General features: G+C 72.1%; 41 protein-coding genes and 2 pseudogenes (1 of these 43 running past the window's edge). 30 read left to right on the plus strand and 13 right to left on the minus strand.

Features of this window, described 5'->3' with window-relative positions; genetic code table 11:
• The 11 genes from ABZY57_RS08940 to gatB all read left to right on the plus strand — a co-directional run.
• Nucleotides 1-3274: S8 family serine peptidase (locus ABZY57_RS08940; protein ID WP_356509639.1), on the plus strand; the 3274-nt coding region annotated here is incomplete at its 5' end.
• Nucleotides 3275-3390: 116 nt separating this feature from the next.
• Nucleotides 3391-3735 carry a DUF1330 domain-containing protein gene (locus ABZY57_RS08945; RefSeq protein ID WP_356509641.1) on the plus strand — a complete coding sequence of 115 codons (345 nt, stop codon included), beginning with the start codon at nucleotides 3391-3393 and terminating at the stop codon, nucleotides 3733-3735.
• Between the two features lie 234 nt (nucleotides 3736-3969).
• A complete protein-coding gene (locus tag ABZY57_RS08950; RefSeq protein WP_356509643.1) occupies nucleotides 3970-4659 on the plus strand; it encodes an SDR family oxidoreductase in 690 nt (229 codons plus the stop codon).
• On the plus strand, nucleotides 4656-5651 hold the full coding sequence (locus tag ABZY57_RS08955; protein ID WP_356509645.1) for a methionine synthase: 996 nt from the start codon (nucleotides 4656-4658) through the stop codon (nucleotides 5649-5651). The genes ABZY57_RS08950 and ABZY57_RS08955 overlap by 4 nt, the downstream gene beginning before the upstream one ends.
• Nucleotides 5652-5682: 31 nt before the next feature.
• A complete protein-coding gene (gene ligA / locus ABZY57_RS08960; protein ID WP_356509647.1) occupies nucleotides 5683-7893 on the plus strand; it encodes an NAD-dependent DNA ligase LigA in 2211 nt (736 codons plus the stop codon).
• Between the two features lie 560 nt (nucleotides 7894-8453).
• Nucleotides 8454-10484 carry an EAL domain-containing protein gene (locus tag ABZY57_RS08965; protein WP_356509733.1) on the plus strand — a complete coding sequence of 677 codons (2031 nt, stop codon included), beginning with the start codon at nucleotides 8454-8456 and terminating at the stop codon, nucleotides 10482-10484.
• Nucleotides 10485-10489: 5 nt separating this feature from the next.
• Nucleotides 10490-10951: a nucleoside 2-deoxyribosyltransferase domain-containing protein gene (locus tag ABZY57_RS08970; RefSeq protein WP_356509649.1), complete on the plus strand. Its 462-nt coding sequence runs from the start codon at nucleotides 10490-10492 to the stop codon at nucleotides 10949-10951.
• Between the two features lie 322 nt (nucleotides 10952-11273).
• On the plus strand, nucleotides 11274-11570 hold the full coding sequence (gatC, locus tag ABZY57_RS08975; RefSeq protein ID WP_007266718.1) for an Asp-tRNA(Asn)/Glu-tRNA(Gln) amidotransferase subunit GatC: 297 nt from the start codon (nucleotides 11274-11276) through the stop codon (nucleotides 11568-11570).
• Entirely contained in the window at nucleotides 11570-13075 is a 1506-nt protein-coding gene (gene gatA, locus ABZY57_RS08980) for an Asp-tRNA(Asn)/Glu-tRNA(Gln) amidotransferase subunit GatA (protein ID WP_356509735.1), read from the plus strand. Before gatC ends, gatA begins: the two co-directional genes overlap by 1 nt.
• On the plus strand, nucleotides 13072-13323 hold the full coding sequence (locus tag ABZY57_RS08985; RefSeq protein ID WP_356509652.1) for a hypothetical protein: 252 nt from the start codon (nucleotides 13072-13074) through the stop codon (nucleotides 13321-13323). The genes gatA and ABZY57_RS08985 overlap by 4 nt, the downstream gene beginning before the upstream one ends.
• A 15-nt stretch (nucleotides 13324-13338) precedes the next feature.
• The gene (gatB, locus tag ABZY57_RS08990) at nucleotides 13339-14847 is read left to right on the plus strand and encodes an Asp-tRNA(Asn)/Glu-tRNA(Gln) amidotransferase subunit GatB (RefSeq protein WP_356509654.1); all 1509 of its coding nucleotides are present in this window, start codon (nucleotides 13339-13341) and stop codon (nucleotides 14845-14847) included.
• 99 nt (nucleotides 14848-14946) lie between these two features.
• Here gatB and ABZY57_RS08995 read toward each other — a convergent pair whose 3' ends face one another.
• Nucleotides 14947-16827 (minus strand): protein kinase, encoded by a 1881-nt coding sequence (locus ABZY57_RS08995; protein WP_356509656.1) that lies wholly within the window; start codon nucleotides 16825-16827, stop codon nucleotides 14947-14949.
• Nucleotides 16828-16930: 103 nt separating this feature from the next.
• Here ABZY57_RS08995 and ABZY57_RS09000 point away from each other — a divergent pair, with 103 nt between their 5' ends.
• On the plus strand, nucleotides 16931-17095 hold the full coding sequence (locus tag ABZY57_RS09000; protein ID WP_356509658.1) for a hypothetical protein: 165 nt from the start codon (nucleotides 16931-16933) through the stop codon (nucleotides 17093-17095).
• A gap of 141 nt (nucleotides 17096-17236) precedes the next feature.
• Here the strand turns inward: ABZY57_RS09000 and ABZY57_RS09005 are convergent, their stop codons facing one another.
• Nucleotides 17237-17755: a DinB family protein gene (locus tag ABZY57_RS09005; protein WP_356509660.1), complete on the minus strand. Its 519-nt coding sequence runs from the start codon at nucleotides 17753-17755 to the stop codon at nucleotides 17237-17239.
• An 875-nt stretch (nucleotides 17756-18630) separates the two neighbouring features.
• Here ABZY57_RS09005 and ABZY57_RS09010 point away from each other — a divergent pair.
• Nucleotides 18631-19098, plus strand: a complete 468-nt coding sequence (locus ABZY57_RS09010; protein WP_356509662.1) for a hypothetical protein — start codon at nucleotides 18631-18633, stop codon at nucleotides 19096-19098.
• Nucleotides 19099-19860: 762 nt separating this feature from the next.
• On the opposite strand, the gene ABZY57_RS09015 is transcribed toward ABZY57_RS09010, so the two are convergent.
• Nucleotides 19861-20670 carry a GNAT family N-acetyltransferase gene (locus ABZY57_RS09015; RefSeq protein WP_356509736.1) on the minus strand — a complete coding sequence of 270 codons (810 nt, stop codon included), beginning with the start codon at nucleotides 20668-20670 and terminating at the stop codon, nucleotides 19861-19863.
• A gap of 203 nt (nucleotides 20671-20873) precedes the next feature.
• Between ABZY57_RS09015 and ABZY57_RS09020 the strand changes: the two are divergent.
• The 6 genes and pseudogenes from ABZY57_RS09020 to ABZY57_RS09045 all read left to right on the plus strand — a co-directional run.
• A pseudogene (locus ABZY57_RS09020) lies at nucleotides 20874-21164 on the plus strand (signal peptidase I); the annotation flags it as partial.
• 387 nt (nucleotides 21165-21551) lie between these two features.
• On the plus strand, nucleotides 21552-23801 hold the full coding sequence (locus tag ABZY57_RS09025) for an MMPL family transporter (RefSeq protein WP_356509664.1): 2250 nt from the start codon (nucleotides 21552-21554) through the stop codon (nucleotides 23799-23801).
• 39 nt (nucleotides 23802-23840) lie between these two features.
• Nucleotides 23841-24395: a GNAT family protein gene (locus tag ABZY57_RS09030; RefSeq protein WP_356509666.1), complete on the plus strand. Its 555-nt coding sequence runs from the start codon at nucleotides 23841-23843 to the stop codon at nucleotides 24393-24395.
• Between the two features lie 124 nt (nucleotides 24396-24519).
• Nucleotides 24520-25110, plus strand: a complete 591-nt coding sequence (locus ABZY57_RS09035) for a hypothetical protein (protein WP_356509668.1) — start codon at nucleotides 24520-24522, stop codon at nucleotides 25108-25110.
• A gap of 188 nt (nucleotides 25111-25298) precedes the next feature.
• Complete coding sequence (locus ABZY57_RS09040; protein ID WP_356509670.1) at nucleotides 25299-25466, plus strand: hypothetical protein; 168 nt, start codon at nucleotides 25299-25301, stop codon at nucleotides 25464-25466.
• Between the two features lie 81 nt (nucleotides 25467-25547).
• Complete coding sequence (locus tag ABZY57_RS09045) at nucleotides 25548-28598, plus strand: AAA family ATPase (protein WP_356509738.1); 3051 nt, start codon at nucleotides 25548-25550, stop codon at nucleotides 28596-28598.
• Between the two features lie 31 nt (nucleotides 28599-28629).
• On the opposite strand, the gene ABZY57_RS09050 is transcribed toward ABZY57_RS09045, so the two are convergent.
• From ABZY57_RS09050 to ABZY57_RS09065, 4 genes are all read right to left on the minus strand, one after another.
• A protein-coding gene (locus ABZY57_RS09050; protein WP_356509672.1) for an IS5 family transposase occupies nucleotides 28630-29510 on the minus strand; the annotation gives its coding sequence in 2 pieces (ribosomal slippage) (nucleotides 28630-29150 and nucleotides 29150-29510; 882 coding nt in all).
• A gap of 53 nt (nucleotides 29511-29563) precedes the next feature.
• Nucleotides 29564-29737 carry a DUF6191 domain-containing protein gene (locus ABZY57_RS09055; RefSeq protein WP_356509674.1) on the minus strand — a complete coding sequence of 58 codons (174 nt, stop codon included), beginning with the start codon at nucleotides 29735-29737 and terminating at the stop codon, nucleotides 29564-29566.
• Between the two features lie 42 nt (nucleotides 29738-29779).
• The gene (locus ABZY57_RS09060; protein WP_356509740.1) at nucleotides 29780-30988 is read right to left on the minus strand and encodes a PQQ-dependent sugar dehydrogenase; all 1209 of its coding nucleotides are present in this window, start codon (nucleotides 30986-30988) and stop codon (nucleotides 29780-29782) included.
• 239 nt (nucleotides 30989-31227) lie between these two features.
• The gene (locus ABZY57_RS09065) at nucleotides 31228-32229 is read right to left on the minus strand and encodes an aldo/keto reductase (RefSeq protein WP_356509676.1); all 1002 of its coding nucleotides are present in this window, start codon (nucleotides 32227-32229) and stop codon (nucleotides 31228-31230) included.
• An 89-nt stretch (nucleotides 32230-32318) separates the two neighbouring features.
• Here ABZY57_RS09065 and ABZY57_RS09070 point away from each other — a divergent pair, with 89 nt between their 5' ends.
• The 6 genes from ABZY57_RS09070 to serA all read left to right on the plus strand — a co-directional run bounded on the left by ABZY57_RS09070 (nucleotide 32319) and on the right by serA (nucleotide 42134).
• Nucleotides 32319-33275 carry a 2-hydroxyacid dehydrogenase gene (locus ABZY57_RS09070; protein ID WP_356509678.1) on the plus strand — a complete coding sequence of 319 codons (957 nt, stop codon included), beginning with the start codon at nucleotides 32319-32321 and terminating at the stop codon, nucleotides 33273-33275.
• A 357-nt stretch (nucleotides 33276-33632) separates the two neighbouring features.
• A complete protein-coding gene (locus ABZY57_RS09075) occupies nucleotides 33633-36452 on the plus strand; it encodes an EAL domain-containing protein (RefSeq protein ID WP_356509742.1) in 2820 nt (939 codons plus the stop codon).
• A 215-nt stretch (nucleotides 36453-36667) separates the two neighbouring features.
• Nucleotides 36668-38557: an acetolactate synthase large subunit gene (locus tag ABZY57_RS09080; RefSeq protein ID WP_356509680.1), complete on the plus strand. Its 1890-nt coding sequence runs from the start codon at nucleotides 36668-36670 to the stop codon at nucleotides 38555-38557.
• Between the two features lie 32 nt (nucleotides 38558-38589).
• The gene (ilvN, locus tag ABZY57_RS09085; RefSeq protein WP_330332795.1) at nucleotides 38590-39114 is read left to right on the plus strand and encodes an acetolactate synthase small subunit; all 525 of its coding nucleotides are present in this window, start codon (nucleotides 38590-38592) and stop codon (nucleotides 39112-39114) included.
• 143 nt (nucleotides 39115-39257) lie between these two features.
• Nucleotides 39258-40259: a ketol-acid reductoisomerase gene (gene ilvC / locus ABZY57_RS09090; RefSeq protein WP_243337812.1), complete on the plus strand. Its 1002-nt coding sequence runs from the start codon at nucleotides 39258-39260 to the stop codon at nucleotides 40257-40259.
• Between the two features lie 285 nt (nucleotides 40260-40544).
• Complete coding sequence (gene serA / locus ABZY57_RS09095; protein ID WP_356509683.1) at nucleotides 40545-42134, plus strand: phosphoglycerate dehydrogenase; 1590 nt, start codon at nucleotides 40545-40547, stop codon at nucleotides 42132-42134.
• Between the two features lie 76 nt (nucleotides 42135-42210).
• On the opposite strand, the pseudogene ABZY57_RS09100 reads toward serA, so the two are convergent.
• A pseudogene (locus tag ABZY57_RS09100) lies at nucleotides 42211-43627 on the minus strand (MFS transporter).
• A gap of 87 nt (nucleotides 43628-43714) precedes the next feature.
• Between ABZY57_RS09100 and ABZY57_RS09105 the strand changes: the two are divergent.
• Entirely contained in the window at nucleotides 43715-44311 is a 597-nt protein-coding gene (locus tag ABZY57_RS09105; protein ID WP_356509685.1) for a TetR/AcrR family transcriptional regulator, read from the plus strand.
• A gap of 40 nt (nucleotides 44312-44351) precedes the next feature.
• On the opposite strand, the gene ABZY57_RS09110 is transcribed toward ABZY57_RS09105, so the two are convergent.
• Both ABZY57_RS09110 and ABZY57_RS09115 read right to left on the minus strand, forming a co-directional pair.
• Nucleotides 44352-48476 (minus strand): caspase family protein, encoded by a 4125-nt coding sequence (locus ABZY57_RS09110; RefSeq protein WP_356509687.1) that lies wholly within the window; start codon nucleotides 48474-48476, stop codon nucleotides 44352-44354.
• A gap of 54 nt (nucleotides 48477-48530) precedes the next feature.
• The gene (locus tag ABZY57_RS09115) at nucleotides 48531-49847 is read right to left on the minus strand and encodes a helix-turn-helix domain-containing protein (protein ID WP_356509689.1); all 1317 of its coding nucleotides are present in this window, start codon (nucleotides 49845-49847) and stop codon (nucleotides 48531-48533) included.
• Nucleotides 49848-50049: 202 nt separating this feature from the next.
• On the opposite strand from ABZY57_RS09115, the gene ABZY57_RS09120 reads away from it, so the two are divergent.
• Both ABZY57_RS09120 and pruA read left to right on the plus strand, forming a co-directional pair.
• Complete coding sequence (locus ABZY57_RS09120; RefSeq protein WP_356509691.1) at nucleotides 50050-50976, plus strand: proline dehydrogenase family protein; 927 nt, start codon at nucleotides 50050-50052, stop codon at nucleotides 50974-50976.
• 33 nt (nucleotides 50977-51009) lie between these two features.
• A complete protein-coding gene (gene pruA, locus ABZY57_RS09125) occupies nucleotides 51010-52641 on the plus strand; it encodes an L-glutamate gamma-semialdehyde dehydrogenase (protein ID WP_356509693.1) in 1632 nt (543 codons plus the stop codon).
• 103 nt (nucleotides 52642-52744) lie between these two features.
• Here the strand turns inward: pruA and ABZY57_RS09130 are convergent, their stop codons facing one another.
• A complete protein-coding gene (locus tag ABZY57_RS09130) occupies nucleotides 52745-53446 on the minus strand; it encodes a nitroreductase family protein (protein ID WP_356509695.1) in 702 nt (233 codons plus the stop codon).
• Between the two features lie 129 nt (nucleotides 53447-53575).
• Here ABZY57_RS09130 and ABZY57_RS09135 point away from each other — a divergent pair, with 129 nt between their 5' ends.
• Nucleotides 53576-54145 carry a GNAT family N-acetyltransferase gene (locus ABZY57_RS09135; protein ID WP_356509697.1) on the plus strand — a complete coding sequence of 190 codons (570 nt, stop codon included), beginning with the start codon at nucleotides 53576-53578 and terminating at the stop codon, nucleotides 54143-54145.
• Here the strand turns inward: ABZY57_RS09135 and ABZY57_RS09140 are convergent.
• Both ABZY57_RS09140 and ABZY57_RS09145 read right to left on the minus strand, forming a co-directional pair.
• Nucleotides 54142-56172 carry a phosphocholine-specific phospholipase C gene (locus ABZY57_RS09140; protein WP_356509698.1) on the minus strand — a complete coding sequence of 677 codons (2031 nt, stop codon included), beginning with the start codon at nucleotides 56170-56172 and terminating at the stop codon, nucleotides 54142-54144. The two genes, ABZY57_RS09135 and ABZY57_RS09140, sit on opposite strands and share 4 nt — an antisense overlap.
• 119 nt (nucleotides 56173-56291) lie before the next feature.
• The gene (locus ABZY57_RS09145; RefSeq protein ID WP_356509700.1) at nucleotides 56292-57305 is read right to left on the minus strand and encodes an NADP-dependent oxidoreductase; all 1014 of its coding nucleotides are present in this window, start codon (nucleotides 57303-57305) and stop codon (nucleotides 56292-56294) included.
• Nucleotides 57306-57406: 101 nt separating this feature from the next.
• Here ABZY57_RS09145 and ABZY57_RS09150 point away from each other — a divergent pair, with 101 nt between their 5' ends.
• Nucleotides 57407-57671: the beginning of a LysR family transcriptional regulator gene (locus ABZY57_RS09150; protein ID WP_356509702.1), read on the plus strand. 611 nt of this gene lie beyond the right edge of the window; the window shows 265 of its 876 coding nt (coding positions 1-265); its start codon is at nucleotides 57407-57409; the stop codon falls past the right edge of the window.

Here is a 57671-nt window from a genome sequence, read left to right on the forward strand (position 1 = left end):
CTCGTCAGGCACCGCGGCGGGCGCGAAATCCGCCGCCCCAGCCGCGCCGGCCGCCCCGACCACCCGCATCACCCTCGTCACCGGCGACCGCGTCGTCCTCGCCGCCGACGGCAGACCCGTCTCCCTCGAACGAGCCGAGGGCCGCGCGCACATCCCGTTCTCGGTGCGCACCGAGAACGGCCACACCAGCGTCGTGCCGTACGACGCCCAGCCGCTGATCCGCGCCGGGAAGCTCGACCCGCGCCTGTTCGACATCACCGAACTGAGCCGCCCCGAGTACCTCGCACGCCCCTCCGGCCGGCTCCAGCTGATCGTCGGCTACGAGGGCCCCGCCCCTGCCGCCCGGTCCGCCCTGCGGGCCGCCGGCGGCCTCGACGTCACCCGGACCTACCCCACCCTCGACGCCGAGGCCGTCAGCGCGGCCCCCGGGGACGCCGCCGCCCTGTGGGAAGCCCTCACCGACCCCCGGCGGGACGCCGGAGGCCGCGTCGCCGCCCCCGGCATCGCCACGGTCTGGCTCGACGCCGTGCGCACCGCCACCCTGGACAGGAGCACCCGGCAGATCGGCGCCGACCGGGCCTGGGCCGCCGGGTACGACGGCGCCGGCGTGAAGATCGCCGTCCTCGACACCGGCATCGACGCCACCCACGCCGACCTCGCGGGCCAGGTCGTCGCCGAAGAGAACTTCTCCCGCGCCGAGGACGCGGTGGACCGCGTCGGCCACGGCACGCACGTCGCCTCCATCGCCGCCGGTACGGGCGCCCGCTCGGCCGGCGCCTTCAAGGGCGTGGCGCCCGGCGCGAAACTACTGAACGGCAAGGTCCTGGACGACCGCGGCTCCGGCGCCGACTCCGGGATCCTGGCCGGCATGGAATGGGCCGTCGCCCAGGGCGCCGACATCATCAACCTCAGCCTCGGCGCCCCCGACACCCCGCAGCTCGACCCCGTCGAAGCGGCCGTGGACCGGCTCAGCGCAGAGAAGGGCGTGCTGTTCGCCGTCGCCGCCGGCAACAGCGGCCGCCGCGGCCCCGGCTCCGTCCAGTCCCCGGGCAGCGCGAGCGCCGCGCTCACCGTCGGCGCCGTCGACGACGCGGAGGCGCTCGCCCCCTTCTCCAGCACCGGCCCGCGCCTCGGCGACGGCGCGGTCAAGCCGGACGTCACGGCGCCCGGTGTCGACATCACCGCGGCCGCCGCCCCCGGCAGCGTGATCGAGCGCGAGTCCGGCCAGAGCCCGCCCGGCTACCTCACCATCTCCGGCACCTCCATGGCCACCCCGCACGTGGCGGGGGCCGCCGCGCTGCTGAAGCAGCAGCACCCGCACTGGAAGGGCGCCGAGCTCAAGGGCGCGCTGACCGCCTCCGCCAAGGGCGCCGCGTACACCCCGTACCAGCAGGGCACCGGCCGGATCGCCGTCGACGGCGCGCTCGGCCAGAGCGTGGTCGCCCAGGAGCCGGCGCTGACCTTCGACACGCAGCGCTGGCCGCACGCGGACGACACCCCGCAGACCCGGAAGATCACCTACCGCAACCTCGGCGCCGCGCCCGTCACCCTCGACCTCGCCGTCACCGGCAGCGGCCCCGGCGGCGCGCCCGCGCCCGAGGGCTTCTTCACCCTCGGCGCCCGGCAGCTCACCGTGCCGGCGGGCGGCACCGCCGAGACCACGCTGACCGTGGACACCCGCCTCGGCGCAGCCGTGGACGGCACCTACAGCGCGTACACCACCGCGACCGCCACCGGTGGCGGCCAGCAGGTGCGTACGGCCGCCGTCGCCGAACGCGAGGCCGAGTCCTACGACCTGACGCTCCGCCACCTCGGACGCGACGGGAACCCGACCACGGACTACGCCACCACCGTCCAGGGCGTCAGCGGCGGCGCGGCGGCCCGCCGCTTCGAGGCCCACGACCCCTCCGGCACCGTCACCCTGCGCGTCCCCAAGGGCGGCTACCTGCTGGACGCCGCCCTCGTCGTCGACCCGCTCGACCTCACCCGGGGCGCCGACTGGATCGTCCAGCCCCGGCTCGACGTCACGGCCGACACGACGGTCACCCTCGATGCGCGCACCACCCGGCCCGTGGAGATCACGGTCCCCTCGAAGTCGGCGCAGGCCCAGTTCGTGATGCCCACCTACACACTGACCGAGGGCGGGGCCTCGTACGACTTCGGCTTCTGGCTCGACTCGCTCACCGGCTTCCGCACCCGCCACCTCGGCCCGGATCCCGCGGCCGGCACGCTCCGCCAGCAGTGGGACGTGCACTGGACGGACGGCGCCTCGGCGGAGTACCACGCGGTGCTGGGCGGACCCGTACGGAGCCTCGCCACCGGCTACACCCGGCGCCTGACCCACCGCGACCTGGCGGCCCTCGTGGTCGGCCAGGGCGCCTCCGCCCCGGGCAAGGAGGGCGCGGTCGTGGCGATGGGCGGCCTTCCGGGGAGCCGCTCCGGGAGCTCGATGTCCTCCCGGCGGCCGCTGCCGACCACGGCCACGCTCTACGTGTCCACCCTGGACCGGGTGACGTGGGACCTCCTCTTCACCCAGAGCTCCGGCCACGACGACAACGGCTTCCCGCGGGAGGAAGCGGCGTACGAGGCGGAGCGCGGGCGCACCTTCACCGGCGGCCGCACCTACCGCGAGCGGTTCAACACGCCGGTCTTCGGCCCCCGCACCGACGCCGCGTACGGGGTGCTGCGCGACGGCAACGCGATCGGGGGCTCCGTACCGCTGCTGGCGGACGGCGCGAACCACGCGGGCGGGTTCTACGACGCCACCGGCTCCACCGTCCTGCGCCGCGACGGCGTCGAAGCGGGCCGCAGCGACGCCCCGCTGGAGTCGAGCGCCCCCTTCCCGGTCCCGCCGGGCGAGGCCGCCTACGAGCTCACCACGACCACCCGGCTGAGCCCGGAGCTCTCCGCCACCTCCTCCGAGACCACGGCCACCTGGTGGTTCCGCTCCCGGGAGACGGCCGAACCGACCCCGCTGCCGGTCTCGGTGGTCCGCTTCGACGCCCGCCCGGCCCTGGACGGCACCCTGCCGGCGGGCCGCACGGCGAACTTCCCGGTGACCGTCCAGGGCCCGGCGGCCACCGCCCCGGCCTCCCTGCGGGTCCAGGTCTCCTACGACGAGGGCCGCACCTGGCGCCCGCTCCACATCCGGCACGGCCGGGTCGACGTCCGCACCCCCGCGAAGGGCGGCACGGTCTCCCTGCGCGGCACCGTCACGGACCGCTCGGGCAACAGGGCGGAGGTGACCGTCCTGCGCGCCTACCTCGCGGGCTGACACCCCGCCCGGCCGGCCGCCCGCCCGCCGATGACCCCGGAGGTAATCGCCTGCGGGGCCGCCGGCGGGCAGGATCGGACCAACAAGCCGATCCCGCAAGGAAGAAGAGGCCCGAGATGACCGCCTACGCCATCGCCCACATACGCCCCGAGACCATGAACGAGGACATCCTCCGCTACATCGAGGAGATCCAGGCCACCCTGGACCCCTTCGAGGGCCGCTTCCTCGTCCACGGCAGGGAGGTCGAGGTCAAGGAGGGCACCTGGCCCGGCACGATCGTCATGATCGCCTTCCCGGACCTGGAGCAGGCGCGGGGGTGGTACGCGTCGGAGGCCTACCAGGCGCTGATCCCGCTCCGCGCCGATCACATCGCGGGGGACGTCATCCTGGTCGACGGCGTCCCCGCGGACTACGACGCCTCCAAGACGGCGGCATCTCTCCGCGAAGCCGCCGGCCTCTGACGCGGTCCCGGGGCGGGGCGGGTGGTTGCCCCGCCGGGCGGGTCCCCTTCCCACCCCTCCACCGTTCCCCGGGCGCCGCCCCGACCCCTGGGGCCCGGCCCCGAGGGCTCCGCCCCGGATCCGTCGCCCCGAACGCCGGCGGGGCCGAGTCCGCGGCCGCAGCGCCGGAGCCGGAGCCGGAGCCGGAGCCGGGCACGGCGTGGGCGGGGCGGGGTACCTGCGAGCATGGGAGGCATGGCCACTCATCTCATCACCGGTGCCGGCTCCGGCATCGGCAAAGCCGTCGCGGACCGCCTGCACGCCCGCGGCGACGACCTCGTCCTGCTCGCCCGCGACGCCGCCCGTGCCCGGCAGCTCACCGACCGCTACCCCGGATCCCGGGCGCTCGTCGGGGACCTCGCCGACCCCGACCGGCTGTCGTGGGCCTTCTCCAAGCAGGCGATCCCGGAGCGGATCGACTCGCTCCTGCACATCGCCGGCGTCGTGGACCTCGGCCCGGTGGGGGAGCTGCGCCCCAAGACCTGGCACCAGCAGCTCAACGTCAACCTCATCGCCCCCGCCGAGGTCACCCGGCTCCTGCTGCCGACCCTGCGCGCCTCCCACGCCACCGTCGTCTTCGTGAACTCCGGCGCCGGGCTCACCGCCCACGCCGACTGGAGCGCGTACGCCGCCTCCAAGCACGGGCTGAAGGCCCTCGCCGACTCGCTCCGGGCGGAGGAGAAGGAGAACGGCATCCGCGTCACCTCCGTCTACCCCGGCCGTACCGCCACCCCCATGCAGGCCAAGGTCCGCTCCCAGGAGGGCGAGTCCTACGACGCCGCCGACTGGATCGACGCCGAGTCCGTCGCGACCACCATCGTGATGGCCGTCGACCTGCCCCGCGACGCCGTGGTCAGCGACCTCTCCGTCAGGCCCGGCCGATGAGCGCGAGCCGCACCGGCGGAGCCACCGGAGTCGGCTCGTTCCCCGGCGGCGACGCCCGCGAGGCCGCCAAGACCGTCACCGGCTCCTTCGAGGAGTTCCCGTACCTCGCCGAGCTGCCCGCCCGCGGCCCGGGCTCGGACATGATCGGCCGGTCGCTCGGGCTGCTCGTCGACATGTACGCGCACGTCGAGCCCAGCGGCTGGCGGATCAGCGACCGCCCCGGCCGCGACAGCAAGCGCGCCCGCTCCTGGCTCGGCGAAGACCTGGACGCCCTGGAGGAGTTCACCCAGGGCTACCAGGGCCGGCTCAAGGTCCAGGCCGTCGGGCCGTGGACGCTCGCCTCCGCCCTGGAGCTGCACGGCGGCGAGGCCGTCCTCCAGGACCCGGGCGCCTGCCGGGACCTGGCCGGATCGCTCGCGGAGGGCGTGCGCGAGCACCTGGCCGACGTGCGCAAGCGCATCCCCGGCGCCGAGATCGTCCTCCAGTACGACGAGCCCTCCCTCACCGCCGTCCTGCTCGGGCGGGTGCGCTCCGCGAGCGGCTACCGCACGTACCGCGCCGTCGACCGGCAGGTCGTCGAGGGGACGCTGCGCGAGATGTTCGCCGTCCACGACGGGGAGGTGATCGTCCACTCCTGCGCCCCCGAGGTGCCCTTCGGACTGCTGCGCCGCGCCGGGGTCTCGGGCGTGTCGTTCGATTTCTCCTTGCTCACCGAGCGCGAGGACGACGCCATCGGGGAAGCCGTCGAAGCCGGCACGAAACTCTTCGCCGGAGTGGTGCCCGGGACCGACGGCCCGTTGTCGGACCCGGGCGGTAGCGTCATGGGTGTCAGGAAGCTCTGGCGCAGGCTGGGGCTGACCCCGGGGACTCTGGCGGAGTCCGTCGTGGTCACCCCGACGTGCGGTCTGGCGGGCGCTTCGCCCGCCTACGCGCGGGCGGTTCAGGCGCACTGCGTCAGGGCGGCGAGGTCGCTCGCCGACCACCCTGAGTGATGGATCGAGACGGGTCACGGGAGGACACGGCATGGCAGCCGAACAGAAGCAGGGCAGCGAATCGACCGTACCGGCGGAACTGCGCGAGCAGCACGCGCTGATCGCCGAGCAGGTCGAGGAGCACCGCTTCCGGTACTACGTGAACGACCAGCCGGTCGTCAGCGACGCCGAGTTCGACAAGCTGCTGCGCTCGCTGGAGGCACTGGAGGAGCAGTATCCGGAGCTGCGCACGCCCGATTCGCCCACCCAGAAGGTGGCCGGGGCGTACGAGACGGACTTCGCCTCCGTGGTGCACCGCGAGCGGATGCTCTCCCTCGACAACGCCTTCGACGACGAGGAACTGGCGGCCTGGGCCGAGCGCGTGGCCCGGGACGCCAACACCTCCGACTACCACTACCTGTGCGAGCTGAAGGTGGACGGCCTCGCCGTCAACCTCACCTACGAGAACGGCCGCCTGACCCGCGCCGCCACCCGTGGCGACGGCCGCACGGGCGAGGACATCACGCCCAACGTCCGCACCATCGCCGACATCCCCGACCGTCTCAAGGGCGACCGCATCCCGGCCCTGGTCGAGATCCGCGGCGAGGTCTACTTCCCGATGGAGAAGTTCGAGGAGCTCAACGCCCGGCTCGTCGAGGCCGAGGGCAAGCCCTTCGCCAACCCGCGCAACGCCGCGGCCGGTTCGCTGCGCCAGAAGGACCCGAAGGTCACCGCGAGCCGCCCGCTGCACATGGTCGTCCACGGCATCGGCGCCCGCGAGGGCTTCGAGATCGAGCGCCAGTCGCAGGCGTACGAACTGCTGCACGAGTGGGGCATGCCCACCGCCCAGCACAACAAGGTGGTCTCCACGCTCGCCGAGGTCCGGGAGTTCATCGCGGACTTCGGCGAGAACCGGCACTCCGTGGAGCACGAGATCGACGGCGTCGTCGTCAAGCTCGACGAGGTCGCCCTGCAGGGCCGCCTCGGCTCCACCGCGCGCGCCCCGCGCTGGGCCATCGCCTGGAAGTACGCCCCCGAAGAGGTCAACACCAAGCTGATCGACATCAAGGTCGGCGTGGGCCGCACCGGGCGCGTGACCCCGTACGCCCAGGTGGAGCCGGTGACGGTGGCGGGCTCGGAGGTCGAGTTCGCGACCCTGCACAACCAGGAGGTCGTCAAGGCCAAGGGCGTGCTGATCGGGGACACCGTCGTCCTGCGCAAGGCCGGCGACGTCATCCCCGAGATCCTCGGGCCGGTGGTCGACCTGCGGGACGGCAGCGAGCGGGAGTTCGTGATGCCCGCCGAGTGCCCCGAGTGCGGGACGAAGCTGCGGCCGATGAAGGAAGGGGACATCGACGTCCGGTGCCCCAACGCACAGTCCTGCCCGGCCCAGTTGCGCGAGCGCGTCGGCTACCTGGCCGGACGCGACAGTCTGGACATCGAGAACTTCGGCATGGTCGCGGCGGCGGCGCTGACCGGCCCGCTGGAGCCGGCCGTCCCGCCGCTCCTCGACGAGGGCGACCTCTTCGACCTGACCATCGAGCAGCTGCTGCCGATCAAGGCGTACGTCCTCGACCCGGACAGCGGGCTGCCCAAGCGGGACCCGAAGACGGGCGAGGAGAAGATCGTCAGGGTCTTCGCCAACCAGAAGGGCGAGCCGAAGAAGAACGCCCTGGCGATGCTGGAGAACATCGCGGCGGCCAAGAGCCGCCCGCTCGCCCGCATCATCAACGGCCTGTCGATCCGTCACGTCGGCCCGGTCGCGGCCGAGGCCCTCGCCCGCGAGTTCCGGTCGATCGACGCGATCCGGAGCGCAACCGAAGCGGAACTGACGGCCGCGGAAGGCGTCGGCGCCATCATCGCCACCTCCCTCAAGGAGTGGTTCGCCGAACCGTGGCACGAGGAGATCCTGCGCAAGTGGCAGGCGGCCGGCGTCCGGATGGAGGAGGAAGGTTCCGGCGAGGACGAGGGACCGCGCCCGCTGGAGGGGCTGACCGTCGTCGTCACCGGAACTTTGCAGAGCCACACGCGGGACGGCGCGAAGGAGGCCCTGCAGAGCCGCGGCGCCAAGGTGACCGGGTCCGTCTCGAAGAAGACCTCCTTCGTCGTGGTCGGCGACAACCCCGGCTCGAAGTACGACAAGGCAGTGCAGTTGAAGCTCCCCATCCTCGACGACGCCGGGTTCGCCGTCCTCCTGGAGGAAGGCCCGGACGCGGCGCGCGAGGCCGCGCTCCCGGTGGACGGCGCCGCCGAAGCGGAGTAGCGAAGGCGAACGGATGCATGGCGTGCGGCCGTACGAGCGGGCGCGCGCCGGGCGCGGACGGCGGTGGCACCCGGTGCGCCCACGGCCGGTACCCGGCCCATGCGAGGCCGGTACAAGGCTGGTGGCGGGCCCGTGACCTGTCGGATCATCGGACGGGCGGCCGGGGGGTCCTGGTCCAAACTCACCCGTTCGGCGGATACCGTACTGATGAGGATGGCTGGGTCGTATTCGGGCAACCGCCGCCGACCGCTGCCCCTGGGTGCCTCCGGCGTCCTACTGTTGTGGGGTGCGCCTGTCGTGCACGGCTGCTTGACGCGCTTCCAGCCGTGATGGCATGACATCGGGGCCATCGCGTGGCATCGGCATCGCCGGCTGTGAGAGGGACGGGCATGAAACCCACCGAAAGCGCCGACCCGTCACCAGATTTCGGCGGGGAGTTCCCGTCCATGCGGACGGGCCGGCTCGGTGTCCTGGGTTCCAGGACACCGCAATCGCGACCGCTCGACACCGGAGCGGGCACGGGCCGAGCGGGCCTGCGCCTCGCGCTGCCCTTCGGCATCATGGGTCTCGCCGCCGTGGTCCTCGCCGTCGGCGTCATCACCGCCCTGACCAGCCGTCACGCCCTGTTCCCCGGCGGCCCGGTCGGCTGGGCGCTCGCCCTGCTCACCGGCATCATCGTCGGCCACCTCGTCGCCCTCGGACGCGACCGCTGGTGGGGCGGCACCGGATCGGGCGCCGCCCTCACCCTCGGCGTCCTCATCCTCTACGGATGGGTCCCCGCCGGGCTGGTCTCCCTCGCCGTGGTCTCCCTCGTCGGCGCCGCCCGCCGGCACCGCTGGCGCCAGGGCCTGCTGCACGGAGCCACCGACATCCTCGGCATCGGCGCCGGCGCCCTCGTCCTCGCCGCGTTCGGCGAGTCGCCCTCCGTCGAGAACCCGTGGCGGCCCACCGGCTGGGAGCTCGACGCGGTCCCCGAGGTCGTCCTCGTCGCCCTCGCCTACCTGCTCGTCACCCGCGTCCTGCTGTGGCTCGCCCTCGCCCCGACCGGCGGGGGACTGCCCACGGTCGCCCGAACCGCACTGCTGCGCCAGGCCCTGGTCGCCGTCGCACTCCTCGGCATCGCCCCGCTGATCTGCGTGGTCGCCGAATCGCAGCCGGTACTGCTGCCGCTGTTCGCCGTACCGCTGATCGCCCTGGACTCCACGCTGTGGATCGCCCGGGCCCGCGCCGAGGAGCAGCTGCGGGACCCGCTGACCGGACTGCCCAACCGGCAGTGGCTGCTGGAGCGGGCCTGGAGCGCGCTCGACCAGGCCGAACGGACGGGCACCCGCGCGGCGCTGGTGCTGATCGACCTGGACCGCTTCCGCGCGGTCAACGACACCCTCGGCCACCTCGCCGGCGACCGGCTGCTCCTGCAGATCGCGGACCGGCTGCGCCAGGCCCTGCCCCCGGACGCCGAGGCGGCCCGGCTCGGCGGCGACGAGTTCGCCGTCCTGCTGCCCGTCGCCGACTCCACCACCAGCGCCCAGCGGATCGCCCGCAACCTCGTCGCCGAACTCAGCTCCCCCCTCGACCTCGACGGCCTGACCCTGGTGCTGGAAGCCAGCGCCGGCCTCGCCGTCTTCCCCGACCACGCGCTCGACGCGGAGGGACTGCTGCGCCGCGCCGACGTCGCCATGTACCAGGCGAAGCGGGACCGGACCGGAGTCGAGGTCTACGAGTCCAAGCGCGACAGCAACACCCCCGACCGGCTCGGTCTGCTGGGCGACCTGCGCCGGGCGCTGGACGCGGGCGAGGTGGAACTGCACTACCAGCCGAAGGTCCGGTTCGACGGCAAGGTGGCCGGGCTGGAAGCGCTCGTGCGCTGGGTGCACCCCGAACGCGGCCGGGTCCCGCCGGACGAGTTCATCGCGATCGCGGAGACCTCCGGGCTGATGCCCCACCTGACCGAGTACGTACTGGAGACCGCGCTCGCGCAGGTCGCCCGGTGGCGGGCCCAGGGCCTCAAGGTCCCGGTCGCCGTCAACGTCTCGCCGCGCGACGTCCACACCCCCGGCTTCGCGGGCGCCGTGGCCGCGCGCCTCGCCCGGCACGGGGTCCCGGCGAGCGGGCTCCAGCTGGAGATAACGGAACACGTCCTGCTGGAGGACCCGCAGCGGGCCGCCGACACCATGGCCGGCCTGACCGGCCACGGCGTGAAGATGTCCCTCGACGACTTCGGCACGGGCTACTCCTCCCTCGTCCACCTGCGGCGGCTGCCGGTCAGCGAACTGAAGATCGACCGCTCGTTCGTGGCGCGGCTCGCGGTGGACGCCCAGGATGCGGAGATCGTCCGCTGCACGGTGGACCTCGCCCACTCCCTCGGCCTGCTCGTCGTCGCGGAGGGCGTCGAGGACGACGAGACGTGGGAACGACTGCGCGACCTGGGCTGCGACGCCGTCCAGGGCTGGCTGGTCGCCGCCGCGATGCCCCCGCAGGAGGCGACGGCCTGGCTGCTGGCCCGCGGAGAGCGCGGCTGGCGGCGGCCGGCGGACATCACGGCGGAGCTGGCGGCGGAGACCGCCGCCGCGGCGGCGTCCCAGACGCCGTGAGGTACGTGGAGGCACCGGCGCCGTACCGGCCCGCACCCGGGGACCCGCCGTCGGTCTTCCTCGCGGGCGGCATCACGCACTGCCCGTCCTGGCAGCCGGAGGCGGCGCGGGAGCTGGCCGACTTCGTCGTGCTCAACCCGAGGCGGGCGGACTTCGACGTGTCCGACCCTTCGCAGACGGACGTCCAGATCGCCTGGGAGTACGCGCACCTGCTGCGGGCGGACCTGACGCTGTTCTGGTTTCCCGCGTGCGAGGCGTCCCTCACGGTCCAGCCGATCACCCTGTACGAACTCGGCGCGGCCGCCGCGACCCCGGGCCGCCGCCTGGTCGTCGGCGCCGACCCCGGATACCCGCGGCGGGCGGACATCGTCACGCAGCTCGCCCTCTCCAGGCCCGGCCTCCGGGTCCACCGCACCCTGCCCGAAACGGTGACTGCGGCCCGCACCCACCTGACCGCCCCGGCCTGACACCTGCCCTGCGGGGCCGCCCCCTGCCCGCCCCTCCACCGTCCCCGGGCGCTGTCCGGACCCGGTCCTCACACGCCGGACGGGCTGAGATCGTCGCTGCGCGGCATCATCCGGCCTCGCCGGCGTGTGAGGCGCGGGGTCCGGGGCGGAACCGCGGGCAACGGGCGAAGGGCGGGTCGGGGACTTCGCCCCGCGCAGCGGGAAACGGCCCGTGCGGGGGGCTTCGTACCGCCCCGGGGGGAAACCGGGGCGCCGGGCGGGGGCGGGGCCCCATAGGATTGGGGCCGAAACCTACACACCCGAACCCCCAGAGGATCGCTGCATGCCTGGCATCACGCGCGAGGAGGTCGCCCACCTCGCTCGGCTGGCACGTCTGGAGCTGAAGAGCGAAGAGCTCGACCACTTCGCTGGACAGCTCGACGACATCATCGGCGCGGTCGCCCGCGTTTCCGAGGTCGCCGACCAAGACGTCCCGCCGACCTCCCACCCGCTGCCGCTGACGAACGTCATGCGCGCGGACGAGGTCCGTCCGTCGCTCACCCCCGAGCAGGCGCTTTCCGGCGCTCCCGCCCAGGAGCAGCAGCGTTTCAAGGTGCCGCAGATCCTGGGGGAGGACTAATCACCATGGCTGACATCAACATCATCAAGCTCACGGCCGCCCGGACCGCCGAGAAGATCGCCTCCGGCGAGCTCACGGCCGTCGAGGTCACCGAGGCCCACCTGGCCCGCATCGAGGCGACCGACGAGAAGGTCCACGCCTTCCTGCACGTCGACCGCGAGGGCGCGCTGGCCCAGGCGGCCGCCGTCGACGCCAAGCGCGAGCGCGGCGAGGAGCTCGGCCCGCTGGCCGGCGTACCGCTCGCCCTCAAGGACATCTTCACCACCGTCGGGATCCCCACCACCGTCGGATCGAAGATCCTCGAAGGCTGGATCCCGCCGTACGACGCCACCCTGACGCGCAAGCTGAAGGAAGCCGACGTCGTCATCCTCGGCAAGACCAACATGGACGAGTTCGCCATGGGGTCCTCCACCGAGAACAGCGCCTACGGGCCCACCGGCAACCCCTGGGACCTCACCCGGGTCCCCGGCGGCTCCGGCGGCGGCTCCGCGGCCGCGCTGGCCGCCTTCCAGGCGCCGCTGGCCATCGGCACGGACACCGGCGGTTCCATCCGCCAGCCCGCCGCCCTCACCGGCACCGTCGGCGTGAAGCCCACGTACGGCGGCGTCTCCCGCTACGGCATGGTGGCCTTCTCCTCCTCCCTCGACCAGGGCGGCCCCTGCGCCCGTACGGTCCTGGACGCGGCCCTCCTCCACGAGGTGATCGCCGGGCACGACCCGATGGACTCCACCTCCATCGACGCCCCGGTCCCGCCGGTCGTCGAGGCGGCCCGCAACGGCTCCGTCGCCGGCATGCGCGTCGGCGTCGTCAAGCAGTTCGCCGGCGAGGGCTACCAGGCCGGCGTCGTCCAGCGCTTCAACGAGTCCGTCGCCGTCCTCAAGGAGCTCGGCGCCGAGATCGTCGAGCTGGACTGCCCGTCCTTCGACCTCGCGATGGCCGCGTACTACCTGATCGCGCCGTCCGAGTGCTCCTCGAACCTGGCCCGCTTCGACGCCATGCGCTACGGCCTGCGCGTCGGCGACGACGGCACCAAGTCCGCCGAGGACGTCACCGCGCTGACCCGCGAAGCCGGTTTCGGCGACGAGGTCAAGCGCCGCATCATCCTCGGTACCTACGCGCTCAGCTCCGGCTACTACGACGCGTACTACGGGTCCGCCCAGAAGGTCCGCACGCTCATCACGCGGGACTTCGAGAAGGCCTTCGAGCAGGTCGACGTGATCGTCTCCCCGACCACGCCCACCACCGCCTTCGCGATCGGTGAGCGCACCGACGACCCGCTGGCGATGTACCTCGCGGACCTGTGCACCATCCCGACCAACCTGGCCGGCAACTCCGCCATGTCGCTGCCCTGCGGCCTGGCCCCGGAGGACGGTCTCCCGGTCGGACTCCAGATCATCGCCCCGGCGATGAAGGACGACCGCCTGTACAAGGTGGGTGCCGCAGTCGAGGCCGCCTTCGTCGAGCGCTGGGGCCACCCGCTGCTTGAGGAGGCTCCGTCGCTGTGAGTTCCAATACGAGTGCGCTGTCCAAGGCCAAGGGCTTCAGGAAGTCCAAGTCCGGTACGTACCTGTCGATCGGCACCACCGCCTTCGGTGCCCTCAGCGTCGTCAAGCAGGCCAGGAAGGCCCGCACCGAGCACGACACGCTGAAGCTGATCGACGCCGTCGTGTCCGCCGCCGCCATCGTCACCGGCCTCGCGATCCTGTACCGCGAACTGAAGCGTCTCGGCGACGACGACGTCCTGCTGGGCTGAGAGGGAATTTCCACTGTGACTGTCACCGAACTGCTGTCGTACGAGGACGCCCTCGCGTCGTACGACCCCGTCATGGGCCTCGAGGTCCATGTCGAGCTCGGCACGAAGACCAAGATGTTCTGCGGCTGCTCGACCGAGCTGGGCGCCGAGCCCAACTCGCAGACCTGCCCGGTCTGCCTCGGCCTGCCCGGCGCGCTGCCGGTCGTCAACGAGATCGGCATCGAGTCCGCCATCAAGATCGGTCTCGCGCTGAACTGCGAGATCGCCGAGTGGTGCCGCTTCGCCCGGAAGAACTACTTCTACCCGGACATGCCGAAGAACTTCCAGACCTCCCAGTACGACGAGCCGATCGCCTTCAACGGCTTCCTCGACGTGCAGCTGGAGGACGGCGAGATCTTCCGCGTGGAGATCGAGCGCGCCCACATGGAGGAGGACACCGGCAAGTCGCTGCACGTCGGCGGCGCCACCGGCCGCATCCACGGCGCGTCCCACTCGCTGCTCGACTACAACCGCGCCGGCATCCCCCTCATCGAGATCGTCACCAAGCCGATCGAGGGAGCCGGCGAGCGCGCCCCCGAGGTGGCCAAGGCGTACGTCGCCGAACTGCGCGAGGTCATCAAGGCGCTCGGCGTCTCCGAGGCCCGCATGGACAAGGGCCAGATGCGCTGCGACGTCAACCTGTCGCTGCGCCCCACCCCCGAGTCCGAGTTCGGCACCCGCAGCGAGACGAAGAACGTCAACTCGCTGCGCTCCGTCGAGCGCGCGGCCCGCTTCGAGATCCAGCGCCACGCGGCGGTGCTCTCCTCCGGCGGCTCGATCGTGCAGGAGACCCGGCACTTCCACGAGGAGGACGGCTCCACCACGGCCGGCCGCATCAAGGACAACGCCGAGGACTACCGGTACTTCCCGGAGCCCGACCTGGTCCCGATCGCCCCGGCCCGCGACTGGGTCGAGGAGCTGCGCTCCGGCCTGCCGGAGATGCCGCGCGTGCGTCGCAACCGCCTCCTCCAGGAGTGGGGCGTCACCGAGCACGACATGCAGTCGATCCTCAACGCGGGCGCGGTGGACTCCATCGTCGCCACCATCGAGGCCGGCGCCGACTCCACGGCCGCCCGCAAGTGGTGGATGGGCGAGCTGGCGCGCAACGCCAACGAGCAGGGCGTCGTCGTCGACGAGCTGCCCATCACCCCCGTCCAGGTCGCGCGCGTCGCGGCCCTGGTGGCGGCCGGTGAGCTCAACGACAAGCTGGCCCGCCAGGTCCTCGAAGGCGTCCTCGCCGGGGAGGGCACCCCGGACGAGGTCGTCGAGAAGCGCGGCCTGAAGGTCGTCTCGGACGAGGGCGCGCTCGGCGCGGCCGTGGACGAGGCCATCGCGGGCAACGCGGGCATCGCCGACAAGATCCGCGGCGGCAAGATCGCCGCCGTCGGCGCACTGGTCGGAGCGGTCATGAAGACCACCCGCGGCCAGGCCGACGCGGCGCGCGTCAAGGAGCTCATCCTGGAGCGCCTGGGCGTCTCCGAGTAGTCCTGGGCGGCTCCGAGTAGTCACGCGCGCAGATGGCGCCGAAGGCGGCCCCGCACCGGAGAACCGGTGCGGGGCCGCCTTCGTGCGAGCCTGCCGGGGCTACCGCTTGAGCTGGGGAGCGGCGATGACGGCGTTGCCGGTGTCCTTGCAGCCGGTCTCCACCTTCAGCCGCAGGCGCAGGGCCCCCTTGATGTCCAAGGACTTGGTGACCGGCTTGCCCAGGTGGACCACCTCCGAGAAGAGCGCGGGCTGGTCGTCCACGGAGATGGTGACCCGGGCCTGTTCCATGGTCGAGCCGTCGTCGATGCCCGCAGTGAACTCCAGCGTGGACCAGGCGCGGTTCACGTCGTACTCGATCGTCGCACCGTAGTAGCAGCTGCCGATCAGGGCGGCCCCGTACTCCCTCGTGTTCAACTTGGCCGACCCGACATCGAAGTTCTCCACGTCTCCGACCGACGACAGCAGTGTCAGGTCGGCGACGTTGTTGTCCTTCGGCGCTCCCGGAGCCGAGGGGCTGGCCGAGCCCGACGGAGTGGCGGAGTCCGCGGGAGGGGAATCAGCGGCGGTGGGATCCGCGGAACCGGACGGCGTCACGGAAGGGGACAAGGCCGCCTTGTCCCCGCCGGACGCCGTGTTCGAGCCGTCCGCGTCCTCCTTGTCCCCGAGCAGCCTGACGCCGACCACCGCGCCGGCCGCCACCACCAGCACCGCGAGCACCGCCCCGAGGAGCAGCCCGGTCCGCCGCTTCTTGCGCGGGGGCGGTGTGGGCGCCGCTTCCGTGGCGGACACGGCCACGGGCGCCGGGCCGTACCCCGGCGGCACGCTCGCCTGGACCGGTGGCGGGGTGTACACCGGCTGGGTTGGCGGTGGGGTGTACACCGGCTGGGTTGGCGGTGGGGTGTACACCGGCTGCGCCGGGGGACTCGCCGGGGAGTCCGCCGGGACGGCCGGGGCCGCCACCGGGGCGGTCGGCGGCCGGGCCGGCTGCTGGGGCGGGGCGACCGGCTTCGGCGGGGCCGCCGCCGGAACCGGGGGAGCGGCCGGTAGCGGCACCGCATCCTCGACCACCCGCTGGGAGGTGGACGTGGTCGTGGACACCACCGCGCGGCGGATGTCCTTCATCCAGCCCGCCAGGTTCAACGGACGCTTCAGCGGGTCGGCGGCGTAGATGGAGGCGATCCGCGCCCGCTGTTCCGCGTCCAGTACGGCGAACTGCGGGAGCCGTACGAGAGCCTCCGCCAGCAGTTCGGGCGTCGAGGGCGGGGACTCCCCGCTCAGCAGGAAGTACGCGATGGCCCCGAAGGCGTACCGGTCCGCGCCCGGGGTCCGCTTCCCCTCGAACACCTCCGGCGCCGCGTAGCCCTGGGTGAACCACACCTCCGCCGTCTGGTGGTCCGCGGTCAGCTTGCTGAGGCCGAAGTCCACCAGGGTGGCCTGCCCGTGCGCGTCGACCATGACATTGCCGGGAGACAGGTCACCGTGGATCACCTGACGCCCGGAGGGGGTGGCCTTCCCCGAGTGCAGCCAGTCCAGTACGTCGGCCAACTGTTCGAGCGTGCGCATCACTTCGCGGCGCTCGGCGGGCGTGGCGAGGGTCCGTTCGGCCCGCCAGTCCCGCAGGTCGAGTCCGTCGACGTGGTTCATGACCAGGACCAGGGCCCGCCCGGTCAGCGTCGAGGACTCCCCGGGCCGGTGGATCGGCGGCCCCTCGAAGTGCTCCCGTACGCCCACGACACCGGGGCGGTGGACGAAGCGCAGCAGTTCCGCCTGCTCGTTCCACTTCTGGCTGATGCGGTCGAAAACGTCCGGGGTGATCGTGGTCTTGGAGTCGAGCACCTTCACGACGACGGGCTCGGATCCTCCCGCGAGCTCGATCTCCGCGAGATAGAGCACGGCCTCCCCGCCGCGACCGATGGACCGGAGCAAGCGGTAGCGGTCCGCTGCCGCGTCCGGCCCGATGTGGAGATTCTGGCTGGTCAATTTCCCCCCAGCGAAGGTTATTTGAGTGGGGATCAGCTTCCCGGCGCAAGAGGGTGGTGGTCAAGCTGGGGCTGCGGGGGGAAGTCCTGCAGCGATCGCTGTTTTGGGACTGGGCAGGGTTCTTTGCGGAGTCGGACCGGTCCTCGACGCCCTGGCCGCCGGGCGCAGCGTCGTCGGCGACGCCGTCGGCGTCGTCGGCGTCGACTGCCCGGGAACGGGGGCCACCCGGTGCCCGCGACCGCTCGCACTGGGCGAGCTCGCCGATTAGTCGGCTGTCGCTGCTGCCGTCGCTGCCGTCGCCGCTGCTGACGACGCCGTCGCCGCCGCCGACGGATCGAGGGTGAGGGGCGGGGTGACGGGGTGGAGGGCGGGGTGGAGTGACGCGGCGGGGTCGGGGGTCGGGTCCGCCTCAGGCGCCCGTGGCGCCGTCGACGGCCTCGCGGAGGAAGTCGGCGTGGCCGTTGTGGCGGGCGTACTCGTGGATCATGTGCAGCATGAGCAGGCGCAGCGAGGCGTCCTCCTCCCACTTCTCGACGCGCACCGTCACATCCAGGGACTCGGCGGCCGCCTCCACCGCGCGGGCGTGGTCGACCTCCGCCCGCCAGGCCGCGAAGGCCTCGGCGCGGGTCGAGCCGGAGGCGTCGTAGGCGGCCTGGAAGTCGTGGGTGTCCGACCACAGATGGGGGACCTCGGCCCCGCCGAAGGTACGCCGGAACCAGTGCCGCTCCACCTCCGCCATGTGCCGGACCAACCCGAGCAGGGACAGCGTGGAGGGCGGGGACGCCTGCCGGCGCAGTTCCTCGTCGGTGAGGCCCTCGCACTTCCAGGCGAGGGTGGCCCGGTGGAAGTCGAGGTACGCGCGGAGGGTCTCGCGCTCGCCCCCGGCGAGGGGAGGGGCGACACGGTGAGCGGATTCTGTTGCTGCCATGGCTGAGATCTTGCCCCGTCGGTCCCGGGCGGCGGAAGGCGTTCGCGCCGTCCTGCTCATCGGGGGTGGTGGTGTGCGGGGTCGGGGGTGGGTGGGTGCTGCGGGCGGGTCGGTGGCTGCGTGGGTGCCGGGCGGCGTCCCGGCAGTCGAGCGTCCTTCCGTGGTGGGACGGTCCGTCAAGGGCGCTCCCTGCGGTCGCGTCGCTTCGCGATGGCCTTCGGCCACCCTTGACGGACCGTCCCACCACGGAAAAACACAAGACTTCCGGGATCCCCCCCCGGGGAATGGCCGGGGGGAGGAGTGGGGAGGAGCGGCCCGGTCGGTCACGTGCGAGCGGCTTCCCGCCGGTGGTCATCCGTACCCGGCCCCGGCAGGACCGTGACCTCGGCCGGTACGGACGCGCGGGGCGGTCAGAGCATCCAGGGCCGGGTGTCTGGACACCCTTCCCGTGACCGTCGACCGCCACCACGAGCGCAAGGGGGACGGGAAGCACCTCAGGGTCGGTGGGCGCGACAGATCGCTACACAGTCCCGCTCGGCTCAGCGACTGCGGACCGGCCGCGGCTGGGCATAGGCCGCACGCGGCCAGTTCCCCTCCCACTCGGCTCAGCGACTGCGGATCGGCCGTGGCTTGATTTAGATGGCTGGATTTATATGCCCAAAGGGGCATGAAGGCCGCCGGATGTGCGTCTTGGGCTGTGGACGGGTTTTGACGTTGAGGAATGTTTAGGTAAGCCTTACCTCGCCCAAGTCGCGTTCGCGGCCGCCTTGCCCTCGGAGCTCACCCCCATGTCGTCCCCTGCCGCTGATCTGTCTGCTCGTCCTGTCCGCCTGTACGACTCTTGGTGGACGGTCGTGGCCGCAGGGCTCGGGGCGATGATCGTTCTGACGATCGGGCTGTGGATCTCCGTTCACATGAAGACCGACCCGGCCCTGCACACGGCTGCGCTCTTCGCCCACCTGGCCTCGCTCGTCGTCGGCTTCGGCGCGGTTCTGTCCGCTGACTACTACGGTCTGCTGTGGGCCATGGGGCGTTGCCCGCTCGCCGAGGTGGTCAGTGCGACCTCCCGGCTTCACGTACCGATCTGGGCGGGACTTGGTGGTCTCGTCGTGAGCGGGATGATGCTGGAACCCGATCTCAACTCGTCCCTCACCCTCGCCAAGCTCGGGCTCGTCGTCCTCCTGACCCTCAACGGTCTTCAGGCCGGCCTCCTCGGCCACCGCCTCGCTGCCGCGTCCGAGGCCACCCCCCGCCTCCTGCTCTGGGGCGGCGCCACCGCGGTCATCTCGCAGCTCTGCTGGTGGGGTGCGGTAACCATCGGCTTCCTCAACACCAATTCCTGACCCCCGCCCCGTACCCAGCTCCCACCGTGCGGGAGCGTCCGTCCCACCTTCTCTGTTGCCGAGGTGGGAGCCGGTCGGTCGATCCCTCTGCCAGGTCGTGAGGACGGAGAAGCCGTCCGCAGATCCGCCACCACCCCACATCACGGAAGACACCCTCATGACCGCCACCTACATCAAGCCACGGCCGGTCCGCAGTCGCTGAGCCGAGTGGGAGGGGAACTGGCCGTGTGCGGCCTATGCCCAGCCGCGGCCGGTCCGCAGTCGCTGAGCCGAGTGGGACTGTGTAGCGATCGGTCGCGCCCCCCGACCCTGAGGTGCTTCCCGTCCCCCTTGCGCTCGTGGTGGCGGTCGACGGTCACGGGAAGGGTGCCCAGACGCCCGGCCCTGGATGCTCTGACCGCCCCGCGCGTCCGTACCGGCCGAGGTCACGGTCCTGCCGGGGCCGGGTACGGATGCCCTCTGGCCGGAGAAGGCCTGGGCATCTCAGACGGGGCCGCTCCTCCCCACTCGTCCCTCCCGGCCGTTCCCCGGGGGGATCCCGGAAGTCTTGTGGCGTTTCGGTGTGGGCCGGTCGGTCAAGGGTGGCCGAAGGCCATCGCGTAGCGACGCGACCAAAGGGAGCGCCCTTGAGGGACCGGCCCACACCGAAAGGACACTGGACTGCCGGGACGCCCCCCGAAACCCCACGCAGCCAAGGACCGGCCCGCAGCCCAACCCACCCGACCCCCGCCAACATCCCGGTACCCCGCTGCCGCTACCCCCCTACCCCTCCCACACCCAAGGCACGGTGACCCCCACCACATCGAAGCCCAGCCGTTCCAGGATCGGGCGGCTGTCCTCCGACGCGTCGACCTGGAGGTAGCGGATGCCCCGGGCCGCCGCCACGCGGGCGCGGTGGGCTACCAGGAGGCGGTAGATGCCCTGGCCCCGCCATTCCGGGACCGTGCCACCGCCCCACAGGCCCGCGAAGGGGCTCCCCGGGCGCATCTCCATCCGGGCCGCGCTCACCGGGGTGTCGCCCGCCATCGCGACGACGGCTTCGATCGTGTCCGGCTCGTCCCGCAGCAGGTTGAGCATCAGATCCTTGATGCGGGGGAGATCCGCGCCGAAGGCGCGGCGGTGGGCCTCCATCATCAGGTCCACGCCCGCCTCATCGGTCACCACCCGCAGGGTGATGCCCTCCGGCGGTTCCACCGACAGGGTGGCGAGGTTCTCCACCCGTCCCACCAGCAGTGTTTCCGCGGGCTCCGCCACGAAGCCGGCCGCGCGCAGCCGGTCCCCGAGGTCGGCGGGGCGGTCGTGGCCGTACAGCTTCCACTCGAACTCCGCCGATGGGATCTCGCCCCGATCCGCCAGCTCCGTGAAGAACGCCACCTGCTCCGCGATCACCGCATCCGCCGTGTGCTCGTCGAGGTCCGACCAGAGCACCGTGTTCCCTCCGGTGCCGGGCACGATCTGCCGTACGACCGCGCCTGTTCGTTCCACGCGCGCGTCGCTGGTGTCGGGCAGCGCATCCCGTCGCATCACGGAGTCGAACTCGGCGCGCACCTTCAGCAGGTCATCCGTATCCATGGTCATCCGGCCAGCTCACCAGCCGCCGACGTGTCCGACAACTGCATTAACCTCACCCCGTGACCGACCCGACCTACCCCACTCACCTCACCCACCCCACCCACCTCACCCACCTCACCCACCTCACCCACCTCACCCCCACCGCCCACCCCTCCCTCTACACCGGCAAGGCCGCCCCCGACGCCGCCGTCGACCGGGGCTGGCTGCTGGGGCACTTCAAGGAGCCTGGCGATCCCCGCCACAGCGAGGACGTGGAGATCAAGTGGGGTGTCCACCCCAAGGGTGAAGCGCGGGCGCAGTGGGTGCGCGGAGAGTCCCGTACGGCCTTGCAGGTGCTGGTCAGCGGCCGGTTCCGGCTGGAGTTCCCCGGCCGGAGCGTCGTACTGGCCGAGCAAGGGGACTACGTCGTGTGGGGGCGCGGAGTCGACCACTCCTGGTACGCGGAGGAGGACTCGGTGGTGCTCACCGTCCGCTGGCCCTCACTGCCGGGCTACCGCGCCGAAGAGGAGCCCGGCGAAACGACAGCCGGCGAGCCCGCAAGCGAGCCCCGCAGCCGACCCGATAGTCAGCCCGGCAACGATCCCGGCGACCAGCCCGACGACCAGTCCGGCCGGACCTCCGTTCCGAAGCCCGTGTGACCATGGTCCCGCACCTGCCCGAACACCTGTGACGCTGCCCACGAAGGCCGCCAACGATCACGCGACGCTGCGATCGTTGAGGGTAGGCCAACCACACGCGCCACAACCGCACGCGCCACAACCGCACGCACCAAAATTGCAGACGCTCAACGCTCAAGCCCAGCGTTCAGTTTTCAGTGTTCACGCGTTCTTTCCGACGGGCCGTTCCCCGGTAAAGATCCGAACCACCAGGGAGCCCGTCCGTTGTCAGCCCTCGCACGCTGGTGCATGCGGCACCGACTCGTTGCTGTCCTGCTCTGGCTCCTCGCCTTCGGCGGGACCGCCGCTGCCGCGGTCGGCGCCGGGACGGCGTTCTCCAACGACTACGAGGTGCCCGGCACCGAGTCCGCCAAGGCGCACGCCCTGCTGCGGGAAGGCTTCCACGGGCAGGGCGGCGATACCGACACCATCGTGTGGCGGGCCCCGGCCGGACAGAGCGTGCGGACGCCGGCCGTGCAGGAGCGCATGACGCGGGCCCTCGACTCCATAGCCGACCTGCCCGGTGTCGGATCGGTTGCCGGCCCCTACGGTCCCGAACCCGACAGCGGGGCCCGGATCAGCCCCGACGGGCGTACCGCCTACGCCGTGGTCACCTTCGACCGGCAGGCCGACTCGGTGCCGAAGGGCGAGGCTCAGGCCGTCGTCGACGCCGCGCGGAACCCGGCGACCCAGGCCGACGGCCTGCAGGTCGAGCTCGGCGGCCGGGCCATCGGCCTCACCGAAGCCCCCACCGCGCACCTCGCCGAGGTCATCGGTGTGGCCATCGCCGCGGTGGTGCTGTTCCTGGCCTTCGGATCGCTGGCCGCCAGCCTGCTGCCCCTCGCGACCGCCCTGGTCAGCGTGGGCACCGCCTATTTCGGCATCACGCTGCTCGGCCACGCGATGCCGGTCGCCGACTTCGCTCCGATGCTCGGCACCCTCGTGGGCCTCGGGGTCGGCATCGACTACGCGCTCTTCATCGTCACCCGCCACCGCAAGGGCCTCAAACGCGGACTCCCGGTCGCTGAAGCCGCCGAGAGCGCCGTCGCCACCACCGGCCGGGCCGTGGTCTTCGCCGGGGCCACCGTCTGCATCGCGCTGCTCGGCATGCTGGTGCTCCGGCTGAACTTCCTCAACGGCGTCGCCATCGCCGCCTCCCTCACCGTGGTCCTGACCGTCGCCGCCTCGGTCACCCTGCTGCCCGCGCTCCTGTCGTACATCGGCATGCGCGCGCTGTCCCGCCGCGAGCGCCGCAAGCTCGCCGCCGAGGGGCCGCAGCCCGACGCGGTCACCGGCTTCGCCGCCCGCTGGTCGGCCTTCGTCGAGCGCCATCCGAAGCTGCTCGGCCTGGTCGCGACGGCGGTCATGATGGTGCTGGCACTGCCTACGCTCTCCCTCCATCTCGGTACTTCCGACCAGGGCAACAACCCGGCCGCGTCCACCACCCGCAAGGCCTACGACCTGCTCGCGGAGGGCTTCGGCCCGGGGATGAACGGCCCGCTGACCGTGGTCGCCCGCCTCGGCGGGGCCGGCGACCGGGTCGCCGTGGACGCGCTGGCCGAGTCGCTCCGTACGACCCGGGGCGTGGCGGCGGCCGGACCGGCGGTCTTCAACCGGAGCGGCGACACCGCCGTCGTCACCGTCGTACCGGACTCCTCTCCGCAGTCCCGGGCCACGAGCGAGCTCGTCGACAGGCTGCGCGAGGACGTCATCCCCCGCGCCGGCCACGAGAACTCCATGCAGGTGCACGTCGGTGGCGTGACCGCCGGGTACGACGACTTCGCCGAGGTCATCGTCGGCAAACTGCCGCTCTTCGTCGGGGTGGTCATCGCGCTCGGGTGCGTGCTCCTGCTGCTGGCCTTCCGCTCCATCGGCATCCCGCTCAAGGCGGCCGCCATGAACGTCGCCGCCGTCGCCTCCTCCTTCGGAGTCGTCGTCGCGATCTTCCAGTGGGGCTGGGGAAGCGAAACGCTGGGGCTGGGCAGCGCGGGGCCCATCGAGCCCTTCCTGCCGGTGATCATGGTCTCGGTGCTCTTCGGGCTGTCCATGGACTACCAGGTCTTCCTCGTCAGCCGGATGTACGAGGAATGGCTGGAGACGGGGGACAACCAGCGGGCGGTGCGCGTCGGCCTCGCCGAGACCAGCCGGGTGATCAACTCGGCGGCCGTCATCATGATCTCCGTCTTCCTGGCCTTCGTACTCAGCGGCGACCGGATCATCGCCATGTTCGGCATCGCGCTCGCCGCGGCCGTCGCCCTCGACGCATTCGTCCTGCGGACGTTGCTCGTCCCGGCTCTGATGCACCTGCTCGGCGGAGCCAACTGGTGGCTGCCGGCCTGGCTGGACCGCCGGCTCCCGAAGATCAGCATTGAGCCCCCCGAGCGCCGTCCGCATGCGAAACTTCCCCTGCAGCGGCCCGGCGCGGACCCCGTCACGAGCGAGGACGCGGCCGAGCCCGCGACCAGCTCCCGGTGATCCGGCCACCCGCCGCTCGATAGCCAAGGAAGACCGCGCATGTTCTCGATAGACCTCGCCGACGACGCCCAGCTGTTCCCGCTGGAAGCACGGCACGCGGAGGAGTTCTTCGCCCACATCGAACGCGGACGCGAGTTCATCGGCCAGTACGTCGGCTTCCCGGACCGCTCCGTGGACCTGGAGTCTGCCCGTGGCCTGCTCGCCAAGTACGCGGTGAAGGCGGGGGAGGACGGCGCACGGTTCTTCGGGATCCGGCTCGACGGCACCCTCGTGGGCGGGGTGCTCTTCCCGGCGTTCGACGCGGGGACGGGCAACTGCGAGATCGGCTGCTGGCTGGAGCCCGAGGCGGCCGGCCGCGGTCTGGTGACGAAGGCCTGCCGCGTCCTGATCGACTACGCCTTCGGCGAGCGCGGCATGCACCGCGTCGAATGGCACGCCGCCTCCGGCAACAAGAAGAGCCTCGCCGTGGCCGAGCGCCTCGGCATGACCCGTGAAGGCGTCCTGCGCCAGAACCACCTGCACCGGGGCGTCCGCCAGGACACCGAGATCTGGGCGCTGCTCGCCCACGAGTGGTCCGCGGCCCGCCCCGCGTAACCGCCCCCCGCGCCCGCCCGCCCCCACCTCGCCCCGGTTCTCCCCGGGGACCGGGGCGGGGCGCTGCACGCTGCCCGGCCGGATTCTCAGGAACCTCTCAGAAAAGCCGCCTACGGTGCCCCGCATGGACACCACCAAGACCCCCGCCCCGACCGCTCCCGAGGCGGACTCCCCGGCCGACCTGAAGAAGGCCGCCACCGACGAGACGACCGCCCCGGCCGCCGCGGACACCGCCGCCACCGAGGAGGTCACGGGCGAGGAGCTCGCCACCGACCTCGACGACGAGTTCGACGAGCTCGACGCCGCGGCCGACGAGAAGCAGAGCAGTGGTGTCGCCTCCGGAGCCTCCGCGATCGTCGCCGCCGGTCTCGGCCTGATCGCCCTCAGCGGCAGCTGGACCTCCCGCGTCATAGGCGAGCGCGAGACCCTCAAGGGCCAGATCAGCTCGGCCACCGCCACCACCACCGAGGACAAGATCGAGGCGCTGTACGGCAACGCCTGGCAGATGACCGCCCTGGTCAACGGTGTCCTGTCGACGATCGCGCTGCTCCTCGCCGTCTTCGTGCTGGCCCGCCCGGCCTTCGGCGCCCCCGGCCGCACCCTCCCCGCCTGGGTCCGCTCCGTGTCCTGGGCCGCCGTCGTCGTCGCCGCCATCGGCGTGCTCGCCTTCGCGTTCATGTATCTCCTCGCCCTCCCGGCGGCCCCCGCCGCCTAGGCCGTTCGCCCCTGTGCGGCGGCCCGCCTAGGTACTGCCTTAGGCCACCTCAGGGACCCCGGGTCCCGGCCTAAGGCCCCCGGCCCGCGCAGATGCGGCATGCTCCCGATGTGCCGGCACCCCCTGGGGCGCGAATCTTGGATCACACCGAACGAGGTGTCCGAGAAACGCGAACCAGGGAGCACGAGATGTTCGAGTACGAGATCGCCACCGCCCGCCGCGACGACCTCATCCGCGAGGCCGACGCCCACCGCCTGGCCCAGGAAGCGAAGAAGGCCCGCCGCCTCTTCTCCCGGAGCCAGGAACCGGAGGGGTCGGTGAGAGGGCAGCGCGGCCGGTTCACCCGCGCCGCGTAACCCGCGTCGCGAGACCGTGCGAACCGGCACGTGATGAGAGGCGCACCGATATCCAGTGCCGACGGGCAGGGCCTCTGTGCGATGCTCGGCGGCGTGGAGACCAGATCTGTCAGCCCGGTGTTCGTCGGCCGAGCCGACGAACTGGCCGTACTCACCGACGCCCTGACGCGCGCCGCCGGCCAGGAGCCGCAGGCACTGCTCATAGGCGGCGAGGCAGGAGTCGGAAAGACCCGCCTCACCGAGGAGTTCCTCTGCGAGGCCGACCGCCGCGGCGCGGTCGTCGCCGTCGGAGGCTGTGTGGAGATCGGGGCGGAGGGACTTCCCTTCGCCCCGTTTTCGACGGCGCTGCGCACCCTGCACCGCCTGCTCCCCGACGAACTGGCCGCAGCCGCCGTCGGCCAGGAGGACGAACTCGCGCGCATCCTCCCCGAACTCGGCGAGACCCCGCGGGGCCCGCACGACGAGGAGAGCACCGCCCGGCTCTTCGAGCTGACGGCCCGGATGCTGGAACGGCTCGCCGCCGACCGCACCGTCGTCCTCGTCCTGGAAGACCTGCACTGGGCGGACACCTCCACCCGGCACCTGCTCTCCTACCTCTTCCGCGCGCTCGGCAGCGGCCGGCTCGTCGTGGTCGCCACCTACCGCGCCGACGACGTCCACCGCCGCCACCCGCTGCGCCCGCTCCTCGCGGAGCTCGACCGGCTGCGCACCGTCCAGCGCATCGAGCTGTCCCGCTTCAACCGGGCCGAAGTACGCCGCCAGCTCGCCGGGATCCTCGCCTCGCAGCCCGACGAGGAGTTCGTCGCATCGGTCTTCGACCGCTCCGACGGCAACGCCTTCTTCGTCGAGGAACTCGTCGCCTCCCGCGCCAGCGGCTGCCTCACCGGCCTCACCGAATCCCTGCGCGACCTGCTCCTGGTCCGCGTCGAAGTCCTCCCGGACGCCGCCCAGCGCGTCGTGCGCATCGTCGCCGAAGGCGGCTCCACGGTGGAGTACGCCCTGCTGCGCGCCGTCACCCGGCTCACCGAGGACGAACTGATCGAGGCCCTGCGCGCGGCCGTCGGCGCCAACATCCTCCTCGCCACCTCCGACGGCGACGGCTACCGCTTCCGCCACTCCCTGGTCCGCGAGGCCGTCTCCGACGACCTGCTCCCCGGCGAACGCGCCCGCGTCAACCGCCGCTACGCCGAGGAGCTCGAAGAGGACGACTCGCTGATCCGCGCGGAGGAGCGGATCATCCGCCTCGCCACCTACTGGTACTACGCCAACGACGCGGTCAAGGCCCTGCCCGCCGTCCTCGCGGCCTCGGTGGCCGCCCGGCGCCGGCACGCCTACTCCGAGCAGCTGCGCCTGCTGGAGCGGGCCATGGACCTGTGGGAGGCCGTACCGGAGGAGGTGCGCGGCGAACTGCGCCCGGCGGACTACACCGAGGTCTACCCGCCCTGCGGCTGCGACCCGGCGACCACCCCGCTGCAACGCCTCGACCTGCTGGCCGAAGCCACCGTCGCGGCCCGCTTCGGCGGCGAGCGCGAACGCGCGCTGAAGCTGACCAAGACGGCCCTGCGGCTGCTGGAGGACGGCCACGACCCGCTGCGCGCCGCCTGGTTCTGGACCGAGCGCTCCCGGATGATCGCCAGCCTCGCCCGCGGCGACGGCTGGGAGGAGCTCGCCAGGGCGCAGGAGCTCGTCCGCGGGCTGCCCCCGTCCCAGGTGCACGCCGACGTCCTGGTCCGGGCCGCGAGCTGGGGCATGCTCCACAAGCCGGGGCCCGACAACCTCGTCGCCGCCGAACGCGCCGTGGAGTACGCGCGGATGGTCGGCGCCGAGGACACCGAGCTCAACGCCCGGATCACCGTCGGCAGTCTGCTCGTCGACTCGGGGGAACCCGAACGCGGCCTCGCCGAGATGTACGCGGTCAAGGACCGGGCCGCCGAACTCGGACTCGGCATGCTGGTGGGACGTGCGCATGTGAACCTCACCTCGCATCTGGAAAGCCTGGGCCGGTCCCGCGAAGCCGTGGAACTGGCCGAGCAGGGTGCCGAACTGGTCAAGAACTCCCATCTGATGGACTCCGAGGCCTATATCCGCGGGAACCTGGCGGAGAGCCTGTACAGCCTCGGCCGGTGGGAGGAGGCCGCGACGCAGGCCCGGCGCACCCTGACCCTCGTCAGCAGCGCCGCCCCGCGCGCCGCCGCCGTCGTACGGCTGGCCTACCTGGCCCTGGCGCGCGGTGAACTCGCCGAGGCAGCAGGCCAGCTCACCGCCGCCCGCGCCCACTTCGGGTCCCACGACGGCCAGCCCCAGCACCGCATCCCGCTGTTCCGCCTCGCGATCGGCGTGGCGGCGGGGGAGGGCCGGATAGCCGACGTCCGCCGCGAGGTGGCCGCCGTCATCGACCACGGCTTCCCCCTCGGCAACCACCGCTACGCCTGGCCGCTGCTGCTCGCCGCCGCCTCGGCCGAAGCCGAGGCCCGGGGCCTGCCGGCCGCGGAGGCCGGCCGCGAGGAGGCACTGACGGTGCTGCGCACCGCAGCCCGGTCCCTGGCCACTCCGGTCCCGGTGTGGAGCGCCCACTCCGAGTACCTCAGGGCCGAGCTGCTGCGGGCCGAGGCCCGGGACACCGTCGCCGACTGGACGGCCGTGGAAGAGGCCGTACGCCCCCTGGAGCGCCCCTACCTGCTGGCCAGGGCCCGGTACCGGCTCGTGGAGTCCCTGCTGGCGGCCGGCGGGGACCGCGAGGCCGCTGCCGGGCTGCTCCAGGAGGCCTACACCACCTCCGAGCAGCTCGGCGCCCGCAGGCTCCGCGAGGACCTGGCCCTGCTCGCGCAGCGCGCCAGGCTCCCGCTCGTCCCGGTGGACGCGGCCGCCACGGCCCTGTTCGCTCCGGAGGCGGACCCGGTCGAGGCGCTGGGCCTGACCAGCCGCGAACGGGACGTGCTGCGCCTGGTCGCGGCGGGCCACACCAACCGGCAGATCGCCGGGGAGCTCTTCATCTCCCCGAAGACGGCCAGCGTGCACGTCTCCAACATCCTGGCGAAGCTCGGCGTCGCGGGCCGCGGCGAGGCCGCCGCCCTGGCCCACCGGCTGCGGCTCTTCGGCCCCGTCACCGCGCAGGCGGCCGGAACGCGGTGAGGGCAGGTCCGCCTAGGTTCTGTCCGGCGGATCATTCGCGGAGCCAGAGTCTGATGGTTGCTGTGGTGATGGTGCCGTGGAAAATGTAGGCGCGTTTGTCGTAGCGGGTGGCGACGGCCCGGTGGTGTTTGAGCCGGTTGATTGTCCGCTCGACTTCGTTGCGGCGTTTGTAGAGCTCGCTGTCAAAGCCGGTGGGCCGACCGCCCTTGCTGCCACGGCGTTTGCGGTTGGCCCGTTGGTCCTTTGGTTCCGGGATCGTGTGTTTGATCTGTCGTCTTCGCAGGTGGCTGCGGTTGCGGCGTGAGCTGTATGCCTTGTCGCCGCTGACGTGGTCCGGCCTGGTGCGGGGGTGCCCGCCGCCAGGCCGGGCGACGCGGATCCGGGCGAGGACCTCGGTGAACTGGGGTGCGTCGCCCCACTGGCCCGGGGTGATCAGTAGGGCCAGCGGGCGGCAGCCACCCTCGCCGGCGAGGTGGATCTTGCAGGTCAGGCCGCCCCGGGACCGTCCGAGTCCCTCGTCGGGGCGGTGGTTTCGAGGCGTCGTTCTTTTTTCGGGACTCTCGGGGCGGCCTTGCGGGCCCCGGCCGCGTGCTGGTGGGCCCGGCACGTGGTCGAGTCGACGCCCACCATGCTCCAGTCGAGCCGGCCCGCCAGATCGGTATCGGCCTGGACCGACCGCAGGATCCGATCCCATGTGCCGTCGGCGGACCAACGCCGGTGGCGTTCGTAGACCGTCTTCCAGCTGCCGTATCGCTCTGGGAGGTCTCGCCACGGAATCCCGGTCCGCACTCGGAACAGGATCCCGTTGACCACCTGGCGGTGGTCACACCAGCGTCCACCGCGCAGGCCGACGGCGGGCAGATGCGGCTCAAGCCGCAACCACTCCGCATTCGTCAGATCTCCCCGCCCCATGCTCGATCTAACGACCGGACAAGCAGACAGTCACAAGATCCGCCGGACAGGACCTAGGCCGCCGGGTGCTCCTTCGCGCGTACGAGCACCTTGCCGGAGTCCAGGTCTATCGGGCCCTTTCCCGGGTCGCCGTCATTGACGTCGATCCGGGAAAGCTCCAGCCGCTTCTTCTCCTCGTCCGTGTGCTTGCGCCCCGGACTGAACAGCTCCTCGATCATGTTGAACACCGCGCCCACCGCACCTTTCGTCCCCCCGTCGGGGCCCGCTGGTCATCGCACCGTCAGTGTCAGGATCCTGTCGTCACCGGCTTCCGGCGACCCGCGCCCGTCCGTCTCGCTCGTGACCAGCAGCAACCTGTCCCCACCGAGGGGCACCACGGTGCGCAGACGGCCGTACTCGCCCGCCAGGAACGCCTCGGGCTCCGCCACCGGCTCAGTCCCCGCCAGCGGAATCCGCCAGAGCCGCTGCCCCCTGAGCCCGGCCATCCAGACGGAGCCCTGCGCCCAGGCGATCCCGCTCGGCGAGGCCTCGTCGGTCTTCCAGACCGCCACCGGGTCGCGCATCCCCGGCTTGCCGGCCTTGCCCTCGGCCTCCGGCCAGCCGTAGTTCGCGCCGGGCTCGATCAGATTCAGTTCGTCCCAGGTGTTCTGCCCGAACTCGGCCGCCCACAGCCGTTTGTCCTTGTCCCAGGCGAGACCCTGGACATTGCGGTGCCCGTACGAGTAGACGACCGAGTCGGCCTCCGGATTGCCGTGCACCGGCTCCCCGTCCGGGGTCATCCGCAGGATCTTCCCGCCGAGCGACTTCTTGTCCTGGGCCAGCCCGGTCTCCCCGGTCTCGCCCGTCCCGGCGTAGAGCATCTTGTCCGGGCCGAAGGCGATCCGCCCGCCGTTGTGGATGAGCCCCTTGGGGATCCCTCTGAACACCGTGTCGGGCGCCCCCAGTTGCTCGCCGGCCGGTCTCTTCTCGTCATAGCGCAGCCGGGCGATGCGATTGTCGGACTCGGTGGTGAAGTAGACGTACACCATGCGGTCCGAGGCGAAGGAAGGGGACAGGGCCAGGCCCATCAGCCCGCCCTCGCCGCCCGGGGCCACTCCGGGCACCGTGCCGACCGGGGTCACGGCGCCGGTGCCCACGTCGACCCGGCTGATCGTGCCCTTGTCCCGGGAGGCGACCAGGAGGTTCCCGTCGGGCAGCGGAGCCACCCCCCACGGGGACTCCAGACCCTGGGCGGCCACGCCGGTCACCGTCACCTGGCCCTTGGCCGGCGGTGCGGAGGCCGACGCGGAGGCGGAGGGGGTGCCCGAGGCCCCCGGTGGCGCGGAGCCCGCCGTCGTGCCCGGTGGCGACTCGCTCGGCCGGGCCCCGGCGCCGTTCGGCGGGGAGCACCCCGCCGCCAGCAGTGCCCCGCACCCTGCCAGGGCGAACGCCGCCAGCACCCCACGGGCCCCGCCGCGCGGGCCGCCGTAGGCCCGCATCGGCGCCCCCGCCCGGCCCTGCACCCGGTCCTGGTCCGGCGTGTGGGCCTGCCCCTGCCCCGGCCCCTGCCCCTGCCCTTGTCCCTGCCCCGGCCCCTGCACGTGCCCCCGCACGTGTCCCTGCTCGTGTCCGTATCGCATCGCCGTACTCCCCTCCGGTCCTCCGATCGTGCCCTCACACGACTCAACAGCGCAGACCATGCCCCAAGTTCCGCCACTCGTACACTCGATCGAGTGGTTCAGGCTCCCATCGGCACCGGGAGCTCCGACAGCTCCACCAGGTCCTCGGCGGTGAGCCGCACCTCCGCCGCCCGCGCGTTCTCCGCCGCCCAGCGCGCCTGCCCGGCCCCGGGCACCGGAACCACCTGCGGACCCTGCGCCAGCACCCACGCCAGCGCCACCTGCGCCGCCGTGACCTCGGCCCCGTGCCGCCGCGCGACCCGCCGGAGCCCCGCCACCAGCACCTGGTTCGCCGCCATCGCGTACGCCGTGAAGCGCGGATGCCGGGCCCGTACGTCCTCGGGCTCGAACCCCTCACCCGGGACCAGCGTCCCGGTCAGGAACCCGCTCCCCAGCGGCATCGCCGCCAGGAACCCCACGCCCCGCGCCGCGCACCACGGCAGCAGCCGCCACGCCGCCTGCGGCGACCACACCGACAGCTCCGCCTGCACCGCGCTCACCGGGAACACCTGCTGCGCCCGCTCCAGGTGCCGCACGGTCGTCGCGTACGAGGGGTCGCCGCGCCGTCCCGCGCCCGGTCCGGTGCCCGCCCCCAGCGCGCAGAAGCCCAGGGCCCGCACCTTCCCCGCGCCCACCAGCTCCGCCATCGCGCCCCAGGACTCCTCGACCGGCACGTCCGGGTCGACCCGGTGCAGCTGGTACAGGTCTATGACGTCGGTGCGCAGCCGCCGCAGCGAGGCGTCGCAGGCCCGCCGCAGGTATCCCGGGCGCCCGTCGGCCACCACGTGCACCCCGTCGGCCCGCAGTCCCGCCTTCGCGGACACGAAGGCGTCGGCCCGGCGCTCGCGCAGCACCCGGCCGAGCAGCAGCTCATTGGTGTAGGGGCCGTACAGATCGGCGGTGTCGAGCAGGTTCGCCCCCAGGTCCAGAGCCGTGTGCACGGTGAGCAGCGAGTCCTCGCGCCGCCTGCGCGAAGGCGCGTACGCCCCGCTCATCGGCATGCAGCCGAGGCCGACGGCACCCACCGTCAACGCCCCCGCCCCGATCGACCTGCGCTCCACCGTGCGTCCCCCCTGGTCGCCCTGGTCCTCCCGGTTCCGGCACACAAACTAACGGCTCGATCCGGATCCCCTGGCATAGCCTCCTGATCATGACTGCAGAGACACCCGGGACTCCCGACGTATGGCTCCCCTTCCCCGCCGAGGAGATCGAGGGCCTGCCCGATTCCTTCCGCTACCGCCACTGGGACGGCGAGGAGACCTTCCCGGCCGATCCGGCCGCCTGCGTCTTCTACGTCACCCCGTACATGAAGTCCCCGGCCGTCACCCTGCGCCCGCTGTCCGCGATGCCGCGCCTGCGGATCGTGCAGACCCTGACCGCCGGGGTCGATCACGTCCTGGGCGGCCTCGGCGACCTGGCCCCCGGCGTACGGCTGTGCAACGCCAAGGGCGTCCACGACGCGAGCACCGCCGAGCTCACGCTCACCCTGATCCTGGCCTCCCTGCGCGGGATCCCCGGCATGGTGCGCGGCCAGGACCGCGAGGAGTGGCGCTTCGGGTTCTACGAGGCCCTCGCGGACAAGTCCGTACTGATCATCGGCTACGGAGCGGTCGGCGCGGCCATCGAGGACCGGCTCGCGCCCTTCGAGTGCGAGCGGATCGTCCGGGTCGCGCGGACGGCGCGCACCACGGCGCGCGGGCCGGTGCACGCCCTCGCCGAGCTGCCCCAACTCCTGCCCGCGGCCGACGTGGTGATCCTTTCCACGCCGCTCACCGAGGAGACGAGGGGGCTCGCGGGGCCTGCGTTCCTCGGCCGCATGAAGGACGGTGCGCTGCTCGTGAACGTGGCCCGCGGGCCCGTCGTCGACACCAAGTCCCTGCTGGCGGAGGTGGAGTCGGGCCGACTGCGCGCCGCGCTGGACGTCACCGATCCGGAACCGCTGCCTTCAGGCCATCCGCTCTGGCATGCTCCGGGTGTCCTGATCACGCCCCATGTGGGCGGCAGCAGCTCCGCGTTCGAGCCGCGGGCCAAGCGCCTGGTGGCCCGCCAGCTCCGCCGGTTCGCCGCCGGAGAGCCCGTGGAGAACACGGTGTTGATCACGGAATGACGTGCGGTGCGCACGCTCCGCGTTCGTCCGAATGCGCTCGGTGGGTACAACTCCCTTGTTGGTGACGGAGCGTAGAGAAACTATGTCCCTGAGTGACGAAAGTGGTGTATCGTCCGGAACAAGGGGCTGCGCCACGAACGTCTGGCGCTGGGGAGTGATCGGACACTTTGGGGGGCGACGGGCGATGCACGGCCAATGGACGAAGGATCCGATGCGGCGAAGCCGCCGGAGGCGACGGTGCCGGGACTGGACTGCGCCGGAACCAGCCAGCGAGGGGGACCGGTGAGCACCCCGGGGGCGGCGCTGCTGACCCGCCGGCCCCTCGCCGGCGGCGGCAGCGGCGCCAAGGGGCTGGCGATGCAGCTCCTCCTCGCGGTGGTCAGCAGCGGGTACGCGGTGGGCGCGGCCCTCGGCTGGGGCTCCGAGGATCTCGCCGAGATCATGGGCGACTTCGGGCTCAGCGCAGCAGGCCTGCTCGCCGCCGTCTCCTGCTTCACATACGCCCGGGCCATTGACAGCCGGGAGCGCCCGGCCTGGCTGCTGTTCGCCTTCTCCTCGCTCATGGGCTGCTGCGGCAACGCGGTCTGGGGCTGGTACGAGGTGGTCCTCGGCGAAGCCGTGCCGAAGCCCTCCCTCGCCGACTTCGCCTTCCTCTGCTTCGCACCGCCCGCCATCGTGGGCCTGCTCGTCCTCGCGAAGCGCCCGGTCACCCGAGCCGGGTGGGTCTGCCTCGGCCTCGACTCCTGGCTCATCGGCGGCTCCCTGCTCACCCTCTCCTGGAGCCTGGCCCTCGCGCACGCCGCGCGCACCGCCCAGTCCGGCGCCCCCGGCAGCGTCCCGCGCGCGGCCCTCTCGCTGGCCTACCCGCTCCTGGACATCGCGCTCGTCTCGATGGTGCTGGTGCTGCACTTCCGCCGCTCCGAGACCAACCGCTCCGCCGTGAACACCGCCATCGCGGCCCTGGCCCTGACCGTGCTGAGCGACGCGCTGTTCACCTCGCCGCTGCTCAGCGCCGAGTACCAGTCCGGCCAGCTCCTCGACGCCGGCTGGTTCGCCGGCTCGCTGCTCCTCGCGTACGCGCCCTGGGGCGCCCGCCGCATGTACTCCGGCCCCGACCCCGTGGCCCACGCGCGCGCCGAGCGGCCGCACAGCCGCCCCATCACCGGCTCCCTGCCCGCCCTCACCCCGTACCTCGCGGCGGCCGTCTGCACGCTGGGCATCCTCTACAACGTGGTGGACGGGCGGAAGGTCGACCGGGTCGTCGTCTTCACGGGCTGCACGGTCGTGCTCGCCCTGGTCATCCGCCAGGGCATCATGCTGCTCGACAACATCGCGCTGACCCAGGAGCTGGCCCAGAAGGAGAACCACTTCCGCTCCCTGGTCCAGGGCTCCAGCGACGTCATCATGATCGCCGCGCCCACCGGCACCCTGCGCTACGTCAGCCCCGCCGCCGCCGGGGTCTACGGCCGCGAGGCGGAAGAGCTGGTCGGCACCGAGCTCGCCACCCTGATCCACCCGGAGGACCTGGGCCGCGTGGTCCACGAGGTGCGCCGCTTCCTGGCCGCGCCGCCGACCGAGGAGCCGACCACCCGCATCGAGTGCAGGTTCAGATCGGGCGGCGGCGAGTGGCTCAATGTGGAGTCCACCGTCAACCGCCACCAGGGCGGCCTCATCCTGAACAGCCGGGACGTCACCGAGCGGGTGCGGCTCCAGGCGCAGCTCCAGCACAGCGCCGAGCACGACCCGCTCACCGACCTCCCCAACCGGGCCCTGTTCACCCGCCGGGTCCGCCAGGCCCTCACCGGCCGGCGGGCCGGGGACCACAGCTCCGCCGTGCTCTTCATCGACCTCGACGGCTTCAAGGCGGTCAACGACACCATCGGCCACCAGGCCGGTGACGAGCTGCTCATCGAGGCCGCCCGCCGGCTCCAGGACTCGGTCCGGGCCGGGGACACCGCGGCCCGCCTCGGCGGCGACGAGTTCGCCGCACTGATCCTGGGCGACGGCAACCGCGACCGCGGCGCCCGCGAGTACCAGGTCCACGAGATCGCCGACCGGCTGCGCACCACCCTCTCCCAGCCCTACCGGATCGCCGGGAGCGAGGTCCGGGTCGCCGCCAGCATCGGCGTGGCCTTCGCGGACCCCGGCATCACCCCTTCGGACCTCATGCGCAACGCGGATCTCGCGATGTACCGGGCCAAGGCGGGCGGCAAGGACCGGGTTGAGATGTACGCGCCCCAGATGCAGGCCGAGGTCGTCCGCAAGGCCGAACTGGCGGGGCGGCTGCGCACCGCGCTGCACGACGGGGAGTTCGCCCTGCTGCACCAGCCCGTGGTCTCCCTGGCCTCGGGTGAGATCTCGGCCGTGGTGGCGCAGGCCCGGTGGCGTTCCGCCCAGGGGATCCTGTTCACCCCCGCCGAGTTCCTGCGGGTCGCCGAGTACAGCGAGGGCGGGTCCACCGCTCGGGCGGCGGTGCCGGACGCCTCCCGTACCGCCGAGCTGGGGCGCTGGCTGCTGGAGGAGGCCGTCGGGCAGGCGGCCGAGCGCCACCGGGCCGGGCACGACGTCCCCGTGGCCGTACGGATGACCGCGCAGCGGCTGCTGGACCGGTCGATGCCGCTGGGCTCCGTGGAAGCCCTGCTGACCCGTAACGGCCTGCCGTCGGGCGCGCTCGTCCTGGAGCTCGCCGTCTCCGACCCCAGGGTGCCCTTCGACGACCTGGAGCGCCGCCTGGCGGCGCTGCGCCGCCTCGGGGTCCTGATCGCCCTGGACGGCTTCGGCAGCGGTTACGCGGCCATCAGCGCGCTGCGCCGGCTCCCCGTCGACATGCTCAAGCTCGACCGCGGCCTGGTCGAGGGGGTCGTGGAATCCCCCCGGCTCCACAAGATCACCGCAGGTCTGTTGCGGATCGCAAACGACCTCGGCATGCAATCGGTGGCAGAGGGTGTGGACCTCCCGGAGCAGGTCATGGCACTGCGCGCGATGGGCTGCACCCATGGGCAGGGAATGGCCTTCTCCGGCCCTCTGGACGAGTACAGGCTGCGGCGAGCGCTCGTGCGCGGTACGTTCCCAGTACCGGGCGGTGCGGCCCAACCCGCGTTGGCCGGTGGTTCGCCAGGGGGCTCGATGGTCATCCACAGAGGCTCACATAATGAGACGCCCGTCCCACCCGCTTGACATCACCCTCCCGCCGGAGGGAGGGTCAATGCCATGCGCACCCGAATTCTCGTACTTGGAAAGCGCGTCGGCTGAAGCTGGGGCCAGCATGTCCCCGCTCAACGCACCCGACGCGCTCCCCTCGCTTGCCTCCCGGCACGAGGGGTTTTTTGTTGCACTGGCAACGTCGCATCTCGTACCACCCTCCTCGTAAAACCCTCAGCTTCGAGAAGAGAATGCCGATGACCGAGCAGGCCACCGGGGCCCACCATCCGCAGCCGCGGGCCCGTACCGGCGGACACCACGCCGCCGCAGTTGAGCACGTCACGGGTGCGCAGTCCCTCATTCGCTCTCTCGAAGAGGTGGGGTGCGACACCGTCTTCGGCATTCCGGGGGGCTGCATCCTCCCGGCGTACGACCCGATGATGGACAGCAAGAAGGTCCGCCACATCCTGGTCCGCCACGAGCAGGGGGCCGGCCACGCCGCCACCGGCTACGCCCAGGCGACCGGCAAGGTCGGCGTCTGCATGGCCACCTCCGGCCCCGGCGCCACCAACCTGGTCACCCCGATCGCCGACGCGCACATGGACTCCGTGCCGCTCGTCGCGATCACCGGCCAGGTCTCCTCCAAGGCCATCGGCACCGATGCCTTCCAGGAGGCGGACATCGTCGGCATCACCATGCCGATCACCAAGCACAACTTCCTGGTCACCAAGGCCGAGGACATCGCGAGGACCATCGCCGAGGCCTTCCACATCGCCTCGACCGGCCGCCCCGGTCCGGTGCTGGTCGACATCGCCAAGGACGCCCTGCAGGCGAAGACCACCTTCTCGTGGCCGCCGAGCCAGGACCTCCCCGGCTACCGGCCGGTGACCAAGCCTCACGCCAAGCAGATCCGCGAGGCCGCCAAGATGATCGCCGCCGCCAAGCGGCCGGTCCTCTACGTCGGCGGCGGCGTCATGAAGGCCGGCGCGACCGCCGAGCTGAAGGTCCTTGCCGAGCTCACCGGTGTCCCGGTCGTCACCACCCTGATGGCTCTGGGCTCCATCCCGGACACCCACCCGCAGAACGTCGGCATGCCCGGCATGCACGGTGCCGTCACCGCGGTGACCGCCCTCCAGAAGTCGGACCTGCTGATCGCGCTCGGCACCCGCTTCGACGACCGCGTCACCGGCAAGCTGGACAGCTTCGCCCCCTTCGCCAAGGTCATCCACGCGGACATCGACCCGGCCGAGATCGGCAAGAACCGCGCCGTGGACGTCCCGATCGTCGGTGACGCCCGCGAGGTCATCGCCGACCTGATCCAGGCCGTCCAGGCCGAGGCCAACGACGGCAACGCCGGCGACTACACCGCCTGGTGGAAGGACCTCAACCGCTGGCGCGACACCTACCCGCTGGGCTACGACCTGCCCGAGGACGGAACGCTCTCCCCCCAGCAGGTCATCGAGCGGATCGGCCAGCTGGCACCGAAGGGCACCATCTACACGGCCGGTGTCGGCCAGCACCAGATGTGGGCCTCGCACTTCGTGAACTACGAGGAGCCCCGCACCTGGCTGAACTCCGGCGGCGCCGGGACCATGGGCTACGCGGTCCCCGCCGCGATGGGCGCCAAGGTCGGCATGCCGGAGCGCACCGTCTGGGCGATCGACGGCGACGGCTGTTTCCAGATGACCAATCAGGAACTGGCCACCTGCGCCCTGAACAACATCCCGATCAAGGTCGCGATCATCAACAACGGTGCGCTGGGCATGGTCCGCCAGTGGCAGACCCTGTTCTACAACCAGCGGTACTCGAACACCGTCCTGCACGCGGGCGAGACGGGCACCGACACGGCCGTCGGCTCCCAGCTCGGCGAGTCGGCCGCCCCCCGCATGGGCACCCGCGTCCCGGACTTCGTCAAACTGTCCGAGGCCATGGGCTGCGTGGCGCTGCGCTGCGAGGACCCGGCCGACCTGGACAAGGTCATCGCCGAGGCCAACGCGATCAACGACCGCCCGGTCGTCATCGACTTCATCGTCCACGAGGACGCCATGGTGTGGCCGATGGTCGCCGCCGGAACCTCGAACGACGAGGTCATGGCCGCACGGGGCGTCCGCCCCGACTTCGGCGACAACGAAGACGACTGAGCCGAGAGAGCCTGAGAGAGAGAACGACTCACATGTCCAAGCACACGCTCTCCGTCCTGGTCGAGAACACGCCCGGCATCCTCGCCCGGATCGCCGCGCTGTTCTCCCGCCGCGGGTTCAACATCGACTCCCTTGCGGTCGGTGTCACCGAGCACCCCGACATCTCGCGCATCACCATCGTCGTGAACGTCGAGGACCTCCCGCTGGAGCAGGTGACCAAGCAGCTCAACAAGCTGGTCAACGTGCTCAAGATCGTCGAGCTGGAGCAGCACCACGCCATCGAGCGTGAACTCGTTCTGGTGAAGGTCCGCGCCGACAACGAGACGCGCTCGCAGATCGTCGAGATCGTCCAGCTGTTCCGCGCCAAGACCGTCGACGTCTCCCCGGAGGCCGTCACCATCGAGGCCACCGGCGGCACCGACAAGCTGGGCGCGATGCTCAAGATGCTGGAGCCCTTCGGCATCAAGGAGCTCGTCCAGTCCGGGACGATCGCCATAGGGCGCGGCGGCCGGTCCATCACGGACCGCAGCCTGCGCGCGCTCGACCGCAGCGCCTGAGCCCTGCCGGGCCGGTGACGCCACCGCCCGGTCGCGCCCCGCCCGTTCGTCACTCGCTCGCTCGTATGGCGAGACCGAGAACCACGTATTCCGTTCCCCGCCGTACGGTGGGAGCAACACCAGCGCACCAAGGAGATATCCCAGTGGCCGAGCTGTTCTACGAGAACGACGCCGACCTGTCCATCATCCAGGGCCGCAAGGTCGCGGTCATCGGTTACGGCAGCCAGGGCCACGCCCACGCGCTGTCGCTCCGTGACTCCGGCGTCGACGTCGTCGTCGGCCTGCACGAGGGCTCGAAGTCCAAGGCCAAGGCCGAGGAGCAGGGCCTGAAGGTCCTGCCCGTCGCCGAGGCCGCGGCCTGGGCGAACGTCATCATGATCCTGACCCCGGACCCGCTCCAGGCCGAGATCTACGCCGCCTCCATCGAGTCGCACCTGGAAGAGGGCGACGCGCTCTTCTTCGGCCACGGCTTCAACGTCCGGTACGGCTTCATCAAGCCCCCCACCAACGTGGACGTCGCCCTGGTCGCGCCGAAGGGCCCGGGTCACCTGGTCCGCCGTCAGTACGAGGAAGGCCGCGGCGTGCCCTGCATCGCCGCCGTCGAGCAGGACTTCACCGGCTCCGCCTTCCAGCTCGCGCTGTCGTACGCGGCGGGCATCGGCGGCACGCGCGCCGGCGTCATCAAGACCACGTTCACCGAGGAGACCGAGACCGACCTGTTCGGTGAGCAGGCCGTTCTCTGTGGTGGCGCCTCCGCGCTGGTGAAGGCCGGTTTCGAGACGCTGACCGAGGCCGGCTACCAGCCGGAGATCGCGTACTTCGAGTGCCTGCACGAGCTGAAGCTCATCGTCGACCTCATGTACGAGGGCGGCCTGGAGAAGATGCGCTGGTCGGTCTCCGAGACCGCCGAGTGGGGCGACTACATCACCGGTCCCCGCATCATCACGGACGCCACCAAGGCCGAGATGAAGAAGGTCCTCGCGGAGATCCAGAGCGGCGAGTTCGCCAACACCTGGATGGCCGAGTACAAGGCCGGCCTGCCGAAGTACAACGAGTACAAGAGCGCCGACGAGGCGCACCTGCTCGAGACCACCGGCAAGAAGCTCCGCAAGCTGATGAGCTGGGTCGACAACGACGAGAGCTGATCCGCTCCGCCGCGGGCCGGGACGGTGCGTCCCGGCCCCGCGGCGCACGGGCCGCAGGCCCGTACGGCGGTCCCCGATGGGCCTTCCGGGTGACGGCTTGTCCACCCCGGCCAATCTCGTGCGGGTGATCCTTCCGTACAGGCGGAATTCCGTTCCGGATCCGCCACTACACTGCTCAACACAACGCGTCAGGCCCACAGTGTCGTGCGTCTTCCACGCGGCTACCCCCCTCCACCGCCTGCGGCCGTCGGGACGGCCGTCCGCACTGGACTTGTGAGGACCCACGTGAGCTCGAAACCTGTCGTACTCATTGCCGAAGAGCTGTCGCCCGCCACGGTGGAGGCGCTCGGCCCGGACTTCGAGATCCGGCACTGCAACGGTGCCGACCGTGCGGAGCTGCTCCCCGCGATCGTGGACGTCGACGCGATCCTGGTCCGCTCCGCGACCAAGGTCGACGCCGAGGCCATCGCCGCGGCCAAGAAGCTGAGGGTCGTCGCCCGTGCGGGCGTCGGTCTCGACAACGTCGATGTCTCGTCCGCCACCAAGGCCGGCGTGATGGTCGTGAACGCACCGACCTCCAACATCGTCACCGCCGCCGAGCTGGCCTGTGGCCTGCTCGTCGCGACGGCCCGCAACATTCCGCAGGCCAACACCGCCCTGAAGAACGGCGAGTGGAAGCGGAACAAGTACACGGGTGTCGAGCTCAGCGAGAAGACCCTCGGTGTCGTCGGCCTCGGCCGCATCGGCGTCCTGGTCGCCCAGCGCATGTCGGCCTTCGGCATGAAGATCGTCGCGTACGACCCCTACGTGCAGCCCGCGCGCGCCGCCCAGATGGGCGTCAAGATGCTGACGCTCGACGAGCTGCTCGAGGTCGCCGACTTCATCACCGTGCACCTTCCCAAGACCCCCGAGACCCTCGGTCTCATCGGGGACGAGGCCCTGCACAAGGTCAAGCCGTCCGTCCGCATCGTCAACGCCGCCCGCGGCGGGATCGTGGACGAGGCCGCGCTGTACTCGGCCATCAAGGAAGGCCGCGTCGCCGGCGCCGGCCTCGACGTGTACGCGAAGGAGCCCTGCACGGACTCCCCGCTGTTCGAGCTCGACCAGGTCGTCTGCACCCCGCACCTCGGCGCGTCCACGGACGAGGCCCAGGAGAAGGCCGGTGTCTCGGTCGCCAAGTCGGTGCGCCTCGCGCTCGCCGGTGAGCTCGTGCCCGACGCGGTCAACGTCCAGGGCGGCGTCATCGCCGAGGACGTGCGTCCCGGCCTGCCGCTCGCCGAGAAGCTCGGCCGCATCTTCACCGCGCTGGCGGGCGAGGTCGCGGTCCGCCTCGACGTCGAGGTCTGCGGCGAGATCACCCAGCACGACGTCAAGGTGCTCGAACTCTCCGCGCTCAAGGGTGTCTTCGAGGACGTCGTCGACGAGACGGTCTCCTACGTCAACGCCCCGCTCTTCGCGCAGGAGCGCGGCGTCGAGGTCCGCCTGACCACCTCGTCGGAGTCCCCGGACCACCGCAACGTGGTGACCGTGCGCGGCACCCTGTCGGACGGTTCGGAGGTCTCGGTCTCCGGCACGCTCGTGGGTCCGAAGCACCTGCTGAAGATCGTCGGCATCGGCGAGTACGACGTGGACCTGGCGCTCGCCGATCACATGATCGTCCTGCGCTACACCGACCGTCCGGGCGTGGTCGGCACCGTCGGCCGCATCCTCGGCGAGGCCGGCCTCAACATCGCGGGCATGCAGGTCGCCCGCGCCGAAGAGGGCGGCGAGGCCCTCGCGGTCCTCACGGTCGACGCCGAGGCCCCGGTGAACGTCCTCGCGGACATCGCCACCGAGATCGGCGCCGTCTCGGCCCGCACGGTCAGCCTCGGCTGACGTTCCGGCAGCGGACGCAGCGAAGGGCCCGGGGGAGACCCCGGGCCCTTTCGCATGTCCCGCCCCGCTACGCCGCTCAGTGCGCGAGTGCTTCGCGGGCCGTGGCCGGCTCCGCCGGAGCCTGGGCCCGGGCCTCACGTCCGCGGAGCAGGGCCGCGGCGAGCACCGCCGCCGCGAGGAGCAGGACCGTACCGCCCCAGGCCGCGTACTGCATGCCGTGGACGAAGGCCTCCCGGGCCGCTGTCAGGACCTGCCCGCCGGCCGCGCCGCCGAGCTCCTGCGCGGCGGCCACGGCCCCGCCCAGGGTCTCCCGCACGGCGGGCTCGGAGCCGACCAGGTCGGAGCGGTAGACGGCCGTGCCCAGGCTGCCCAGGACGGCCATCCCGAGGGCGCCGCCGAACTCCTGGCCGGTCTCCAGCAGGGAGGCGGCCGAGCCGGCCTTCTCGGCCGGGGCGGAGCCGAGCGCCATGTCCGAGACCAGGGACATGACGGTGACGATGCCGCAGGCGAGGACCCCGGCTCCGGTCAGCAGCAGCCACAGCGAGTCGGTGTCCACCAGGCTGATCAGGGCGAACCCGGCGGCGGCGAGGACGAAGCCGGCCGCGATGACGTGGGCCCGGTCGGTCTTCTGGGCGAGGGCCGCACCGACGGGGGCGGCCGCGCCGATCAGGACCGAGGGGGCGAGGCTCCAGAGGGCGGCTTCCAGGGTGCCCATGCCGAGCACCGACTGCAGGTACTGCGTGGTGAAGAAGGCCGAGCCCATGATGGCGAAGGCGGCGACGGCGTTCAGGCCGACGCCGGCGCCGAAGCCGCGCCCCCGGAAGAGGACCCGGGAGATCATGGCGTCGCCGCGGGTGCGCTGGCGGCGCACGAAGAGGTACCCGAAGGCCAGGCCGGCGGCGAGGCAGCCCGCGGGGAGCGGGGCGAAGCCCGCGACGGCGGTCGCCTTGAGGCCGAAGACCACCGGCAGCACGGCGGCCATCGACAGCGGCACGCTCAGCAGGTCGAAGCGGCCGGGCGCCGGATCCTTGAACTCGGGGACCAGCACGGGGACCAGTACCAGCAGAAGCAGCATCGCGGGCACGTTGATCAGGAAGACGGAGCCCCACCAGAAGTGGTTCAGCATCACCCCGCTGAGCACCGAGCCGAGGGCGATCCCGCCGGTCATGGCGCCGGACCAGATCGCGATGGCCTTGCCGCGCTGCCGGTCGGCCTGGAAGAGGTTGCGGACGAGGGCGAGCGTGGACGGCATCAGGGTCGCGCCGCCGATGCCGAGCAGCACCCGGGCCGCGATGAGCAGCGTAGCTGTCGCAGATCCAGAACTGCTGGGTGGCGCTGGGGTCCAGCCCCCGGGTGATGGCCGGGATGGCGAAGTAGAGGACGGAGACGTCCATCGAGACCAGGAGCAGGGGGAGCAGGGGAACGGTGAAGGCGGTCCATTCCCGGCGACCGGCGAGGCGTGCTGCGGGGTTCTCACAGGCAGCAATGCACAAGCGTCATATACTGTTGCCTAGGACGATCGTATGGAACGAATGTGTAGGACGTTTGTCTTGGGCGGTCGTCTTGGCTACCGTGAGGCCATGGGACATCGCGAAGACTTGCTGGAAGGCGCCAAGAAGTGCCTGGTCGAGAAGGGTTTCGTGGGGACGACCGCCCGCGACATCGTCAAGGCCTCGGGGGCGAACCTGGCCTCGATCGGCTACCACTACGGCTCCAAGGACGCCCTCATGACGGAGGCGTTCCTCGCCGTCATCCAGGAGTGGGGTGACCAGTTCACGTCCGGAGTGACGGGCGAGGGCGGCTCGTTGGAGCGCTTCCGCTCGGTATGGGACGGGGTGCACGCCGGCCACGAGGCGTCCGGCCCGGTCTGGGCGGCCAGCATGGAGGTCGCACTCACCCGGGACCGCCTCCCCGAACTGCGCGCCCTGCTCGCCGCCTCGCAGGGGGAGGGCCGCAAGGGGCTGGTCTCGATGTTCACCGGCGTACCGGAGGAGGACCTGACGGAGGAGGACCTGCGGACCGCCGGCGCCTTCTACCAGGCCCTGCTGAACGGCTTCATGCTCCAGTGGCTCTTCGACCCCGCGTCGGCCGCGACCCCGGCGGAGCTGACGGAGGGGATGCGGCGGGCGGTGGCGGCGATGGCGAAGGCGGGTCCGGGGGAGGGTTCCGCGTCCTGACCCCGGGGGAGCGCCGGGCGGCCCGCGGCCCGGCGTCCGCTCAGGGCTGCGGCGGCGCCTCGGCCAGGATGAGCGCGGCCGCCGCCTCCCAGGTCACGAGGGCGGCGAGGCGGCCGCGCAGCTCGGCGATCCGGGTGTAGGCGGTCTCCCGGTCGGCGAGGCACCGTTCGATCCGCTCGGCCCACACGGCGGCGTCCCGGTCGGAGTCCATCGTGACAGGGACGATGAGGTCCTCGGCGTCACCGCGCAACTCGTCGCGCAGGAGCTGGGCCAGCCCGCTGTTCCCGCTCGCCAGCAGGGGCACGCCGCGGATGACGGCCTCGGCCCCGATCATGCCGAACCCCTCCGAGCGGGAGGGCATGATGACCAGACTTGCGCAGCCCATGTCCCGGTCGAGGGGGCCGGGGTTCGGCGAGAAGCCGCGTACGGTCACGTTCAGCGCGGGAACGCGCGACCAGTCGACGATGTCCTCCCGCTGGTCGCCTCCCTCGCCAGTCGGAGCCCCGCGCACGAGGAGTTCCACCGGGTCGGTCGACGCCTTGGTCCGCAGATCGTGCACCAGGCCCAGGGCGCGGGCCGCCAAGTCGACTCCCTTGAGCTTGGCCTCGTCGGTCCGTCCGGCCAGGAGCACCGTGAGGGGAAGCCCGGGTGGCGGGGTGCGCGGGGCGGGAAGGGCCCCGGTCCGCAGGTCGAAGCCCGGGTTGAGCTGCTGCAGCGGCGGCGCTTCGGCATCCCAGAGCGCGTTGGCGAACCGCCCGTGCAGCCGGGGGCCGACGGCGAAGGCGCGGTGGGCGGTGGCCGCCAACTCGTGCTCGATCTGCGTGCGCTCCTCGGCGCGTTGGGCCCGGTCCGTGGTGTCGTCGAGTTTGTGCCACTCGATCTCGTCGGGCGCCATGTGGATGATGTGCAGTCGGCGGGCCTTCGGGAAGTAGTCCTCCTGCAGGTGCGCGGCCACCGGTCCGGTGATCCGCCCGTGGCCGATGATGAGGTGGGGTGCCAGCGGGATGAGGGGCCGGCGGGAGAGCCGGCCGTATTCGGGGGCGCCGGGCGCACCCGGGTGGCACAGGAGGGTGACGTGCTTGTCCCGCGCGTCGAGTTCCTCGGCGCCGCTCATTTTCAGGACGGTGCAGAAGACCTGTGCCCCGGCGGCCGCCAGCGCCGCGCACAGGTGGCGGTTGAAACTGCTCAGGCCGCCGTGCGCGGAGAACCACTCGGTGGCGACGACGAGGACGACGGGTCGTGTGGAGAGCAGGCGCGAGACGGCCTCCTGGGCCGTCCCGTCGTCGGTGACGGGCGAAGGGCCGGTGGGGGAAGGGCCGGTGGGTGCGGGGTCGGTGGGCCGGGCGCCGGACGGTGAGGGGGCGGAGCCGGTGGTGGCGCGGTCCTGGAGAGCCCGCAGCAGCGGTTCCGGCGCGGCATGGCGCAGGAAGGCGGCGTCCGTCAGCAGGTCGTCGAGGACGCGGCCCGCCGCCGCGTGGGTGACGAGGTGCCGGCGGATGTAGGGGCTCGCCGCCTGCCAGTCCCGCTCACCGGACGGGCCGACCGGTACGTGCCTGATGAGGGCGAGGGCCATGCGGCGGTGCCGCTCCCGGTCCTGGCCGGTGGACCGCAGGTGTTCCGCGAACGTCTGGTGGAAGAACCGGTAGACGGTGACGCCCTCGTCCCGGTCCTCGGTGACGAGCCCGTCCGGCTGGGCGAGGAGCGCGCGCACGTCCTCGTCCGTGCGGGGCTCGTCCGTGAGCGCCTCGGCCAGCGGAGCCCAGAGCTCGCGCGGCAGTCCCCTTCCCTGGGCGTAGGCGAGGGGCAGCAGCAGGCCTGTGAAGCGGGAGGGGCTTTCCTCGTCGTGGACGCGCTGGTCCCAGAGGCTCGCGTACACCTCCTCGACGCTCGGCGTCGCCCCGCTCTCCAGCAGGGCGCGGGCCAGCAGTTGCGCGGTGAGGAAGGAGCCCCGCGCGCTCCGGGCGATGGCCGCGGCCTCGGCCTCGGCGCGGGCCGGATCGCCGGCGTAGCGGAGGGAACCCCGCTCGGGCAGCAGGGGAGCCTGGTCGAGCAGGTGGCGGGCGTAGGCGCGGACGTCCTCGTCGTCGCGGTAGGGCGGCTCGTCGAGGTCGACGACCCGGACGGCCGGGCCGAGCGAGCCGAGCTGGTGCCGGCGCGTGCCGACGACCACCCGCACCCCCGGAAGGAGGCTCAGGGGACCGACGAGGTCGGTGGCGATCCGTCCGGCGTCCGGGGTCTCGTCGAGGCTGTCGAGGAGGATCACCAGGGGGTCGGCGCGTGCGCCGAGTGCCGTGAACAGGTCGTGGCGGTCGGCGGTCGCTGGCAGGCCGAGCGCCGCCGAGAGCTGTGTGGTGATGTCCGAGGGCGACGCCGTACGGCAGCTCAGCGCGATGAGGGCCGCGTCCGGTGGCGGAGCCACCCGGGGCGACAGGCTCAGCCGGGCCGTGCTGTCGGGGTCCATGAGGGAGATGAGGCGGCCGAGCAGCGCGGACTTGCCGCTGCCCGGAGCGCCCGTGACGGCGAGCGTCTCGTTGTCGCCGCCCGGCGAGGAGAGCCACTCGGTGAGTGCGCTCAACGCCTCCACGCGCCCGACGAAGAGGTCCCCCTCGACCGACGCGTGCGCCACGCCCCGGGCGGGTGCCGCGAAGTGGTCGTCCTGTTCCCGGCGGATCCGGGCGGTACTGGAGATGTCGAGCGCGTCCGGCGGAAGGCCGGGTACGTACGCCGGATTGGGGAAGAACGGGTCCTCCCCGCTCGCCCCCGGGCCGACCATCCACAACCGCTTGGGCAGGTGGCGGGCGCCGAGCCGCCTCCGCACGCTCTCGGCCACCGACGGGACGGCGAGGAAGCGCTGCCGCTTGTCGGCCGACGGTTCGGTGAGCACCTCCCGCAGCGCCCGCGTGAGCGTGCCGATCTCCCCGGCCACGTGGTCCTGGGCCGAGGTGAGGACCCAGGTTCTTCCCTCCGACGGCCGGGTGTTCCCCGCCTGGAGGGCCCGTAGGGTCGCGGCCCCTGCGGCCGAGCCGCTGGTGCAGACGTCGAGGACGATGAGCGAGTGCCCGGCCAGCTGGTCCGTCGCCAGGCGGGTGAACTCGTCCGCGGGGACGGCCGCGTGCGGGAAGTCGCTCACGCCGTCGTCCGAGCAGAGCAGGTACTGGCGGCCGCCGTGTTCGGCGCTGTGACCGGCGAAGTACACGAACAGGACGTCGTCCGGCCCCAGCCGTGTCGCCCTCGTCCACCTGCGGAGGGCGCCGCGCAGCTCGGCCGAGGTCGGATTGACGGACACGTCGGTCAGGGCACGCTCGTACCCCATCCGGGAGAGGACCTCGGCGAGGGCCTGTACGTCGCCCACGACCCCGGGCAGGTTCAGCTCGGGCGACGTGTACTGAGAGACCCCCACGAGGATCGCGTAGCGGTGCCCCGGAACACCCTCGGCCTTTGGCCGGTGGCTGCGCAGCACCGCCCTCAGCGCCGAGGCGGCTCGCTGGGCGGCCCACTCCTGCGCGACGCGGGAGTTGGACGTGCCGGCAGCGCCGAACCGGTCGCTGATGCCACAGATCATCAGGGTCGGCGGCCGCTGACCCGGGACGGCCGCCAGAGTCGGCCAGGGGCCCTCCAGGGCGATCGCGAGGGCGTCGCCGATGTGGTGGCGGCGGAGGAACCGGGCAACTCCGTAGGCGGAGGTCGGCAGAAGCGCGTCGCTCGCGGCGATCGGCCCGAAGTGGGCCTGCATGTTCGGCATGCCCCACAGGGCGGAACGGGCCGCCTCTTCGAGCACGTACGAGGCCGGGACGACCTCCGGGCGGACCGAGGACTCTTCGGTTGTCGGGGTCTGACCGGTGCCGCGGATGTCGTATGTCCGCGTGCTGACGACGACGTCCCCGATCGCGACGCTGCCCTTCACACCGCCGGCGACACCCACGAAGAAGACGGCCTCGGGCTGCAGCCAGTCGACGAGCAGTGCGGCCACGGCGTCCGCCTGCCCGGCGCCCGCCCCCGGGCCGCCGATGACGACCTGCCAGGAGGTGCCCGGCAGCAGACCCTTCTCGACCCGGATTCCGTCGGGGTGGACGAGCTCCAGGGTCCCTTCGAGATGCTCGCGAACGGCGTTGCGTTCGAAGGGGGTTGAGGCGAGGACGAGGGCTATCGGCTGCTGCTCCGGCACGCCCCCACGGTACTGGCAGACGGGGCGGGACCGGCATGGTTCGAGAGAGACGGCCTAGCCGTGCAGGCGGGCCGCCTTGAGGGCCATGTGGAGGAGCAGGCGGTCCTCGCCCTCGTCCAGGTCGAGACCGGTCAGCTGCTCCACCCGGGACAGGCGGTAGTACAGGGTCTGGCGGTGGATCCCCAGGGCCGCCGCCGCGCGGCCCGCCTGGCCGGCGCAGTCCAGGAACACCTCGGCGGTCCGGGCCAGTTCGGGATTGGCCGGCCCGCCCAGGGCGCGGGCGACCGGGTCGTCCAGGGCCTCCTCGGCGACGGAGGCCAGCATGCGGTAGGGCCCGATCGCGGACCACTGCGCGACCGGGCCGAGCCGTGGCCCGGCGGCGGCGGCCCGGGCGGCGGCGGTGGCCTGCTGCCAGGCGGCGGGCAGTTCGGCGAGCGCCCGCACGGGGTCGGACACCCCGGCGGTCACTCCGGTGGCCGCCCCGGGGGCGGCGGGCTTGCCGCCGGCGGGCGCGGTGCGGGCGGTGCCGCCGGCCTTGGGGGAGGAGGGGCCGGTGCCACCGGCCTTCGGTGAGGCGGGGCCGAGGCCGCTGCCGAGGCCGGTGCCGCCCGCCCCGCCGGCCGGGCGGGGCATCAGGCGGGAGATCGCCGTGAGGGCCGGAGCCAGCGGGTCCGCGCCCCGCAGCCGGATCAGCACCGCGAGGCACTGCCCCGCGGGCCCGCCGCCCTGGTGGGGCTCCTGCTCGCCGGCCCCCCGCCAGGGGACCACGCACACGGCCGCCGCTCCCGGGACCGAAGCCGGGGCCTCGCCCCGCCAGGGGCTCACGCAGACCGCGGCGTGCGGTCCCTCGCCGCCCGGGCCCAGTGCCACCCGTAGCGCGGTCACCGCCATGTCCTGCTGCCAGCCGCGCCCGGCGGTGAGCACGGCGAGGAACTCGCGGGACAGGTCGGCGCCCGCCCGGGCCTCCTCCGCGAGCAGCAGCCCGATCCGCTGGGCCACCTCCATGGCGGCGGCCAGGGCCTCCGCGTCGGGGCCGGGCTCCTGGTCGAGGAGCCACACGTAGCCCTGGACGATCCCGCGGTAGCGCACCGGCAGGCAGATCCGCCCGCGGAAGACGCCGGCGTCCGGGGCCGCCGGGATCCTGACCGGTCCGGTGGCGCGGGCGATGCCGAAGCCCTCGAACCAGGACCGGACGGCCGCCGTCGACTGGCGGGTCAGGATCGAGCGGGTCCGTACGGGGTCCATGGCCAGATCGTCGTCGCTGTCGTGCGCGCCGAAGGCGATGAGGCGGAAGTCCCGGTTCTCCAGCGTCGCCGGAGCGCCGAGCAGCGCCGAGATCTCGTCCACCAGGTCCTGGTAATCGCCCTTCACCCGCACATTCTCCCACTCCCGACCCCGCTCTTCAGACAGATGTATGAGATCCGGGCCACGGATGCGTGACAGCTGTCGATGGCAGAGGATCGGGGAGATCCCTAGGTTTCACGGTGGTTTTACTCGCGTTTTCCTTATGGCCTCCGTCGTCCCGGCGCGGGGCGAATGTCGGCTTCTGCCCGCCACCCGTTGGAGGTACCCCGTGCTGGGTCCCGCGATCCTCGCCGCCTCGCGCAGCGACAAGATGCGCCGAATCGTCTCTGCCGCCCCGGTGACCAAGCCCGTGGTGAACCGGTTCATCCCCGGTGAGACGGTCGACCAGGTCATCCCGATCGTCGAGGACCTCACCGCCAAGGGCCTGGAGGTGACCCTCGACGTCGTCGGCGAGGACATCACCACGGTGGAGCAGTCCCACGCCGCGCGTGACGCGTACCTGGAGCTCATCGAGCAGCTCGCCCACCTGGGCCTCGGTGAGACCGTCGAGATGTCGGTGAAGCTGTCGATGTTCGGCCAGGCGCTGGAAGGCGGCCACGAACTGGCCCTCGCCAACGTCCGCCCGGTCGTCGAGGCCGCCGCCGCCATCGGCACCACGGTGACCCTGGACGCCGAGGACCACACCACCCTCGACTCGATGTTCGCCATCCACGAGGAGCTGCGCCGCACGTTCCCGCAGACCGGCTGCGTGATCCAGGCGTACCTGTTCCGCACCGAGGCCGACGCCCGCCGCCTGGCCGCGTCCGGCAGCCGCGTACGCATCGTGAAGGGCGCCTACAAGGAGCCCGCCGAGGTCGCGTACCAGGACAAGGCGGAGATCGACAAGGCGTACGTCCGCATCCTGAAGATCCTGATGGAGGGCGAGGGCTACCCGATGATCGGGTCCCACGACCCGCGCCTGATCGCCATCGGCCAGGAGCTCGCCCGCAAGGCGGGGCGCAAGCTGGACGAGTACGAGTTCCAGATGCTGTACGGCATCCGCAGCGAGGAGCACCTGCGGCTGGCCGCCGAGGGCCACCGCATGCGCGTCTACACGGCCTACGGGACCGACTGGTACGGCTACTTCATGCGGCGCCTCGCGGAGAAGCCCGCCAACCTGCTCTTCTTCCTCCGCTCGATGATCACCAAGAACTAGGCCCTCCCACTAGCTCAAGGAGCACCCCGCATCATGGACGCTGTAACCCAGGTCCCCGTGCCGGTCAACGAGCCGGTCCACTCGTACGCCCCCGGCACCCCGGAGCGCGCACGTCTCGAAATCCAGCTGAAGCAGCTGTCCGAGAACCCGATCGACCTCCCGATGACGATCAACGGCGTCAAGCGGATGGGCGGCGGCGAGCGCTTCGACGTCGTGCAGCCCCACGACCACAAGTCGGTCATCGGCACCTACGCGAACGCCACGCGGGCCGACGCCCAGGAGGCCGTCGACGCCGCTCTCGCCGCCGCCCCGGCCTGGCGCGCGATGTCCTTCGACGACCGCGCCGCGATCATCCTGCGCGCCGCCGAGCTGCTGTCCGGCCCGTGGCGCGAGAAGCTGGCCGCCTCCACCATGCTGGGTCAGTCGAAGACCGCGCAGCAGGCCGAGATCGACACCCCGTGCGAGCTCGTCGACTTCTGGCGCTTCAACGTCCACTTCGCCCGCCAGATCCTGGCCGAGCAGCCGGTCGCGAACTCCGCCGGCGTGTGGAACCGCAGCGACCACCGCCCGCTCGAGGGCTTCGTCTACGCGATCACCCCCTTCAACTTCACGGCCATCGCCGGCAACCTGCCGACCGCCCCGGCCCTGATGGGCAACGTGGTCGTGTGGAAGCCGTCCCCGACGCAGACCCACTCCGCGGTCCTCCTCATGGAGCTGCTGGAGGAGGCCGGCCTGCCGAAGGGCGTCATCAACCTGGTGACGGGCGACGGCATCGCCGTCTCCGACGTGGCGCTGACCCACCCCGAGCTGGCGGGCATCCACTTCACCGGTTCGACCAAGACCTTCCAGTACCTGTGGAAGACGGTCGGCACCAACATCGAGAACTACAAGTCCTACCCGCGCCTGGTCGGCGAGACCGGCGGCAAGGACTTCGTCGTCGCGCACCCGTCCGCGGACCGCGCGATCCTGAAGACCGCCCTGACCCGCGGCTCCTTCGAGTACCAGGGCCAGAAGTGCTCGGCGTCCTCGCGCGCCTACGTCCCGGCCTCGATCTGGAACGACGGCTTCAAGGAGGCCTTCGCGGCCGAGGTCGACGGCATCACCATGGGCGACGTCCGCGACCTGACGAACTTCATCGGCGCCGTCATCGACGAGCGTTCCTTCGCGAAGAACAAGGCCGCGATCGACCGCGCCGCCGCGGACCCGACCTGCGAGATCGTCGCGGGCGGCACGTACGACGACTCGGAGGGCTACTTCGTCCGCCCGACCGTCATCGCGTGCACCGACCCGGCGAACGAGGTCTTCACGACCGAGTACTTCGGCCCGATCCTGGCGATCCACGTCTACGAGGACGCCGAGTTCGACGCGATGCTCGCGCAGATGGAGTCCGTCTCGGCGTACGCCCTGACCGGCGCCGTCATCGCGCAGGACCGCTACGCGGCGGCCGACGCGATGGAGAAGCTCCGCTTCGCGGCGGGCAACTTCTACATCAACGACAAGTCGACCGGCGCCGTCGTCGGCCAGCAGCCCTTCGGCGGCGGCCGTGCTTCGGGCACCAACGACAAGGCCGGCGCGGCATCGAACCTGATGCGCTGGACCTCGACCCGCTCCATCAAGGAGACCCTGGTGGCCCCGACCGACTACGGCTACCCCCACATGGGCTGACCTCCGCCCGCTGAACCCCGCCCCCGTTCCGGTACCCCCAAGTCCGGAGCGGGGGCGGTTTCCATGTCCGGCGGCCTACGCAGACGTAGACCTAGACCTAGACCTAGACCTCGACCAGGACCTGGTCCAGGGACTTGCGGACCAGGTCCGGGACCTCGCAGGCGTCCGACGGGTAGCCGACCGGGATGACCGCGAAGGCCTTCTCGTTCTCGGGGCGGTTCAGGACGTGGGAGAGGAAGCGCATCGGGCTCGGTGTGTGGATCAGGGCGGCCAGGCCGGAGAGGTGGAGGGCCGACAGGAGCATGCCGACCGCGATGCCGACCGACTCGTCGACGTAGTAGTGCTTGTGCTTCGTGCCGTCCTCGCCGAGCCAGTAGCGCTGCTGGAAGACCACGATCAGGGCCGGGGCGTCGGTGAGGTGGGTCTTCACGGCGTCCGTGCCGATGGGGCGCAGGGCCGCCAGCCACTCCTCGCCGAGCCGGCCGTCGTAGGACAGCTGCTCCTCCTGCTCGGCGGCCGCGCGGATCTGTTCCCGTACGGCCGGGTCCTTGACCAGGACGAAGGTCCACGGCTGCTGGTGGGCGCCGGAGGGCGCGGTCGCGGCGCACGCGATGGCGTCCCGGACCGCCTGTTCGGGCACCGGGTCGGTGGAGAAGTGGCGTACGGTCCTGCGCTCGTCCATCCGCGTCCGCAACTCGGCGGCGCGCGCGAGGGATTCCCCGGTCGGCATCCGCTCGGGGCGATAGGGGGCGGGGCGGTACGGCTGGCCGTGGATCGGCGTCCACTGCTGGGTATCGGGCGACATGGGGCGAGTCTGCCGAGCCAATGGTCCAGACCGCCAGAGTTGCGGCGGCCCAATCTGGCCGGTGGGTGATATTTCATGTCCGCATAGCGGATACGGCGGGTGGGGGAGCCCGCTTGATACGGTCCCCGGATGGGTGACGAGGGCACGGAAACCGGACGGGACGTCTCGCTGCGGCACACCGCGCAACTCACCCGGGAGGAGCTGCGGCGGGTGCGGGAGTTGCTCGACGGGGCCTTCGAGGGGGATTTCGGGGACGAGGACTTCGAGCACGCGCTGGGCGGCATGCACGTGCTGGTGTACGAGGCGGACGCGCTCGTCGCGCACGGGAGCGTCGTGCAGCGGCGGGTCCTGCACCGGGGCCGGGCGCTGCGCACCGGGTACGTCGAGGCCGTGGCCGTGCGGGCCGGCCGGCGTCGGCGCGGGCTCGGCGGCGTGGTGATGGAGGCGGTCGAGGGAGTCGTCGAGCGGGCCTACGTGCTCGGGGCCCTCAGCGCCTCCGCCGACGGGGCCCGGCTGTACGCGGGCCGCGGTTGGCGGGTGTGGGGCGGGGAGATCGGGGTGCTCGGGCCCGGCGGGCCCGAGCGGCTGCCCGAGGAAGAGGGCTCGACGTACGTGTGGACGCCGCCCGGCGGCGGGGTGCTCCTCGACCCCGCCGCCGGGCCGCTGCGGTTCGACTGGCGCGACGGCGACGTCCTCTAGCTGCCGCTGATGCTCGGGGCGCCCGTCTCGATGTGGCCCGTGTAGCGGCGCGACCAGGTGCCGTCGGAGTCGGCGAGGACCGTGAAGTCGTACCAGCCGTTGTGGTAGGCGACGGCGTTGAAGTGGTCCTCGCGCGAGGAGTTCGCCGGCACGGTGTACGTCCACGGGCCGTCCGCGCGGTAGGCGTTCGCGCGGATCGTGAAGGTGACCGGCGAGGCCGAGGCGTTCGTCATCTTGAAGTAGAGCGCCGTCTTGCCGGTGCCCGGCTCCACCGCGAAGCGGGACGCGACCTCGATCGACTTGCCCGCCTTCGACGCGTCGCCGATGAAGCGCCGCAGGAAGCGGTTCGGCCCGTGCATCGAGATGTCGTACTTGCCGGAGCCGCTGCCGAGCCCGATGTTGAAGTAGTCCGTCGACGTCGCGCCCGGGTCGACCGTGTACTGCCAGGCCGCGGTGTCCCGGTACTGGTGCGGGTGGATCGAGAAGTGCGCCGGCCGCTTCGCCTCCGTGCCCGCGTTCGTCATCGAGAACCAGGCCAGGATCTTGCCCGCCGCCCCGAACTCGAAGCGGTCCAGGTTCCCGTTGACCTGGTACGGAAGGGCCCGCGCGGGCCGCGTCCCGGCCTCCTGCGCGGGCAGCGCGTTGTCCTGCGGCACCGGGTTGGGGAGCGGGCCGCAGGTCGCCTGACCGATGACCTTGGCGGTCGACGGCAGGCCGGCGGGAACCCCGTAGACCGGGTGCGCGAAGTCGAAGACGCCGGTCAGGTCGCCGACGACCTTGCGGCGCCACGCGCTGATGTTCGGACAGGTGGCCGGGGTGCCCAGCGCCGCCGTCCACGTCTCCATGAAGCGCAGCACGGAGGTGTGGTCGAAGACCTCGGAGCTCACCCAGCCGCCGCGGGTCCACGGGGACATCACGATCATCGGGACCCGGAAGCCGAGTCCGATCGGGGTGCCGTCGATGTACTCGCCGGGCGTGCCGGGCGGGGCGATCGGCGGCGGGACGTGGTCGAAGAAGCCGTCGTTCTCGTCGTAGTTGAGGAAGAGGACGGTGGAGTCGAAGACCTCCGGGTTCGCCGAGAGCGCCCGGTAGACCAGGTCCACGAAGTGCGCGCCGTCACCGGGCGGGGCGTACGGGTGCTCGGAGAAGGCCTCGTTCGCCACGACCCAGGAGACCTGGGGGAGGGTGCCGGCGACGACGTCCGCGCGGATGGCGGCGGCGATGTCGTCGGGGGTGGAGCCGGTGACCTTGGGGACGGAGCCCATGCCCCGGTCCCACAGGGGGTTGCCGGGGGAGGCGTCCGTGAACTTCTTGAAGTAGGCGAGCCCGTTGTCCCCGTAGTTGTCCTGGGCGTTCTGGTACACCTTCCAGCTCATCCCGGCGCGCTGCAGGGCCTCCGCGTACGTCTCCCAGGTCAGCCCGGACTCGTCGCCGCCGTCTTTGCTGCCCGCGTCGATCTTGCCGCTCCACAGGAAGGTGCGGTTGGGGCCGGTCGCGCTCAGGGTGGAGCAGAAGTAGGCGTCGCAGATGGTGTAGTTGTCGGCGAGGCCGTAGTGGAACGGTATGTCGCCGCGGTCGAGGTAGCCCAGGGTGCGGGTGTTGCCGACGCCGGTGACGAAGTTGTCCATGCGGCCCTTGTTCCAGGCCGCGTGCTGCGAGGTCCAGCTGTGCGGGAGGTCGCCGTTGCACTGGGCGAGGGTCTCGCCGTCGACGCCGCCCGCCGGCGGGGTGGAGCTGAGCTTCCACGGGTAGTGGCGGCCGCCCCAGTTGGGCTGGTTGAACATGCCCCAGCCGCCCGGGATGTTGCCGGCCGCGCGGTCGCCGAACCCCCGGACGCCCTTCAGCTTGCCGAAGTAGTGGTCGAAGCTGCGGTTCTCCTGCATCAGGATCACCACGTGCTTCACGTCGGTGATCGTGCCGGACGCGGTGGCCGCGGCCGCCGAGGTCGGCGCGATCGCGGGCAGGGACGCCCCTGCCATCAGCCCGGCGCCGATCCCCACGAATCCTCTGCGGCTGATAGGTGTCACTGGCTGCTCGCCTCCAACTCAAGTGCCCCGCTGGCACATTGACGGCAAGCGTGGCGGTAGCCGCGCCAAAGGTCTACATCCGTGCGGTAAGAACTCGGTGAACATCCGGTCGGCTGGAATCAATCCCCGAGGCGGACGAGCATCTTGCCCAGGTTCTCCCCCCGCAGCATGCCCAGGAAAGCCTCCACGGTGCGGTCGAATCCCTGGACAACGGTGGTGTCGGTTCCCACGCGGCCGCTGCGCAGATGCGGGACCAGGAAGTCCTCCAGCTCCTCCTGCAGATTGGTGTGATTGCGAACCAATACCCCTTCCAGGCGCAGTGACTTGTGTACGACCTCGAAGAGGTTGCGGGGTGCGGCCGGCGAGCGGTCCCCGTTGTACGTCGAGATCGCGCCGACCCAGGCGATCCGTCCGTACTCGCGCAGACTCCCGATCGCGCCCTCCAGGTGGTCCCCGCCCACGTTGTCCACGTACACGTCGATGCCTTCGGGGGCGGCCTTCGCGAGCTGCTCGCCGACCGGCCCGTCGTGGTAGTCGAAGGCGGCGTCGAAGCCGAGCCGCTCCGTGAGGTGGCGGACCTTGGCCGCCGAGCCGGCGCTGCCGACGATCCGGCGCGCGCCGAGCAGCCGGGCGATGTGGCCGGTCGCCGTGCCGACCCCGCCCGCCGCGGCGGACACGAAGAGGTCCTCGCCCGTGCGCAGCGCGGCCGTCCGGGTCAGGGCGGCGTACGCGGTGAGGCCGGTGCCGCCCAGGATGGAGAGGTACGCCTCCAGGGGGACGTCCGCGTGGCCGCGCAGCTTGCGGGTGCCGTCCGCGCCGAGGGTGACGAGGGCGTGCGTACGCCAGCCCTCGCGGTGGAAGACCAGGTCGCCCTCGCGCAGCCCCGGATCGCGGGAGGCGATCACCCGGCCCACCGAGCGGCCCTCCAGCGGGGTGTTCAGCTCGAAGCCGTCCTCGCCGCCGTCCATCATCCCGCGGTGGTACGGGTCCACGGAGAGCAGCAGGTTCTCCACGAGGGCGGTGCCGGGCCCCGGCTCGGGAAGCGGAGTCTGCACGCGGGCGAAGTCGCAGGCGGCGGGGAATCCGGCCGGGCGGGCGATCTGGTGGACGGCGTAGGCGGTGTTCGTGGTCATGGCGCCGACGCTAGGAGGGAATCGCGGGCCCGGGCAGGGGGTTGCGTTCATGGAAGCCGCCGTTCCATGAACGGCGCTCATACAACGAGGTGGGAGCCCTGGTGGCTGAGCTGTTGCCGCAAGAACTGCGGGTCCTGGTCGCCGTCGCCGAGACGGGCGGCTTCTCCGCCGCGGCCGGCGCGCTCGGCCTCACCCAGTCGGCCGTGTCGCACTCGGTGCGCGGCAGCGAGGCCAAGCTCGGCGCGGTCCTGTTCGAGCGCGGCCGCAGTGGAGCCTCGCCCACCCCGGCGGGGGAGCGGGCCGTCGGCCACGCCCGCCGGATCCTGCGGCTGTACGAGGTGATGGGCGCCGAGGCGCGCGGCGCGG

Source organism: Streptomyces sp. NPDC006450 (assembly GCF_040612195.1).
GTDB lineage: Bacteria > Actinomycetota > Actinomycetes > Streptomycetales > Streptomycetaceae > Streptomyces.

Coding starts and splice junctions, on each gene's coding strand:
- ABZY57_RS08945 (WP_356509641.1), top strand. CDS start 3,391: ATGACCGCCTACGCCATCGCCCACATACGCCCCGAGACCATGAACGAG.
- ABZY57_RS08950 (WP_356509643.1), top strand. CDS start 3,970: ATGGCCACTCATCTCATCACCGGTGCCGGCTCCGGCATCGGCAAAGCC.
- ABZY57_RS08955 (WP_356509645.1), top strand. CDS start 4,656: ATGAGCGCGAGCCGCACCGGCGGAGCCACCGGAGTCGGCTCGTTCCCC.
- ligA (WP_356509647.1), top strand. CDS start 5,683: ATGGCAGCCGAACAGAAGCAGGGCAGCGAATCGACCGTACCGGCGGAA.
- ABZY57_RS08965 (WP_356509733.1), top strand. CDS start 8,454: ATGGGTCTCGCCGCCGTGGTCCTCGCCGTCGGCGTCATCACCGCCCTG.
- gatC (WP_007266718.1), top strand. CDS start 11,274: ATGCCTGGCATCACGCGCGAGGAGGTCGCCCACCTCGCTCGGCTGGCA.
- ABZY57_RS09005 (WP_356509660.1), bottom strand. CDS start 17,755: ATGGCAGCAACAGAATCCGCTCACCGTGTCGCCCCTCCCCTCGCCGGG.
- ABZY57_RS09010 (WP_356509662.1), top strand. CDS start 18,631: ATGATCGTTCTGACGATCGGGCTGTGGATCTCCGTTCACATGAAGACC.
- ABZY57_RS09015 (WP_356509736.1), bottom strand. CDS start 20,670: ATGGATACGGATGACCTGCTGAAGGTGCGCGCCGAGTTCGACTCCGTG.
- ABZY57_RS09030 (WP_356509666.1), top strand. CDS start 23,841: ATGTTCTCGATAGACCTCGCCGACGACGCCCAGCTGTTCCCGCTGGAA.
- ABZY57_RS09035 (WP_356509668.1), top strand. CDS start 24,520: ATGGACACCACCAAGACCCCCGCCCCGACCGCTCCCGAGGCGGACTCC.
- ABZY57_RS09040 (WP_356509670.1), top strand. CDS start 25,299: ATGTTCGAGTACGAGATCGCCACCGCCCGCCGCGACGACCTCATCCGC.
- ABZY57_RS09045 (WP_356509738.1), top strand. CDS start 25,548: ATGCTCGGCGGCGTGGAGACCAGATCTGTCAGCCCGGTGTTCGTCGGC.
- ABZY57_RS09060 (WP_356509740.1), bottom strand. CDS start 30,988: ATGCGGGCCTACGGCGGCCCGCGCGGCGGGGCCCGTGGGGTGCTGGCG.
- ABZY57_RS09070 (WP_356509678.1), top strand. CDS start 32,319: ATGACTGCAGAGACACCCGGGACTCCCGACGTATGGCTCCCCTTCCCC.
- ABZY57_RS09075 (WP_356509742.1), top strand. CDS start 33,633: ATGCAGCTCCTCCTCGCGGTGGTCAGCAGCGGGTACGCGGTGGGCGCG.
- ABZY57_RS09080 (WP_356509680.1), top strand. CDS start 36,668: ATGCCGATGACCGAGCAGGCCACCGGGGCCCACCATCCGCAGCCGCGG.
- ilvN (WP_330332795.1), top strand. CDS start 38,590: ATGTCCAAGCACACGCTCTCCGTCCTGGTCGAGAACACGCCCGGCATC.
- ABZY57_RS09105 (WP_356509685.1), top strand. CDS start 43,715: ATGGGACATCGCGAAGACTTGCTGGAAGGCGCCAAGAAGTGCCTGGTC.
- pruA (WP_356509693.1), top strand. CDS start 51,010: ATGGACGCTGTAACCCAGGTCCCCGTGCCGGTCAACGAGCCGGTCCAC.
- ABZY57_RS09130 (WP_356509695.1), bottom strand. CDS start 53,446: ATGTCGCCCGATACCCAGCAGTGGACGCCGATCCACGGCCAGCCGTAC.
- ABZY57_RS09135 (WP_356509697.1), top strand. CDS start 53,576: ATGGGTGACGAGGGCACGGAAACCGGACGGGACGTCTCGCTGCGGCAC.
- ABZY57_RS09145 (WP_356509700.1), bottom strand. CDS start 57,305: ATGACCACGAACACCGCCTACGCCGTCCACCAGATCGCCCGCCCGGCC.